42 protein-coding genes and 1 pseudogene (1 of these 43 running past the window's edge) are annotated in these 57,671 nt (G+C 39.1%); 21 read left to right on the forward strand and 22 right to left on the reverse strand.

The genetic code is table 11. The annotated features are described in order from the left end of the window. Nucleotides 1–232: 232 nt before the first annotated feature. From ACFIJ7_RS01230 to ACFIJ7_RS01285, 12 genes are all read right to left on the reverse strand, one after another. On the reverse strand, nt 233–991 hold the full coding sequence (locus ACFIJ7_RS01230) for a type IV secretion system protein (protein WP_375644420.1): 759 nt from the start codon (nt 989–991) through the stop codon (nt 233–235). Beyond that, nucleotides 988–3,459, reverse strand: coding sequence for a VirB4 family type IV secretion/conjugal transfer ATPase (locus tag ACFIJ7_RS01235; protein WP_375644421.1), 2,472 nt, complete (start codon nt 3,457–3,459; stop codon nt 988–990). Before ACFIJ7_RS01235 ends, ACFIJ7_RS01230 begins: the two co-directional genes overlap by 4 nt. A gap of 2 nt (nt 3,460–3,461) precedes the next feature. Next, nucleotides 3,462–3,770, reverse strand: a complete 309-nt coding sequence (locus tag ACFIJ7_RS01240) for a type IV secretion system protein VirB3 (RefSeq protein WP_375632819.1) — start codon at nt 3,768–3,770, stop codon at nt 3,462–3,464. A gap of 12 nt (nt 3,771–3,782) precedes the next feature. Beyond that, nucleotides 3,783–4,094: a conjugal transfer protein gene (locus ACFIJ7_RS01245; RefSeq protein ID WP_375632821.1), complete on the reverse strand. Its 312-nt coding sequence runs from the start codon at nt 4,092–4,094 to the stop codon at nt 3,783–3,785. A 240-nt stretch (nt 4,095–4,334) separates the two neighbouring features. Then, nucleotides 4,335–4,655: a VirB2 family type IV secretion system major pilin TrwL gene (trwL, locus tag ACFIJ7_RS01250; RefSeq protein WP_375644422.1), complete on the reverse strand. Its 321-nt coding sequence runs from the start codon at nt 4,653–4,655 to the stop codon at nt 4,335–4,337. Nucleotides 4,656–4,732: 77 nt separating this feature from the next. After that, nucleotides 4,733–5,050 carry a VirB2 family type IV secretion system major pilin TrwL gene (gene trwL / locus ACFIJ7_RS01255; protein ID WP_375644423.1) on the reverse strand — a complete coding sequence of 106 codons (318 nt, stop codon included), beginning with the start codon at nt 5,048–5,050 and terminating at the stop codon, nt 4,733–4,735. 77 nt (nt 5,051–5,127) lie between these two features. Then, a complete protein-coding gene (gene trwL / locus ACFIJ7_RS01260) occupies nt 5,128–5,445 on the reverse strand; it encodes a VirB2 family type IV secretion system major pilin TrwL (RefSeq protein ID WP_375644424.1) in 318 nt (105 codons plus the stop codon). A gap of 73 nt (nt 5,446–5,518) precedes the next feature. Beyond that, nucleotides 5,519–5,839 (reverse strand): VirB2 family type IV secretion system major pilin TrwL, encoded by a 321-nt coding sequence (gene trwL, locus ACFIJ7_RS01265; RefSeq protein ID WP_375644425.1) that lies wholly within the window; start codon nt 5,837–5,839, stop codon nt 5,519–5,521. 73 nt (nt 5,840–5,912) lie between these two features. Further along, a complete protein-coding gene (gene trwL, locus ACFIJ7_RS01270; RefSeq protein ID WP_375644426.1) occupies nt 5,913–6,236 on the reverse strand; it encodes a VirB2 family type IV secretion system major pilin TrwL in 324 nt (107 codons plus the stop codon). After that, the gene (gene korA, locus ACFIJ7_RS01275) at nt 6,199–6,498 is read right to left on the reverse strand and encodes a KorA family transcriptional regulator (protein ID WP_015857010.1); all 300 of its coding nucleotides are present in this window, start codon (nt 6,496–6,498) and stop codon (nt 6,199–6,201) included. The genes trwL (ACFIJ7_RS01270) and korA overlap by 38 nt, the downstream gene beginning before the upstream one ends. 124 nt (nt 6,499–6,622) lie before the next feature. Further along, nucleotides 6,623–7,255, reverse strand: coding sequence for a TrwN protein (locus tag ACFIJ7_RS01280; protein ID WP_375644427.1), 633 nt, complete (start codon nt 7,253–7,255; stop codon nt 6,623–6,625). Next, nucleotides 7,255–7,869, reverse strand: coding sequence for a hypothetical protein (locus ACFIJ7_RS01285; protein ID WP_375644428.1), 615 nt, complete (start codon nt 7,867–7,869; stop codon nt 7,255–7,257). Before ACFIJ7_RS01285 ends, ACFIJ7_RS01280 begins: the two co-directional genes overlap by 1 nt. A 128-nt stretch (nt 7,870–7,997) precedes the next feature. Between ACFIJ7_RS01285 and ACFIJ7_RS01290 the strand changes: the two genes are divergently transcribed. Continuing rightward, nucleotides 7,998–8,285, forward strand: coding sequence for an H-NS family nucleoid-associated regulatory protein (locus tag ACFIJ7_RS01290; RefSeq protein WP_375635480.1), 288 nt, complete (start codon nt 7,998–8,000; stop codon nt 8,283–8,285). A 1,535-nt stretch (nt 8,286–9,820) separates the two neighbouring features. Here ACFIJ7_RS01290 and ACFIJ7_RS01295 read toward each other — a convergent pair. Continuing rightward, entirely contained in the window at nt 9,821–11,098 is a 1,278-nt protein-coding gene (locus ACFIJ7_RS01295) for a ubiquinone biosynthesis hydroxylase (protein ID WP_375644429.1), read from the reverse strand. Between the two features lie 732 nt (nt 11,099–11,830). Here ACFIJ7_RS01295 and ACFIJ7_RS01300 point away from each other — a divergent pair. From ACFIJ7_RS01300 to ACFIJ7_RS01335, 8 genes and pseudogenes are all read left to right on the forward strand, one after another. Beyond that, nucleotides 11,831–14,272, forward strand: coding sequence for a DNA translocase FtsK 4TM domain-containing protein (locus tag ACFIJ7_RS01300; protein WP_375644430.1), 2,442 nt, complete (start codon nt 11,831–11,833; stop codon nt 14,270–14,272). 715 nt (nt 14,273–14,987) lie between these two features. After that, nucleotides 14,988–15,252, forward strand: a pseudogene (locus ACFIJ7_RS01305) (DNA translocase FtsK); the annotation flags it as partial. Nucleotides 15,253–15,374: 122 nt separating this feature from the next. Next, nucleotides 15,375–15,983 (forward strand): outer membrane lipoprotein carrier protein LolA, encoded by a 609-nt coding sequence (locus ACFIJ7_RS01310; protein ID WP_375635483.1) that lies wholly within the window; start codon nt 15,375–15,377, stop codon nt 15,981–15,983. Nucleotides 15,984–16,013: 30 nt separating this feature from the next. Next, nucleotides 16,014–16,823 carry an exodeoxyribonuclease III gene (locus ACFIJ7_RS01315; protein WP_375644431.1) on the forward strand — a complete coding sequence of 270 codons (810 nt, stop codon included), beginning with the start codon at nt 16,014–16,016 and terminating at the stop codon, nt 16,821–16,823. 67 nt (nt 16,824–16,890) lie between these two features. Continuing rightward, nucleotides 16,891–18,372, forward strand: coding sequence for an efflux transporter outer membrane subunit (locus ACFIJ7_RS01320; protein ID WP_375644432.1), 1,482 nt, complete (start codon nt 16,891–16,893; stop codon nt 18,370–18,372). Beyond that, the gene (locus ACFIJ7_RS01325; protein ID WP_375644433.1) at nt 18,369–19,595 is read left to right on the forward strand and encodes an efflux RND transporter periplasmic adaptor subunit; all 1,227 of its coding nucleotides are present in this window, start codon (nt 18,369–18,371) and stop codon (nt 19,593–19,595) included. Before ACFIJ7_RS01320 ends, ACFIJ7_RS01325 begins: the two co-directional genes overlap by 4 nt. A gap of 3 nt (nt 19,596–19,598) precedes the next feature. Beyond that, nucleotides 19,599–21,608: a MacB family efflux pump subunit gene (locus ACFIJ7_RS01330; RefSeq protein ID WP_375635487.1), complete on the forward strand. Its 2,010-nt coding sequence runs from the start codon at nt 19,599–19,601 to the stop codon at nt 21,606–21,608. Nucleotides 21,609–22,575: 967 nt separating this feature from the next. Next, nucleotides 22,576–27,528 (forward strand): DEAD/DEAH box helicase, encoded by a 4,953-nt coding sequence (locus tag ACFIJ7_RS01335; protein WP_375644434.1) that lies wholly within the window; start codon nt 22,576–22,578, stop codon nt 27,526–27,528. A gap of 1,304 nt (nt 27,529–28,832) precedes the next feature. Here the strand turns inward: ACFIJ7_RS01335 and ACFIJ7_RS01340 are convergent. The 6 genes from ACFIJ7_RS01340 to ACFIJ7_RS01365 form a co-directional block, all read right to left on the reverse strand. Beyond that, entirely contained in the window at nt 28,833–29,522 is a 690-nt protein-coding gene (locus ACFIJ7_RS01340; RefSeq protein WP_375644435.1) for a YdcF family protein, read from the reverse strand. Continuing rightward, nucleotides 29,509–30,462 carry an ABC transporter permease gene (locus ACFIJ7_RS01345; RefSeq protein ID WP_273787645.1) on the reverse strand — a complete coding sequence of 318 codons (954 nt, stop codon included), beginning with the start codon at nt 30,460–30,462 and terminating at the stop codon, nt 29,509–29,511. Before ACFIJ7_RS01345 ends, ACFIJ7_RS01340 begins: the two co-directional genes overlap by 14 nt. After that, complete coding sequence (ftsE, locus tag ACFIJ7_RS01350) at nt 30,455–31,114, reverse strand: cell division ATP-binding protein FtsE (RefSeq protein WP_273723097.1); 660 nt, start codon at nt 31,112–31,114, stop codon at nt 30,455–30,457. The genes ACFIJ7_RS01345 and ftsE overlap by 8 nt, the downstream gene beginning before the upstream one ends. Before the next feature lie 558 nt (nt 31,115–31,672). Next, on the reverse strand, nt 31,673–33,616 hold the full coding sequence (acs, locus tag ACFIJ7_RS01355) for an acetate--CoA ligase (RefSeq protein ID WP_375635489.1): 1,944 nt from the start codon (nt 33,614–33,616) through the stop codon (nt 31,673–31,675). Nucleotides 33,617–35,395: 1,779 nt separating this feature from the next. Beyond that, nucleotides 35,396–35,689 (reverse strand): hypothetical protein, encoded by a 294-nt coding sequence (locus ACFIJ7_RS01360; RefSeq protein WP_375635490.1) that lies wholly within the window; start codon nt 35,687–35,689, stop codon nt 35,396–35,398. 1,118 nt (nt 35,690–36,807) lie between these two features. After that, nucleotides 36,808–37,497, reverse strand: a complete 690-nt coding sequence (locus tag ACFIJ7_RS01365; RefSeq protein ID WP_375644436.1) for a YggS family pyridoxal phosphate-dependent enzyme — start codon at nt 37,495–37,497, stop codon at nt 36,808–36,810. A 165-nt stretch (nt 37,498–37,662) separates the two neighbouring features. On the opposite strand from ACFIJ7_RS01365, the gene leuS reads away from it, so the two are divergent. Together leuS and lptE are read left to right on the forward strand one after the other, a co-directional pair. Then, entirely contained in the window at nt 37,663–40,323 is a 2,661-nt protein-coding gene (leuS, locus tag ACFIJ7_RS01370; RefSeq protein WP_375644536.1) for a leucine--tRNA ligase, read from the forward strand. Then, on the forward strand, nt 40,310–40,906 hold the full coding sequence (gene lptE / locus ACFIJ7_RS01375; protein WP_375635492.1) for an LPS assembly lipoprotein LptE: 597 nt from the start codon (nt 40,310–40,312) through the stop codon (nt 40,904–40,906). Before leuS ends, lptE begins: the two co-directional genes overlap by 14 nt. On the opposite strand, the gene fsa is transcribed toward lptE, so the two are convergent. Further along, entirely contained in the window at nt 40,903–41,556 is a 654-nt protein-coding gene (gene fsa, locus ACFIJ7_RS01380) for a fructose-6-phosphate aldolase (protein ID WP_375620026.1), read from the reverse strand. The genes lptE and fsa overlap by 4 nt on opposite strands. A gap of 465 nt (nt 41,557–42,021) precedes the next feature. Then, a complete protein-coding gene (locus tag ACFIJ7_RS01385) occupies nt 42,022–42,171 on the reverse strand; it encodes a hypothetical protein (protein WP_375644437.1) in 150 nt (49 codons plus the stop codon). A 172-nt stretch (nt 42,172–42,343) separates the two neighbouring features. On the opposite strand from ACFIJ7_RS01385, the gene ACFIJ7_RS01390 reads away from it, so the two are divergent. The 9 genes from ACFIJ7_RS01390 (at nt 42,344) to ACFIJ7_RS01430 (ending at nt 54,826) form a co-directional block, all read left to right on the forward strand. Next, nucleotides 42,344–42,559, forward strand: coding sequence for a hypothetical protein (locus ACFIJ7_RS01390; protein WP_375644438.1), 216 nt, complete (start codon nt 42,344–42,346; stop codon nt 42,557–42,559). A 135-nt stretch (nt 42,560–42,694) separates the two neighbouring features. Then, nucleotides 42,695–44,902, forward strand: coding sequence for a primosomal protein N' (locus ACFIJ7_RS01395; protein ID WP_375635495.1), 2,208 nt, complete (start codon nt 42,695–42,697; stop codon nt 44,900–44,902). Between the two features lie 1,994 nt (nt 44,903–46,896). Further along, complete coding sequence (atpH, locus tag ACFIJ7_RS01400) at nt 46,897–47,481, forward strand: ATP synthase F1 subunit delta (protein ID WP_375635496.1); 585 nt, start codon at nt 46,897–46,899, stop codon at nt 47,479–47,481. Next, on the forward strand, nt 47,481–49,016 hold the full coding sequence (gene atpA / locus ACFIJ7_RS01405) for a F0F1 ATP synthase subunit alpha (RefSeq protein ID WP_026500438.1): 1,536 nt from the start codon (nt 47,481–47,483) through the stop codon (nt 49,014–49,016). Before atpH ends, atpA begins: the two co-directional genes overlap by 1 nt. 20 nt (nt 49,017–49,036) lie before the next feature. Continuing rightward, nucleotides 49,037–49,948 carry a F0F1 ATP synthase subunit gamma gene (locus ACFIJ7_RS01410; RefSeq protein WP_375635497.1) on the forward strand — a complete coding sequence of 304 codons (912 nt, stop codon included), beginning with the start codon at nt 49,037–49,039 and terminating at the stop codon, nt 49,946–49,948. Between the two features lie 19 nt (nt 49,949–49,967). After that, nucleotides 49,968–51,611, forward strand: a complete 1,644-nt coding sequence (gene atpD, locus ACFIJ7_RS01415; protein WP_375644439.1) for a F0F1 ATP synthase subunit beta — start codon at nt 49,968–49,970, stop codon at nt 51,609–51,611. 108 nt (nt 51,612–51,719) lie between these two features. Further along, nucleotides 51,720–52,136 (forward strand): ATP synthase F1 subunit epsilon, encoded by a 417-nt coding sequence (atpC, locus tag ACFIJ7_RS01420; protein WP_015856985.1) that lies wholly within the window; start codon nt 51,720–51,722, stop codon nt 52,134–52,136. 24 nt (nt 52,137–52,160) lie between these two features. Then, nucleotides 52,161–53,789 (forward strand): MFS transporter, encoded by a 1,629-nt coding sequence (locus tag ACFIJ7_RS01425; protein WP_375644440.1) that lies wholly within the window; start codon nt 52,161–52,163, stop codon nt 53,787–53,789. Between the two features lie 29 nt (nt 53,790–53,818). Continuing rightward, nucleotides 53,819–54,826, forward strand: coding sequence for an HlyD family secretion protein (locus ACFIJ7_RS01430; RefSeq protein WP_375644441.1), 1,008 nt, complete (start codon nt 53,819–53,821; stop codon nt 54,824–54,826). A 474-nt stretch (nt 54,827–55,300) separates the two neighbouring features. Here the strand turns inward: ACFIJ7_RS01430 and ACFIJ7_RS01435 are convergent, their stop codons facing one another. Continuing rightward, the gene (locus tag ACFIJ7_RS01435; RefSeq protein WP_375635500.1) at nt 55,301–55,585 is read right to left on the reverse strand and encodes a hypothetical protein; all 285 of its coding nucleotides are present in this window, start codon (nt 55,583–55,585) and stop codon (nt 55,301–55,303) included. An 870-nt stretch (nt 55,586–56,455) separates the two neighbouring features. On the opposite strand from ACFIJ7_RS01435, the gene ispG reads away from it, so the two are divergent. Next, nucleotides 56,456–57,671 carry the 5' portion of a flavodoxin-dependent (E)-4-hydroxy-3-methylbut-2-enyl-diphosphate synthase gene (gene ispG / locus ACFIJ7_RS01440; protein WP_375635501.1) on the forward strand. Its footprint extends 26 nt past the window's final position, so 1,216 of the gene's 1,242 nt are visible here — the first part of the coding sequence; the start codon lies at nt 56,456–56,458; the stop codon falls past the right edge of the window.

Consider the following 57,671-nt stretch of genomic DNA (forward strand, 5'->3'; position numbering starts at 1 on the left):
GATCAATTTTATTGAAAAGTTGCGTGAACACTGTAAAGTCCATGGAATTCCTCTTTAACGAATTTTCAACTTTTTATATGATTTTTAAGCATTTTTCGTTGAGTTTTTTAGGATAGAATTAAATTTCGTAGATCTTTTCAGTCTATGAGAGAGAACTGAATATTACGCACCAACCTTTGCTTTTTACGAGCATATAGGAAAAATAATACACGAAATATTGTTATAAAAAGCCTTATCTAATAAATCTTATGGTAGGCATTTTCGTGTTTTTACTATTCAAAATTTTTATGTTATGTTTGTCCTTCTGCTGTTTGATAAGTGTATATTCAGCATTGCGTAAATGTGTGACCATTTGTAGTTTTGCTGTTTCATTTTGTAGCATAGCGAGCATTCCAATTATATGTGCTTGTAACTCAGCAATACTTTTTAGATCTTTTGTTGTCTTGATTTCGTTTAATAGTTCTTCAATTTGCTGAAAACGATTATTTGCTTCTTCAAAAGTCTTTAGACTTACGGCTTTATCAGTGATGGCTGCATATTGGCTACGCTTGTTGATAAAACTGCTAGATTCATGGACAGAGATAGGAATTTCTTCTTCTTTTAAAATATTTTTAAGTGATGTAGTTAGAGCAGAAGATTTATTTCTATTGTAGAGCGTCTCCGGATTTTTGAGGAAAAAACTGCTGTGATCTGTTTGTGCATTTTTAAGTTTTTTAGTGTCGAACTTTTGGTTTCCCGTTATAGATTCCTGTATCTTTTTTACTTCCTCAAGTTGTTTTTTTAGTGTTTCGAGAAGTGGGTCAGCTGGCGCTTCCTTTTGTTGTGGAGGTTCTTTAGGCGTTGTTTCACGTGACTTTCCAAAAAAATTGGGCCACGCCGTTGGAACTGTTGCTGACAAATCTGCCGCTCCAGCGCCAAAAGTCCAAGCCATGGCTGGGTCTGAAATCCCTAAAGTTATTACAACTACTATTGGAATGAGCTTTTTTTTCATGTTTCCCTCCTGTCATTTTTTGCGTGCTGTAAGAAAATTGGTAACCATATTGCCGGATCATCACCAACTTCCGCGATAATGCTTTCGGCTAATTCTGCGTTATCTGGTGTACCTGATAACACCAAGAGCTCGTCACTAAAGTCGTGTTCGATGGTTTTTCCACCGCTTGTCAGATGGAATTTACCAAGATTCAGTTCTGCAAGCGCAGATTGATCACCCTGCTTAATGAGGAATTGGCGACTAAACTCACCAAGTCCTTTAACGAGTTCAAATTCTGTATCTGTTAGTTTAAAGCCTTTTGTATAATCTTCATAGTTTGCCTTGGGGTTGGCTAGAAAAATGTAAGTCGCACACTGTTGAATGAGTGTTTTGGCAATATTACTTTCCAAGGCATCGCTAGGCTCTTGTGTTGCGTAAACAAAAATACCATTTTGTTTACGGATAGTCTTTTGCTTATTTTTCGCCAAATCTTCAAAGTACGGATCTTGCAAAGGCTTCCAAAACTCATCAAAGATATACATAAATCGCTGTCCGCTAATCATGCCTTCTGTGCGGTAAAGCAAATACATCATCACTGGGGTGCGAGTTTCAAAATTATCTAAAAATTCCGTGATATCAAAGCCGTAAATTTGATGTGTTGAGAGATCAAGAGCATCATGGGGATTATCAAATAACCATCCATAATCACCACCTTCACACCATTTTAGTAAGCGAGCATGAACAGATGGGTGAGCATTATAATCACTTAAACGTGGATTTGGTAAAAATTGTATCAGAAAGGACAAACGACGGAGTGATTGGTCAATGTTACTGCTCATAACAGACATAACCGCTTTGTTAATTTCTTCCTCGTCGTGATGCGTGACCTCACCACCAGCTTCTGCCAATTTTTTAACAAATTGTTTCAGAAAAATCAGATTTTCTTGTGTGGGTGGGAGTTGGAAAGGATTGAAACCACTTTTCCTGCCTGGCTTGAATGTTAAATATTTTCCACCCATCGCTCGAATGGCAATTTCCATACCACGATCTTTATCAAAAACAACCGTTGTCGGCTTAAATTTTTGTGCTTGTGCTACCAAAAAGCCGAGTAACACGGTTTTACCGGAACCAGATTGTCCGATAAGTGCGGTATTACCGAGCAAACGTTTATCTGTTGAGTCCTCTTCAAGTTTGGAGGCATGAAAGTTGAAATAAAGCGGTGTTTTACTGGTTGTTTTAAGAATTGTGACGGCTGGACCCCACGGGTTGCCAGTGGGTTTTCCTGACATAAAATTATGAAAAGATGAAAATGACAAAAAGTTCAATGATGTAATCGGAGCAGGACGTGGTCTCCATTTCCAATTGCCAGGAAGTTGTGCCCAATAGCCAGCCTCTATCGCTAAGTCTACAGGTTTGGGCAGTACCGCAACGTCTAGTAATGCTGCACTTGCTTTAGCCATATGGTCGCGAACTTGTTGAATTGTATCACCATAGATAGTCAATGTGCAGTGATGTTCTCCCATGACAAAATGCCCGCTAATAAGCTGGTTTAGTGCTTCGTCAATTTGTTCAATTTGGCTCGTTGCCACATCTCGTGCATCAATAAGGTTACGCTGATGCCGTTGTAAATAGTCTTTAGCAGCATGTCGGGAGAGCACCGAAAAGCTCTGCGTCAATACGAACTCGAAGTCACTTTCCAACAAAACATTTAATTGTCCTGGTTTGGTTGTTGCATCATATTCTTTAATTTCCAGCATTCCAAATCGACGCATTCCACTGGTTGTTCGCAATTCACCAAGAGCACCCCATTTTGAGAAAAAAGGCCGATTGATAGACATATAGTCAGAAAAACGGTCATGGCAAATTGGCATGGGGCGATATTCACCATTGACAAGCATTCCAAGGAACTCAAGTGCAGAAGAATAAGCATGCCCATTTTTTTCATAAGCACCAAGAAGTTCTGCACCGTAACGGTTTAAAGATTGGCCTAAAGTACGATTGATGTCATTGAGTTCCTTGATACATGAGTCTTGTCGCATCTTTTTTTGATCAAGCGTTTCACGTTCATGTTTAGAAAAGAACGACATAATTTTATCCGCTATCGGTTGAAAAACGACAGTCAGATATAAATCATTGACCATCAAATTATAACCAGTAAAGCTTTGCCGATATTTTTCATCAAGTTGATAGCAAAACATTTGATCAAATGTTGAATCAGGATATTCATAAACACGGCGACGCACAATATGTGTCCAAAATGATAAATTGGCTGATGCAATACCCCGTAGAGTATTGTTAAGCTCTTTTATCCATTGAAAAATATCTTCTTCTGAAGCGCTTTGATGTGAACGCCCGTCAATCTTCCAAATCGATAAATATTCCGCATTTTTAGTAGAGATAATCGTATCTGTAATATGATGTGAATAAGGCAGAAACAGGCTTACAGGTGTCTCTGATGCAAGGCGTTTGCTACTTTCAACAGCTGTCATGTTTATCTCCTTTTACTATAATCAGAGGGACTATAACTTGATGCGCCCCAAAAACCTTTGTTGCGATTGCGAAATTTAGTATCGATCCATAACCACCAGATACGAAACGCCTTATCATCGTTTTTAGTAATTTGCACCATAATGAACCATAATGGAGGTGCTATAATCCACAAAAAGACACTTACTGTCATAGCAATAACAGCGACCCCCATAACCATAACGATAAATGGCATCATGGGGACACCCCATATAGTTGGAACACGTGTTGCTCCTTTGAATAGGGGGAATTCTTTTTGTTCTTGTGATTTCATGGGGTGCTCTTGTCAGTGGAGGTGAAATAATATGTGGCTAATATAAAAGGCTGCACCAGCAATAATGACGCTGAAGGCCCATCGTATAAATGTAGCTCTTGCGATGATGCGAAATATATAAATAAGCAAAAGAAATAAAAGAATAATGATGGCGACGATAGGAATGATTATACTTAATCCATATTGCATTCCTATGAAGGCATCCAAGCTCTCAGTTTCCGTCTGAGCATATGCAGATTGCGTTATTAATAACATCATTGAAGTGATAATAATAACATTAATCTTGTTGCACGTCTTCGCTTGAAACGTATTTGATTGTTTCATATTCTTTATCCCCTTTTAATTAAAGTTGCTATAAACAATATTCCTTTTTTCAGTATGGCTACATTATTACTGGTACACACCTATAATCGATGGATATTAAAAACATTACGTATTATACTGGATTCACGAATTACCTTTCAATAATATTGCAGTAACTTTTGTTGTAGAGGGCACGATAATAATACTGATTGTCTATCGTATAAACGTATCGTGTTATACTATTTGTAATTGATGCCATTATCACGCTGTTTTAAATAGCAGAGTAACAAGTTGGGTTGCAGAACCTGCGATAACAACACCGATTGCCCACCGTACAAATGTGTCTTTTCCGATGTAGCGTCCTGCATAACCAATCGCTAAGCACAACAGTATAACGGCAGCAGCAATAGGAATAATCGCTTTCAAGTCTGTCTGTAAGCCTTCTAAAGCGCCCTCTGCATTTTTTAAAACACTCGCTTTGGCAGCGTAAGCAGAATTATTCATAAAGAACGCAGTCATAGCAGCAGAAATTGCGATGATTTTGTTGTTACTTTTCGATTGAACACTAATTAATTTTTGCATATTTCACTCTTATTAAAATCTAGATAATATTTTTATATAAATAAACATATTGTATTTACGATTTATAATTAATTCCATTATGGCTTAAATAGCAGTGAAACAAGTTGGGCTGCAGAACCTGCGATGACAACACCAATTGCCCACCGCACAAAAGTATCTTTTTCAATATAGCGTCCTGCATAACCAATTGCTAAGCATAATAGTATAATAGCAGCAGCAATAGGTATAATCTTCTGAATATCGCCCTGTAAACCTTCTAAAGCTTTCTCTGCATTTGTTAAAACGCTTGCGTTGGCGGCGTAAGCAGAATTATTTATAAAGAACGCAGTCATAGCAGCAGAAATTGCGATGATTTTGTTGTTATTTTTCGATTGAATACTAGTTAATTTTTGCATATTTCACTCTTATTAAAATCTAGATAATACTTTTATATAAATAAACATATCGTATTTACGATTTATAATTAATTCCATTATGGCTTAAATAGCAGAGTAACAAGTTGGGTTGCAGAACCTGCGATGACAACACCGATTGCCCACCGTACAAATGTGTCTTTTCCGATGTAGCGTCCTGCATAACCAATTGCTAAGCACAACAATATAACGGCAGCAGCGATAGGGATAATAACTTTTAAGTCTGTCTGTAACTCTGTTAGAGCATTTTTTGCATTTGTTAAAGTTTTTGCGGCTTGTGCATGAGAAGAACTATTCATAAAGAACGCAGTCATAGCAGCAGAAATTGCGATGATTTTGTTGTTACTTTTCGATTGAATACTAGTTAATTTTTGCATATTTCACTCTTATTAAAATCTAGATAATATTTTTATATAAATAAACATATTGTATTTATAATTAATGCCATTATTACGTTGTTTTAAATAGCAGTGTAACAAGTTGGGTTGCAGAACCTGCGATGACAACCCCGATTGCCCACCGTACAAATGTGTCTTTTCCGATGTAGCGTCCTGCATAACCAATTGCTAAACATAAAAGTATAACGGCAGCAGCGATAGGTATAATCACTTTTAAGTCTGCCTGTAACTCTGTTAGAGCAGTCGATGCATTTTTTAAAACGGCTGCTTGTTGTGCATAAGCAGAACTATTCATAAAGAACGCAGCCATAGCTGCAGAAATTGTGATGATTTTGTTGTTACTTTTCGATTGAACACTAATTAACTTTTGCATATTTCACTCTTATTAAAATCTAGATAATATTTTTATATAAATAAACATATTGTATTTATAATTAATGCCATTATTACGTTGTTTTAAATAGCAGTGTAACAAGTTGGGTTGCAGAACCTGCGATGACAACCCCGATTGCCCACCGTACAAATGTGTCTTTTCCGATGTAGCGTCCCGCATAACCAATTGCTAAGCACAAGAGGATAACGGCAGCAGCAACAGGGATAATCACTTTTAAATCTGTCTGTAAATCCGTTAGAGCTTTCGATGCATTTGTTAAAGTGTTTGCTTGGGCTTGTGCATGAGCTGAACTACCCATAAAAAACACAGTTAAAGCTGCAGACAATGCAGCAATTTTATTACGAGCTGTTGTGTGAAGAATATTTAATTGTTTCATGTTCTTTATCCTGATTAAGATTAAAACTCCCACAAATGACCCCTCGTTCATGAAGAAACTTAAAGAGATATTTTGGATCAGCCCAAGTTCTTAGTTTTCCTCTTTGTGTAAGTAACGTATATTTATTTGGCTTTCCGGTGATTGGATCATCGGAAATAAACGTGAAATACCATTCTCTTTCTGAAAGCATCACGACTGTAATCTCACGTGCTGCTTTTTGACTAAATGCTATATCAACGCTGTTTTGTTCTATCATTTTCATTATCTTTGCCCTCAATTAGAAGAGATTTTATCCAATCTTACTAATTAGAGCTTTAACATTTTCTTAGCTACCGTTCATTATAATATCCTATCAAAATTCTAGGGTTTCGTGAAAATATCAGTTGTCACTCTAGCGAGCCTCTCGATGAAGAAGAATTTTCAGCCGAAAAAGCATCGCTGGTGCCACTTTCTTTATGTGTAAATGCATCTTCCTCTCCTCTTGAAGAGGGAGGAAGAGAATCTACGTTAGTTGTCTGTTCTGGTTCTTCTTTTTTAAGCTTTACAGGCTCCTGCAAATCTTCATTTCCTCGTACAGCAGCTTTTACTCCAATATATGAAGTAACTTTCTGTATAGAGGTGTGGTTTGAGTTTTCTGTGTTGTAAAAATTTAGCACAGATTGCAAAGTCGCTTTTTCAAAGATGCACTTTGATGTTGTTTGTTCATAGCAGTAAGTTAAAGCGCTTTGTACAGCTGTAAGATTTCTGCAAAAACCAAATGCATCAAAAAGAGAAAACAATTTCACATTTCCAACACCAATTTGCCCTAAAATTATGTTAAAATTATGTTTGCTCTGTCTAAACTGTTCAGTTGTTGCGATTGTTTCCTTAAGCTGAGATGATTGATAGAAGAAGTTATCTTTATCATCTGTTATATAGACATTGTCCCGCGCTTCTTGTTCGGCGATAACTGAAAATGTTATGGGAGGCGTATTGGATATGTATGCAGCAGCAAAAAATGTGAAATCTGGAACAATCATTAGCAATACACCTTATTATGAAAAATTTTATTAATACAAATGCTAATTCTTTGTGGTGCGTTTTTTCGTTGTCTTTTGATTTTATAAATTTGCAGAACGAAATTGTTTAGCGTAGAATATTCCCTGTGATTACTGTTTTGTTCTCTTCTAAGAATATTTCTAATATATGCGAATATCCAACCAACAAGATAAAAGTGTGGAATAAAATAGAGCACATTACGCCAACCAATATTATTGGAATCACGAAAAAATGCGCTGCTTTTAAAAAATAATAATCTTTGATACTGTATTGAAGCTGCTTGTTTTATATAATTTTCTAGTTGCAAAAATCTTTTCAAAAAAAATTTATACGAAGTAAAAATCCGTTGTGTATGAGGGGAGGTTTTATTGTCATAATGAACCACACTATCATTATACAGAGAGGGCTTGTTCTTTGTTGCGTATTGCCATAACTTATAGAGTGACGATTTATATTTACTTTTGGCTACTGATTCATGAGAGTCAGAGAGGTGTGATGGTGTTTGAGCACTGCATTTAGTAGTTCCAGCGATTGAACTGAAAAAAGATGCAGTGGTGGTAATTGATGTACCAATAAACAGTTCTTTGTGGTCCAAAGCACATCTCCGTCAAAGTGATATATGTATCGTAATTTTAATTTCGATAATAAATAGACGAAAATTGTCTATAATTGTGTTTAAAATATGGCAAGAAAAAATTCTTTTTTGCAAGGGGAGTAATTAAGGTGAATGATCTCAAAAATATGAATTTTGATGAACTACAAGAGATGCGTACACAAATCGATATGGAATTAAAAAAACGGCAAGCAAAGGAAAAGCAAAATGCGCGACGAAAAATTCTTGAAATTGCTAATGCCCATGGAATTGATATCGCTGATCTTGTGAGCAAAGAGCGCCATTATAGAAATCCCAATAACCAATGGGAATTATGGAATGGGCGTGGACGTAGGCCTAAGTGGATTAAAGAGTGGTTGGAGAATGGGTATACACTTGATGAACTTGAAGTAACATAACACGTGTGCGATATTTACAAGATAAGGGAATACCAAGGAATGTAAATGTAAGAAGTATGCTCTTTTGGGTAATTTGATTGTATAGATATACTGAACGAATATATTAAAGTATTGAGTGATCAAATAAAATGATAGGGGGCATGAATAAATGTATTTAAATGAAAAAGGTCTTGTTGTTATAATCTGGCAAGCATAATGATGATGCCAGATTATAATATTGTAATTGCTTTTGGCATTTGAGAGAGGGGGATATTTTACTTCTTTTTATAGTTTTATTGACTCTTTACAAAAGTGGTCGAAATGAGAATAATTTATTGCATGGGGATTTTCACTTAATATGTAAAATGATAATTTTATCAATTAATAAGTTAATAAATTAGCATACTTATATTTTTGAAATATTGTTCTGTAGAACAAGCCTGATGTTATAGATTTTGTTTGGTCTTTTTTCTGTAAGATTATATATGAGGCATTTACTTTATTTATCGTTCGTTTTGTTGAGATGAGTGAGTGTGTAGGAAATGAAAAATTTTTATGGCTGTTATGGGGTTTATAGAATTTATGACATATTTCTGAGCGTTTGTGATTAAAATTCATTTATGAGCATTTATGAATAATGAATAAAGAGCTTATTTGAAAATAAAAGGATTGAGTCATTTCTATTGCGGTTTATCTTCTTTTATGGTGTGAAATAGGGGGGGTGATATGCAAGTTTACAATTGTGTGTGATGGTATAGAGTACGGAACACTTTGTTATATATTAGAATATTTTTTCTAAAATCGTGTGGTATTCCACAATAAGTTAAAGGGTTAGTCTGAGGAACAGAATACCTCAAACAGAATACAGTTGTGTTACCAATTTACGTGCTTTTTTTAAAAGAAAAATTTTTCAATGCAACTAAGCTTATTTTATGGTGCTTCTCGTGAATAGTATAACGTAAAAGTCCCTATGATTACATAAAATCCATTTTGTACACCACCATTTTTATTTCAATAAAAAATATAAGCCGGCGCCATTATACACTTTACTCACCTCCAATGTTACTAAAGCTCTTAGTACTTGAGAGGGTAAGGATTTTTATTGCTGTTTTATTTATACGACACTCCTGCTTGTGATGTGCAAGTGAATGATTTTGATTGCTTCAACATGAGAGAGATTTGAATTAATGGTATTTTATGATCGTTAGATTTATCACTCAATATGAGAACAATGAATTTATTATTATAAATAAAATGTTGTGTGCTAAAAGGTCTTGTTTATTTCGTTATGACGTGAAATGGCTTCTTTTAAGGTGTGGTGATATAAGGCAACCTCTTTGAGACATTAAATGTTTTTTTTCAGTGCGTGGTGAATATTCTTAGAATGTATCTCGCTTGTCGAGTCTTATATTAAGTGAAATATGGCAGGAGGAAGTCAAGAGAAAATTACTCGACAGGAATCTGGTTTGTAAACAGATTGGATGAGATAGGAATTTTTTGTTCTTTGAAGGAGGGAGGCAAAGGTTGTAAAAAAGTGAAATAGGATGAATTTTTGCTTAAAGTGGGAAGCCGTGTAGAAGGCGTGGGGCATTTGGAGTGAGTCCGGCAGCTTCTTGGATGAAGTATTTTTTTATTTTTGGCGCTTGATTAACAATACCAAGGCCGGTATCGCGGAGCATCCGTAAAAGAAGGCTATCATTAGAAAAGAGTTTATTAAGCCAATCATTGCTTAAAGCCATACGGACAACTTCAAAACGTCTCCAGCTTTGATAGCGCTCTAAAGCAGTGAGGGAGCCAATGTCAAGACCTAGTCGTGCTGTTTCAATAATCACTTCAGCGAGGGCAGCGCTATCACGTAATCCTAAATTGAGTCCTTGTCCTGCAATGGGGTGGATGGTATGGGCGGCATCGCCAACGAGAGCAAAACGTGGTTTAACGCATTGACGTGTTAAAGAAAGACTCAAAGGAAAAGCTTGACGTTCGCCATTCCAAGAGAGTTTGCCTAATCGATGGCCAATGCGTCTTTCGAGTTCTGTTTCAAAAATAAGGGCATTAGCTTTGAGATAATATTGCGCAGTTTTATGATCTTCATTCCACACAATGGCAGATCGGTTGCCTTTGAGAGGGAGAAGAGCAAAAGGACCGGCAGGTAAAAAATGTTGAATTGCTTGACCATTATGGGGTTTTTCATGTTCAACTGTACAGATGATTGCTGTTTGTTTATAGGGATGAGAAAAGTTTTTAAGACCTGCTTTTTGGCGTAATTTCGAATGGGCTCCGTCGGCTGCAATAAGCAATTTTGTTTGCCAAACCTCTTCATTATTTAAAGTGACGGTTTTATGTTGGTCTTCTTGATGAAAATCAATGACACGCGTGTTTGCAATAACAGGGATATTGAGATCTTTGACACGTTTTTTTAAAGTGTTGATGAGTTCTCTCTGCTCTACCATAGCAGCAAAGGGCTCACCAGGGTTAATGTCGCCTTCAAAGGTTAAAAGAGTGGGTTTGACAGGGTCACTTGTGCTTGTATCTGTGATGATCATTGAATGAATGGGTTGCGCATAGGGTTTTATAGGTTCCCAACATTGTAATTGTTTTAACATACGAATAGAAGCAGCAGCAAGGGCAATGGTTCGTATGTTAGAAGCAGGAGTATCTTCTTGTGGAGCAGCATCAACGATTTTTATTTTCAGATTAGGGGCTGTTTGCTTGAGTGCTATCGCTAAGGTTAAACCGACAGCCGCTCCCCCTGCAATGAGAAGATCACATTGTTTTGTTTTATGAGATTTAATTTTTTTATTTGGTTTTACGTCTTTATTGCGATTAGAACACACAATATTTCTTCCATTGTTTACAGTTTGCTTTCTTTTAAAAAGAATATCTTTTTAAATTGCCTAAAATATCTTAACGTTTACTTTTCTCTCTGCTTTACAAAAACGAGGTTTCTGTTTGGCGCCAATCTGATGACAGATTGGTTTTTCAGAGTTCTTCTGCTTCATCATTTATGTGATTCATTTTACAGATTTATCGGATAAGCTGTTTTGAATGTCCTCTTCAATTCTTTTTACACTTGGTTGATAAAAAAGAAAACTAAAAATAAACAAAGATGATCGTATATTTTTTAAGTTGTATGAATTACTTTAGTATGCCTGTCCTGAAGGGGGATATTTAGTTAGTATGATAGATAAAAAATTGTGTTCATTCGTGATGGTTAAAACAGTATTCATATTTTGCCGTTATCATGATGTAGCGTAAAAAACATCATCTGTTTAGGAAGGTGCCTATAGGACCCATGTAAAACTTTACACATGAGGTGTTTTTTGGTTGATCGTGTGATAAATATCCTAGGAGAGCTTTTTGTGCGCCTTATGAAGGATTGTCTCTTAGGGTGGTGATATATGAATGATATGAAGTGGTTAGCAGGTAGAACGCGCTAGATAAGAAGTCGGATTATTTACAGGCTATTTTGTTTACAGATCGGCACAGAGTTTAAGCTTCACCCTTTTGTAAGAGAGAGGGAGTTATAACTCTTTAAAATATGAAAGTTTTGTATTTGGAATTGATAGATGCACCGAAGTTCTTCTCCTTATGATTCATTAGAAGTGCGAAATTCTCAAGGTTCGCGTCTTATTGAGATGTTTTTACGTCAGATAGGGGTATTTATTGGGCTTGGGCTTTTGGGCTTTATTATTTTTTGTGTGTTTGCTTTGGCGACGTGGAATGTTGCGGACCCATCTTTAACCCATGCAAGTACAAATGAGGTTACAAACCTTATGGGGTGGATGGGGGCAATTTTTTCAGATTTTATTATGCAGTTTTTTGGCTTGGCAAGTCTTGCTGTTTTGTTGCCGCCATTATTTTGGTCTTTTCTCTTGTTGGCGCAAAAGAATATCTACAATTTGACTTTGCGCTTTTTTTTATGGGTGCTATCAACAATTTGTTTTTTAATTGCTTTTGCCCTTATGTCACCTGTTGCTTCTTTTACTTATTGGCCATTGCCAATGGGATTGGGAGGGGTTTTAGGAGATAAAGCTTTAAGTGTTGCTTCTTCAGTCTTTCCTCTTTTTCTTTCTCCTCTTTACACGGTGTTTTTTAGTGTTGTTTTTATTCTTTTAGGTTTTTTCACTGCTGCTTTTGCTGGCAATGTGATATGGCGGCGTCGAACAAAGAAAAGAAAAGAAAAAAGCATTCCAAAAGACGCAATTGTTAATCCAGTTTTTGAATTGGAAGAAGATACGGAATATGCTGCAGAGGATGATCGTGAAAATCATGGTTTTTTTGCGACAACTTTTGGCGCTCTTTTACATCTTTTTTATTTTTTACAAGCGCGTTTCTTTCGTTTGTTCTGTTTCAAAAGCCGTTTTCAGAGTAAGGGGCAAGGAAAGTCATTTGATCGGATTGAGCCAACTTTTTTGGGTGAAAAAGTAAAGTGTGAGGAAAATCAAAATAAAGCCTATGTTTCTCCTGTTAAAAATCGAAAGTCTTTAACAGCTTCTTCAAATGGTGGTTTTGTTCTTCCTCTTGTAGATTATCTTTCGGTTCCACCACCGTCTGTTAGGGATGCAAAACTTTCTCCTGCTGTTTTAAGAGCAAATTCTCAGGAACTTGAAGGGGTTTTGTTAGATTTTGGAGTCAAGGGGCAAATTATTGATGCGTGTCCTGGACCGGTGGTAACTTTGTATGAATTTGAACCGGCTGCCGGCATTAAGTCTTCCCGTATTATTGGTTTGGCAGATGATATTGCACGCTCGATGCGTGCGATTTCGGCGCGTGTTGCGGTGGTTCCAGGGCGTAATGTGATTGGAATAGAATTGCCCAATGCAAAGCGTGAGATGGTTTATTTACGAGAAATGTTGCAGGCGCAAGAATTTATTGAAAGCAAAGCAAAATTAGGGCTTGCTTTGGGTAAGACAATCGGGGGGGAAGCTGTTATTGCAGATTTAGCAAAAATGCCCCATCTTTTGGTTGCTGGTACAACAGGATCGGGAAAGTCTGTTGCTATCAATACAATGATTTTATCATTGCTTTATCGGATGACACCTGAACAATGTCGTCTCATTATGGTGGACCCGAAAATGCTTGAGCTTTCGGTTTATGATGGCATTCCTCATTTATTAACGCCCGTGGTGACAGATCCTAAAAAAGCCGTGATTGCTTTAAAGTGGGCTGTTCGTGAAATGGAAGAGCGCTATAGTAAAATGTCAAAACTGGGCGTTCGTAATATTGATGGGTTTAATGCACGTCTTAGGGAAGCAGCAAGTCAGGGAGAGACAATGGCGCGGACAATTCAAGTGGGCTTTGATCATGAAACTGGTGAGCCTCTTTATGAAACGGAAACGCTTGATTTTAGTCCTATGCCCTATATTGTTGTTATTATTGATGAAATGGCTGATTTGATGATGGTTGCTGGTAAAGACATTGAAGGCGCGGTTCAACGCTTGGCACAAATGGCACGTGCTGCCGGTATCCATGTAATTATGGCGACACAGCGTCCTTCCGTCGATGTTATTACTGGAACGATTAAAGCCAATTTTCCTACACGTATTTCTTTTTCGGTGAGTTCAAAAATCGATAGCCGAACAATTTTAGGTGAACAGGGGGCTGAGCAATTATTGGGACAAGGAGATATGCTTTTTATGATGGGAGGAGGACGTGTTCAACGTGTGCATGGTCCTTTTGTTGCGGATGATGAAGTGGAGCAGGTTGTTGCGCATCTCAAAGCGCAAGCACGACCTGATTATTTGGAAACAATTACGCAAGAAGTTGAAGAGGATGGTGCTGATGTTTCTTTGGCTTCTCCTTCAGAAGATGATCCCTATAGTCAAGCTGTTGCTATTGTGCTTCGTGATCGTAAGGCTTCGACCTCTTATATTCAACGCCGTTTAGGCATTGGTTATAACCGTGCTGCGACATTGATTGAGAGGATGGAAGAAGAAGGTATCATTAGTCCAGCAAATCACGCAGGGAAACGAGAAATTTTAGTGCCTGCCGAAGAAGAACGCTTTTGAAAAATCTTTATAGTTGTTTTTATAATATCTTATAAAACAAGTGTTTATCCCACTTTATCGTAGAAATTCTGCATTTTCATACACCAGCTCTCGATTTGCGATAGCTCCTTGGCATTTGAGACTCTTTATAAGGGGATTCTTTATCTTATATAATTTTTATCCACACACCAACCTTGCTTGTAACGTGCAAGAAAATGATTTCAATTGATTCGATATGAGAAAGTATGTGATGAGAGAACCTTCCTGTATTTGGCGTTATGATTTAAGTTAAAAAGATAAATTATTATAAATCAATATCTTGGTATAAAATAATGTTATTGCGAATGTAGGGGTATAAAAGCATGTAAGGCTTGATATTTAAGTGTTTTTTTAGTGCGCTCTAAATATTGAGGGCAAGGCTTATCTGTCGAGCCTTATATAAATGAATCATATGGGGTGGGAAGCCAAGTGAAATCTGCTAAACTCCAAACTGTTTACAGACTGGTTCGGGTGAAAATTTTTATTCTTTTGGATTGGAAGGAAGTCAAAAAAGCATTTTTGCCACTTAAAAGAGTTTTCAGGTGCGTGAGTAATATGTTTAGTACTTAATCCGTTATGTATTGACTATAATTTATGTTGCTTCACAGATTAGGGGTGGGAAAGAATATATTATGCGTTTAGAAAATCAGCAGAAAAACGGGAAATTTGGATGCTTTCGGAAACTTAAACGCAGACTAATTATTTGGAAACGATACCGCAAGAAATAAAGAAGGATGTTTCTTTAGCTTTTTCTTTAGAAGATGATTCCTATAGTCAAGCTGTGGCAGTTGTACTTCGTGAACAGTAAGGCTTCGACTTCTTATATTCAACGCCGTTTAGGTATTGGTTATAATTGTGCCGCAACATTGATTGAAAGGATGGAAGGAGAAGGCATTATTAGTCCAGCAAATGATATGGGTAAGCGGAAAGTTTTGGGGACGGTCGAAGAAGAATACTTTTAAAAATCTTTTGATAGTTTTTTCAAACAATATCGTTATCTTATAAAGAAGGGTATTTATTCATCGTTGATTACTTAAGTTATAAATTATAAAGTCAATTAGGTATTGCTTGGGAGCATTTTTTTATGAAAACGTCTTTTTTGTCGCAAAGAAGAGTCTTTGGGTTGGTGGGAATTATTATCTTTTGGTGTTTAACTTTTCCTGTTTTTTCGCAAGCGTCTAATAAAGTGATAAAGGCGCAAAATGTTGTAAATCACTTTGCGGCAATCAAAACAATGACAGGTGATTTTATTCAGTTTAGTCCAAAGGGGAAAATGTCTCAGGGGACATTTTACCTAGAGCGTCCAGGGAAAATTCGTTTCATTTACAAAAAAATGCCCTTACAGATTATTGCAGATGGTCAATTTGTAGGTATTAACAATCGGGCTTTGAATACTTGGAACTTTTCACAACTTTCGCAAACGCCAATGAAGTTTCTGTTGGGTGATAAAATTGATGTATCTTCTGGGCGCTTGTTGGCATTTCGCGAAGATCCAGGGGCTGTGACGATTGTTCTGCGTGATAAAACGATTGGGGCAGGGCAAATAAGGATGGTTTTTGATTCTAAAGGCTCTGCTTTGCGCCAGTGGACAATTGTTGACCAACAAAATTTGGAAACTACTGTGCAGATTATGAATGTGCGGACGGACGTCCGCTTCGCTAATGGAATGTTTACACTTCCTTCAAAGAAATAGTGCTGTGTTATTTCATTGGGATTGAAATGGATGTTCTTTCGTATTGCAACTTGGAATATTAATTCTATTCGTTTGCGTCTTGCACAGGTTTTTCAGTATTTGGAACTCTTTTCCGCAGATGTTTTGTGTCTACAGGAAACAAAATGTCCAGATGCTTTATTTCCAGTGGAGGCTTTTGAAGCGGCGGGTTATAAGCATATCGCATTGAGTGGACAAAAATCTTATAACGGGGTGGCTATTGTTTCTCGGTTGCCTTTTAAAAAGTTAGAAAAGCGTTTCTTTTGCCAAAACCAAGATTGTCGCTATATCTCAGTTATTGTGGAAGCCCATGGGAGAAGCTTGCGGATTCATAATTTTTATGTTCCTGCTGGGGGAGATATTCCTGATGCTGATGTGAATGAAAAATTTCGGCATAAGCTTGATTTTTTAGAAGAAATGTCCTCCGTATGTGCGGATCAAGGAGATGGTCTTTCTTCTCTTTTGGTGGGCGATTTAAATATTGCTCCTTTGGCAGAGGATGTTTGGTCTCATCAGAAATTGTTGAAGGTTGTAAGCCATACTCCCATTGAAACCGAGCGTTTAAAAGCTTTATGCTGTCAAGGTGGATGGGTTGATCTGATGCGGTTACATATCCCTGTTCCTACCAAGCTTTACACATGGTGGAGTTATCGTGCACGCGATTGGGCATTTACCGATTATGGGCGGCGGCTTGACCATATTTGGTCTTCTCCTGATTTAGCACCTTTTGTTGTAGATCTTTCGATTTTTCGTGATGCGCGCGGATGGGAACGTCCTTCAGATCATATTCCTGTGCAAACTGTATTTGATTTTTCACGTTAAGTTTGAAATAAGAAGTAAATAAAGTATTAATATTAAATAATGATTCTGAAAGAATGCGGGAGACTAGATGTATATCAGAAATCTCAAAAGGGGCGCTTCTCGTGGATTACTTTCTAGTATCTTTTTGTGTTTGCTTTTGTCAGGATGTATGGTTGGTCCTAATTACCAGAAAACATCTTTTCGTGTTCCAGCAGGTTGGGGAGAAAAATCTGCACAGGCGTCTGGGCAGTCAGTTGCGCTTGCCGGATGGTGGCGGCGTTTGAATGACCCCGTTCTAGATGCGTTAATGGATTATGCGATTTCTGGAAATAATAATGTTGCTGTTGCCAAAGCTCGGGTACGTGAGGCGCGTGCGGGTTTAGGACAGGTTGTAGGAACTCTTTTGCCAAATGTGTCCAATTCAATTTCAGGAACCCGTAGTCATTCTGGACAGTCTGATGCATTGTTAAACCAATATCATAGTGGTTTTGATGCAAGCTGGGAGCTTGATTTTTTTGGTGGGTATAAACGAGCGGTTGAAGCAGCGCGTTATGGTCTTGATGCGGCTGTGGAAGATATGCGCGCTACCATGGTGACACTGTTAGGAGATGTGGCAACAAATTATGTGCAAATGCGTGGTTGGCAACAGAAGTTGTTGATTGTGCGGCAAATTGCTGTATCACAACGTAAAACCTATGAATTGATGCGCGCTAGATTAACAGCTGGTGATGTTTCTGAGCTTGATGTTTCAAATGCGCAAGCACAAATGGCAAATACAGAAGCAGATATATCACAGATGGAAGCGAATTTAGCAATGAGCGTTCATCGCCTTTCTGTCTTAACTGGTCGTGTGCCTACGGCATTGAAGGATCTTTTACAAAAAAATGCTAAACATGCAAAGATTCCACAACCACGCTGGCCGATACCAGCAGGAATTCCAGCCGATATTTTGTTAACACGTCCGGATTTGCGACGGGCAGAGCGTCAATACGCGCAAGCAACAGCGCGGATTGGTCAGCGTGAAGCAGATCGCTATCCATCACTTACTTTAACAGGTAATATTTCGACAGCCGCAACGGCGATTGATCAGTTATGGAAAAATTCAACGATTGGCTGGTCTTTTGGACCTGGTCTTCGTTTACCTCTTTTTAATGGAGGTCAGGTTGAGGCTTCTATTGCTGTTGCGCGTGCACAGCGTGATCAAGCTTTTATTACTTATCGGGCTGCTGTGTTGGGAGCTTTAGAAGATGTAGAAAATGCGCTGGTAAGATTAACTAAAGAACATCAACGCTTAGAAAAGCTAATCGTTGCGAATAAAGCTTCTCTTCATTCCTTAAAACTTTCACGGAGCCTTTTTGAGAATGGAAATACCAGTTTTCTTGAATTGTTAAACGCTGATCGCTCTTATTATTCTGCACAAATGGCACTTAAAGATAGCCGTGTTTCTTTGGTTACGCAATATATCACGTTGATGAAAGCATTGGGGGGGGGCTGGGATGGCGTTGTTGATGTATCACGTCCGGAAGTCGTTGATGGTGCACCTCGTTCGCGTGCAAAGGTAGGGAAATGAAAAAAAGTCTACTCAAAAATTTCATTACAAAACACAAAAAACTTTCCTTCTTTTTAACTGCCATATTCCTTCTTCTCTTGTTTTTATGGTTGCGTTCTGTTGTTTTTGGAACATCTAGCCCAACTTATATAACAGCGGTGGTGAAGCGTGGGGATATTGAGGAAAGTGTTTTAGCTTCTGGTCTTGTACGTCCTTATCGGTTGGTGGCTGTTGGTGCGCGTGCAACAGGGCGTGTGGTATCAATGCGCGTTTCTCCTGGGAGTGTTGTGAAAGAAGGCGATCTCTTGGCAGAAATTGATCCTACAGATCAAGAAAATGATTTAAAAAGAAAAAAAGCAGCATTATCTCACTATTATGCGAGTTTGGTAGAACAAGAAGCCCATCTTTCTCTTGCGCAGAAAAATTTAGCACGTCAGAAAAAAATGATCGAGTCACGTGCGGTTTCACGGGCTAATCTCGATGATGCTGCGACACAAGTAAAAATACGTGAGGCGCAAATTGCTCAACTTCAACAGCAGATTGTGCAAGCACAAATTGATGTGGATAGTGCAGAGGTCAATTTAGGTTATACACGCATCATTGCCCCTTCAGCGGGAACGGTTTTGGCAACAGTTGTGGAAGAAGGGCAGAATGTGAATGCAGTTCAGTCGGCGCCAACAATTGTTATTTTGGGCGATTTGTCAAAGATGACGATCAAGGCGCAAATCTCAGAAGCTGATGTTCTTAAAGTTCAGCCTGGACAACCACTTTATTTTACAGTTTTAGGGAATTCGCAGCGTCGTTATGAGGGCGTTTTAGAAAAGATAGAGCCTGCCCCTGAAGCAATTCGTGCTGATGTGAGTATTAACCCTGGTATGGTAGGGGGGTCTAGTGCTTTAATCTCATCAGCTATTTATTATAACGGAATTCTACATGTTGATAATGCGGACAATTTTTTGCGAACCTATATGACTGCTCAAGTTCATATTATCTTAGGGCGTGCTCAAAATGTCTTGTTGGTTCCAAGCGATGCTTTACGCGATGAGACAAAAGAGCATAAGGCGTGGGTTTCTGTTTTGGAGGGGGGAAACAAGGTGGTTACTAAACAGGTGAGCGTTGGATTGAATAATAAGGTGATGGCAGAGATTGTTTCAGGACTTAATGAGGGTGATGTCGTTATCACTGGCTCGCCTGATGGGGTGATGCCAGAACCTTCTGACGTGCATAGTGAAGACGAGATTTAAACCATGAACACAAACCAAGCAGATGCTGTCCTTGTGTTGGAAAATATTGTACGTAAATTTCCAGCGGGCGAAACATTTGTTACTGTTTTGAAGGACATCAATCTTACCATTAAGCGCGGTGAAATGGTAGCGATTGTGGGAGCTTCTGGTTCAGGAAAATCCACATTGATGAATATTTTAGGTTGTCTTGATCGGGCAACTTCTGGTCGTTATTGGATTGCAGGGAAAGAAACAGCTTCTCTTTCAGCTGATGAATTATCGGCTTTGCGGCGCAATCATTTTGGTTTTATTTTCCAGCGCTATCATTTGTTGAATGAATTGACAGCTCTTGGGAATGTTGAAATTCCGGCTATTTATGCAGGATGTGCTGTGGAAGCAAGGAAAAAGCGTGCACAAGATCTTTTAACGCGCTTGGGCATGGGCGATCGGGTGAATCATCGTCCAAATCAACTCTCAGGTGGTCAGCAACAACGGGTGTCTATTGCTCGAGCGTTGATGAATAATGCGGAGGTTATTCTTGCCGATGAGCCAACTGGTGCACTAGATAAACAGAGTGGACAGGAAGTGTTGCGTATTTTGGATGAGCTTCATCAAGAAGGTCGTACTATTATCATTGTAACCCACGATATGCAGGTGGCCAAAAGAGCAGAGCGTATTATCGAAATCAGTGATGGAGAAATTATTGCTGACAGTATGACAAAGGTTGCAAAGAAAAGAGCAGCGGGGGCAAAAATAAAAACGGATAGTCAATCTTTTTATGAAAAACAGAAACTAAAAGTTAAACAACAGCTTGGCTCTTTTCGGTCTTTTGTTGAGCGGTTTCGTGAGGCATTTATTATGGCTTTGTTGGCAATGAATGCACATCGAATGCGAACTTTTTTAACAATGCTTGGGGTGATTATCGGTATTGGGGCGATTATTGCTATGGTGGCTTTGGGAAATGGTACACGAGAGAAAATTTTGGAAAATTTTAAAAGCTTGGGTGCTAATACATTAACAATTTTACCTGGCAAAAGTTTTTCTGATCCACAAGCAGAGAAAATAACAACTCTTGTTGAAGCTGATGCAGAAGCCTTGTCTGGGTTACCTTATGTTTCTGGTGTAACGCCTCAGATTTCAACAAGTTCGAAAGTGCGTTTTGGTGCAGTTGAAGTCAATGCTGTCATTGTGGGGGTGGGAGAACAATTCTTTCAGACACAGGGGCTTAAAGTTTTCAAAGGACAGTTTTTTGATCAAAAAAGTGTGCATGATCGGGCGGTTGATCTCGTGATTGAGAAAGAAGCATTGTCTGTTCTTTTTCCCCATAGCCATGAAAGTCCCCTTGGCAAAGTGGTGCTTGTGGGTAATGTTCCAGCGCGCATTATTGGTGTTGTTGATTCGCAAAATAACGCAAATGGAAATACATCAAATACATTACAGCTTTATTTGCCCTATACAACAGTGCAAACGCGTTTTCTTGGCACAACAGAAGTTCGTGCGATTACCGTTAGGATTGCTGATGATGTCGATTCACATTTAGCGGAAAACATGGTGAAACGTTTTCTCATTATGCGGCATGGTGGAGAAGATTTTTTCATTAGAAATTCAGAATTCTTTCGTGAACGTATCATGGAAAGTACACATATCTTAACACTTTTAATTTCTTCAATTGCAGCTATTTCCCTGATTGTAGGTGGTATTGGGGTGATGAATATTATGCTGGTCACCGTTTCTGAGCGGATCAATGAAATTGGTGTGCGTATGGCAGTTGGTGCACGCCAAAGTGATATTTTGCAGCAGTTTCTCATTGAAGCGGTGTTGGTTTGTGTCATTGGTGGTGGTTTGGGGATCTTGCTTGGGCTTTCTATCGGTGGTTTATTTCTTCTGTTTAAGGCGCCTATCCACTTGGTTTATACGATTGATTCGATCATCTTATCCCTTACTTTTTCAACCCTCATTGGAATCTGTTTTGGTTTTTCTCCAGCGCGGCAAGCTTCACGGCTTGACCCTGTTGTCGCTCTTTCACGCGATTAAGCTTTATCAATTGTAGGGCATATTTGTTGTGATGTTTTCCACTTGGAAGAAGCGTTTATGAAGCGAAACATGGATGGGAAAAATTTAGCATTATTCGCTGTTCTATTTTAGAAAACGCTTTGTTCGTTAAATGGAGCGTGCTTTATATAACGTTAAAGGATGAAGTTTTACGGCACAACGTATCATGAATAAATTTCCCTTGTATTTTTATAGCTATACAAAATACAAGGCGCGATAACTTTAGGATTTTAACCTAAAAGTAAGAGGGGAAAGGGGAGTGTATATCTGTTAATAAACAAGATAAAAAAGAAGCAAGTTTAAACGAAAAGCAGCTTATATCCCAAAAATGAACGGATATACGAGGCGAGTTGGTCTTCTATAGTTTTTCTTTTCCTTTTGTTTATTCGTTACCCTGTTTTTTCTCACAAATTGTATGGCAAAGGGAGGGGCGTTGGTATTGGTAACGTTTGGTTTTAAGATTCTTTATGGCTTTATGCGACGGAGATATAGGTTTTTACGAAGCTCCAGTTTTGTAGGGAGAACGAGATGAATACACTTATGGGCTCATGTTGCTGGGAATGTTAATTGCTGTATTCATTATTATGTGTATTGGTATAGCTAGTTGTTAGTTTTACGTTATGCTTTTATTGCATTTAGCACCTCCTGAATATGAGCTTAAACTATTTTCAATAGATAAATATCAAAAAAAGCTCATCAAAATAATGAAGGAAATCTCTACATTCTTGTGCGTGATTACATGATATTTATCAGGGATGTGGGAAGAGCAGATTCTATTCTTTTGTTGATAAGTAAAACTTTATTCATTTGTTTTGTTTAGTACATATTCCATTATAAATATTGGTTCATTCAGTAAATCGAGTTATCTAAAGTCTTTTGGGGGAAATAATAGGCATTGACCAATTTGGCTAGACTCGATAATTGAAAGTATTTTTCATTGGGGGGAAGCATGACGCTGCAATCGCTTTTACAGACATATCGTGACGAAGCGCGTACCGAACGGGACAAAGGTACATATTTTGAGCGTTTTGCTCTTGCTTATCTGACACATGATCCTCTTCAGTTTGGGTGTTATGAAAAGGTTCAAACCTTTAAGGATTGGGCTCGTGAAAATGATTGGGATGGTCATGATACTGGTATCGATCTTGTGGCAAAGATTCGTAATGAAGAGGGTTTTGCAGCAATCCAATGTAAATTTTATGATGCAGCATATCGGATTAGAAAAGCAGATATTGATAGTTTTATTTCGGCATCAGGGAAAGCTCCATTTAAGCGGCGTGTTATTATAGATAGCACTGAAAGTGCTTGGAGTGATAACGCTGAAACAATGATACGGGGGCAGGATATTCCTGTTATACGAATTAATCTTTCCGATATACAACAAAGTCCGATCCGTTGGGAAACTTTTGCAGCCCAGGGTAAAGTTGTGTTGGAGGATAAAAAGAAAATCCGTCCACATCAGCAGGATGCATTGCGTGATGTGCGTGCTGGGCTTGCTCAAGCAGATCGGGGTAAGCTTATTATGGCTTGTGGTACTGGTAAGACATTTACCAGTCTTAAAATTGCTGAGGATTTAGCGGGTGAAGGCAAGTTTGTTCTGTTTCTTGTTCCTTCCTTGGCACTGATGTCACAGACGGTCCGTGAATGGACAACGGATGCAGAAATCGGATTGAGATCCTTTGCTGTCTGTTCAGATACACAAGTGGGAAAGCGTCGTAAAAATAGTGATGATGTTGCTGAAATTGATGTGTTTGATCTTGCTTTTCCGGCGACAACCGATGCTGCTAAACTTGCAGAACAGGCGGGTAAGAGTGTTGCAGATAGGATGACCGTTGTGTTTGCAACCTATCAATCCATTCAGGTGGTTGCGGATGCTCAGAAAAAGTATGGTTTGCCAACATTTGATCTTATCATTTGTGATGAAGCGCACCGTACAACAGGGGCAACGCTGGTTGGAGAGGATGAATCCAATTTTGTTAAGGTGCATTCTAATGATGTTATTCGTGCCAAGAAGCGCCTTTATATGACAGCGACACCACGCATTTTTGGTGATAACGCAAAAAGTCGCGCGAATGAAGCCAATGTTATTCTTGCTTCGATGGATGATGAAAAGCTTTTTGGTAAAACACTTTTTTATCGGGGGTTTTCTTGGGCAGTACAAAATGATCTTTTAACGGATTATAAGGTTATTGTCTTAGCAATGGATGAAAAATTGGTCAGTTCCGCTGTTCAGAAGCGTCTTAGTGATGACCAGTCTTCACTTGTTCTTGATGATGCAACGAAGATTATTGGTTGTTATAAGGCGCTGACAAAACAAGATCTGAAGGCTGATGTTGGTGCGGATCCACACCCCATGCGTCGTGCTTTGGCGTTTTGCAAGACTATTGAAAGTTCTAAACTGGTGTGTGATGAATTTTCTGCGGTTGTTAGAGAATATCTTGATTATACGAAAGAGGATACGGAAAATGAGCACTTTCTGAAGTGTGAAATTGAGCATGTTGATGGCACTTTCAATGCGAAGGATCGTGGTGCATTACTTGATTGGCTGAAAGCTGATAGTGGTGAGGATGTTTGTCGTATTTTGACCAATGCACGGTGTTTGTCTGAGGGGGTGGATGTTCCGGCTCTGGATGCGATCATGTTTTTAAATCCACGTAAGAGCCAGATTGATGTTGTGCAATCCGTTGGGCGGGTGATGCGTCGGTCTGAGGGCAAAAAGATGGGGTATGTCATTTTGCCAATTGGTATTCCCTCTGGGATTCCGGTGGAACAGGCTTTGAACAACAATGATAAATATCGGGTTGTTTGGCAAATTTTAAATGCTTTGCGTGCGCATGATGATCGTTTTGATGCGACGATTAATAAGGCATCGCTGAGCCAAGATATCAGCAATGTGATTGAGATTATTGGTGTCACACAGAGCACTGAGTTACAGGCTGTTACAGCTGTTGTAGACAATCTTCCACTACGCGTACAACCGGCACGAGCGGGAATTGGAACACCGGAATATGATTTAACTCGTACAGATCAGGTAAACAAGCAGTTTTCTTTCCCGGTGGATGAAATTTCTCGTGCGATTTTGGCAAAGATCGTCAAGAAATGTGGGACACGTGATTATTGGGAAGATTGGGCGAGCAACATTGCTGAAATTGCTAAGAATCATATCACGCGCTTAACAGGTATTCTGGCAGAGCCAAATACTGAGGCGCGCCAAGCCTTTGACAGGTTTGTGGCAGAACTGCGTGATGATTTAAATGATGCTGTTACAGAAGCTGATGCGATTGAGATGTTGGCACAGCATATTATCACGCGTCCTGTCTTTCAGGTGTTGTTTGAAGGGTATCAGTTCACACGTGAGAATCCTGTCTCGCGTGCTATGCAACGTATGCTTGATGTGCTTGATGAGGCAAACCTTGATAAGGAATCCAAAGATCTTGAGAAATTTTACGCAAGTGTAAAATTACGCGCCAGTGGAATTACGGATCCAAAAGCAAAACAGAGGTTGATTGTAGAGCTTTACGATAAGTTTTTTCGTTATGCTTTTCCACGTACTGTAGAAAAACTTGGCATTGTTTATACCCCCGTTGAGGTTGTGGATTTTATTTTGCACTCTGTCAATGATGTCTTAGAGCAAGAATTTGGGCAAACGCTTGGCTCATCGGGTGTGCACATCATGGATCCCTTTACTGGAACGGGAACTTTTATCACGCGGCTTTTACAATCGGGTCTGATAAAGCCAGAGGAGATGAAACACAAATTTTGTCATGAAATTCATGCCAATGAGATTGTGCTTTTAGCCTATTATATTGCAGCCATTAATATTGAGACGACCTATCATGGTTTGATGGGGGGAGATTATGTTCCCTTTGAGGGAATTTGTTTAACCGATACATTCCAGCTTTATGAGAAAGAAAAAGACCTGATCAGTGATTTGCTGGTGGATAACAGCACACGTCGATCACGTCAGAAGGAACTGGATATTCGTGTTATTGTTGGCAACCCTCCTTATTCTTCTGGGCAAAAAAGCGAAAACGATAATGCGAAAAATATTGGTTATCCTAAATTGGACCGTCGCATTCGTGAAACTTATGCTCCTCAATCCAAAGCGAGCAATGTTAATGGACTTTATGACAGTTATATTCGTGCCATTCGTTGGGCGAGTGATCGCATAAAAGACTGTGGTGTTATTGGTTTTGTGACAAATGCAAGTTTTATCAATAGTCATTCTACGGATGGTTTACGAAAATGTTTAGTCGAGGAATTTAGCAGCCTTTATATTTTCCATTTGCGGGGGAATCAACGAACTTCTGGAGAACTTTCTCGAAAAGAAGGGGGTAAAATTTTTGGCTCTGGATCTCGAGCTCCCATTGCTATCTCTATTCTCGTAAAAAATCCCGAATCTCAACAGCGTGGGAAAATATATTTCCACGATATTGGAGATTATCTCACGACAAAAGAGAAATTATCTAAACTTCAGCGGTTAGGTAGTGTTGGCGGTATCAAGCGTGAACAAGGCTGGCAGATGATTACGCCAGATGAGCATGGTGATTGGCTGGATCAGCGCAACAGTGATTTTGAAAAATTTTTAGCTTTAGGTGATAAGAAGGGCAGTGATAAAAAACTCTTTGAAAATTTTTCTGGTGGTGTACAAACTAGTCGTGATGCTTGGGCATATAATTCAAGCCGTGAAGCTTTAGCGAAGAATATGCGTAACACGATAACTTTTTATAACAATGAAGTGGAACGTTTTAGTAATGCTTATGCGCATTCTGACCGCAAAGTGCGTGCAAATGCTGTGAATGATTTCGTAAATTTAGATGCAAGGAAAATCAGCTGGAGTAGTAGCCTTAAAGAAGAATTGGTAAGAGGAAAGTTTTCTGAATTTAAAAGTGATTACGTAGTTCAAAGTCTTTATCGTCCTTTTACACAGCAATGGCTTTATTATAATCGTGTTTTTAACCATAGAGTTTTTCAAATGCTACGTATATTTCCTTTAGAAAAATCGTTTGGAAACAGGGTCATACAAGTTACGGGAATTGGAGCAAGCAATGGCTTTTCTGTTTTGATGAGTAGGGTTTTGCCTAGCTATGATGCAATGGAGAAAAGCCAATGTTTTCCACGGTATATTTATGAGGATGCTGAGTCCTTAGGAGATAAAGAGAAGGATCAGGTTCATTTGTTTGCAAATTTTGCAGAGGAAAGCAAAGAAACTGGTTTGCAGCGGCGTGATGCTCTCACGGATGAAGGGTTGGTATATTTTAAGGCAGCATATCCTGGTGAAATGATAACAAAGGATGATTTGTTTTATTATGTTTATGGGATTTTGCATTCTGAGGATTATCGTGCACGTTATGCGCATAACTTGTCTAAACAATTGCCACGTATCCCAACAGTTAAAAAGGTAGAGGATTTTTGGGCTTTTGTAACAGCGGGGCGAAATCTTGGTGATTTGCATATGAATTATGAAGAGGTTGAGCCCTATCCTGTTACCTATAAACAGGGTGATCCAAGAACTTGGATGATTTCTGATGAGAAGAGTTTCTATCGTGTTGAAGCGATGAAATTTGCTGGTAAGCGTGGCGCTATTGATAAAAGCACAGTGATTTATAATGCGCATATCACGATGCAGAATATTCCTCTTGAAGCTTATGATTATGTAGTCAATGGCAGGTCTGCTCTTGAATGGGTTATGGAGCGCCAGATTGTCAAAACGGATAAAGCGAGTGGGATTGTGAATGATGCTAATCGCTATGCTGTTGAAACGGTGGGTAATCCGGCCTATCCTCTGGAATTGTTTCAGCGGGTTATTACGGTAAGCTTGGAAACAATGAAAATTGTGCGCAGTCTTCCAAAATTGGAAGTGAGAGAAACTGAAAATGTTCAGTTATCCATTGTGACGTAAAACAGCGCTGTGTCGTAACAAACTGGCACTATCATACACTTTGCCAGCTCGTGGGTATTGCGACAGTTTTTGGCACTTGAGACAAGTCCATAAGAGGCATGTCTTTTTTGTACAGTTTTACGCCACGCAAGCTCTCTTCCCTTGTGATGTGCAAGAAAATGGTTTTGATTGATTCAACAGAGAATAGATTTAAAATGAGAGAATCTGATGATATTGAGAGATCTCATTCAAGTTGTAGCGTATAAACTTTCCTTATAAATCAATATGTTGTATGTGATAAAACATCTTAGGTAGTAGACGGATAAAATGATGACGCATGCGCTTTAGCGACAGTGATGAATAGCTTTAAGCAGAGCTTGTTCGTTGAGCCTTATGTGAGTAAACCATATAAATGGGGAAGCTGAGAGGAACTTTCCCAGAGAAGTAGGATTGTTTACAAACCGTTGCTGATGGGAATCATCGTCCTTTGAGCGGGGGTGATTGGAAGTGAACAGGGAGAACGCATTAGACAAGAAGCTGGATTGTTATTGTTTACAGATCGCTAGAGTTTAAAAATTTTCGTTCTTTTTTGGGGAGGCAGCCAAACAAAAAGTGTTTTTAGTGGGAAATGATTTCAAAAAAGATTGCGATAAAAAGTGTGGGATGTTCGTGGTGGTGTGCGTTTTGAGCTTATTCCTATCTGTGATCTAAAATGCCCTTATGAAGATGCTTTGTTGAATGAAGAGATTATTACTAATATATTGGTTTATAATGATAGTTTAAGCTTCTCTCTGTTGAATGAGAAATCTAAGTATCATAAATTTTCTTATTTTAAATCTATTAAAATTACTTCTTTTCATGTCATACGAGGTTGGTATGCTCGTGTTAAAAAAAGGCGAAAGCATGTCTCTTACCAATCATCCCAAGTGGTGTAAGAGCTATCGTAATATTGGGGGCGGTAAAATATAGGATGGGGTTGGTTTGTCTTTTTTATGAAGCGTAAAGACGGTGGTATAAATAGATCTCTATAACAAGTCGGGAGATCTTATAGTTGGCTGGGGGCTCTATTTACAAGAGCTTATATATTGAGATGGCATGTACAGATCCCGTGCTGTGAGATATGTTTGGGATGTAAGAGATGTCTTTGGGTGAATGTGCAATACAGTGATACGTGTATTGGGGGTATTTTGCTTTGTATGAGGGTAGCTCTGTCGAGCTTTTATAGAGGCAACCTCGTGTGGAAGGCTATGGAAAGAACGGTATGAAGCGGTTCGTGGGTGGCAAGGTTTTTAAAAAAGTCAGAAGGATAAAGAGAAGGATAAAGATTAGAATGCGGTTCTGATATAAACTTGGAGCGTTTTAATATATTGGAATATGAGAATGCGGATTTGATTGATCTGTTGTATTGCGCTTTCAGCATCGCTCTTTTTAACAGGATAAGCAATGAAATGGATATCAGGCATTAAATACTTAAGTTCTCGCATTGAGCGCCACATATGGTAATCATGGGTGACGATATAAAGGGTTTTATAGTGGTGTTTTTTGATCCAAGCAGCACTTTCTTTAGCGTTCCCTCTGGTGTTAATCGCTTGATGCCCAATGTCAATACAACATGAGACAAGCTGTGGGGTAATATGCCTGTTATGCATGAAACCTTTCAGATTGGTTGTGGCGTTTACGCCACTGATAAGGAGTCGTGAACCAAGCCCCTTTTGTAAGAGATGGATTCCTGTCTCTATTCGGTTTTCTCCGCCTGTAAGCACAATGATGGCATCAGCTTTGGGGAGAGGCTTTGGGGGAGAAAGTCGTTCAGTTTTTTCAGAAAAAACAATAAAACCGCCCCAGAAAATGAAAACAATGATTGCAAGAGTAAGTGTTGTCGGTGGAAAATAGCGAAATAAAAAGCACACAGACCAACGATAGTGGGGTCGTTTTGGAAGAGGACGTTCTAAATTGTTTTGCCTCAACGAGTTGGAATGGTAGGAGTGGTAAGTCATAAAATTAAAATAAACCATTTTCACATTGATCGATTTTTTTCAATTGCGCTAAAATAGTCATGCGGTTTGTAAGAGTGGTAAGAAAAGAAACGAAAATAATAAGAAAAATGATTTTTCCGTAAGGAACGGAACTTATGGAAATATGTCCAAACAAAGCTGTTACTTGGCTAGCTTCCACTCTTCCCAAGTTATAATTCGTCCAGAGACAAAAGGCTAAAAACAGAAATATGCTTGTGAGACCACCATATAAAGCACCACGCAGTGCAGTTTTAAAAAAATGCCAGTCAAATTGGCGGGCAATGAAAATAGTTTCAGTACCAAGGAAATATAAGACATTGATAATATGCGCATTTTCTGCCAATGCATTGCGGGTGGTAAAAATGATGGTAAGAATAAGAGAGCCTAGAACCAATGCTAAAATTGAAAAACCAATAAAAACAGTGGTGTGTGCCATGGTTGCAAAACGATGGACCCAAACACGGTGATCATCAAATTGACCTCCTGGAATTTGGGTTTTAATGGCGTGATTAATGGCTGCAAAATTGATTTTTTCATCCTCTTTCAGGGTCACAATGATAAGGCGGGGAAGGGGTAGTTCATTGACATTAAAGCCTGTTCCAAGCCATGGTTCCAGTAATTTTTCGGTAGCTTTTTGGTCAACAATTTTTGCATCTTGTACACCAGAAAATGTTTTAACCAATTGTACGGCATCACGGAGTGCTTTGTTGATATCAACATTGTCTATGGGGCGTATTTGTATTGTTGCTTCATAGCTAATCTGATTACTCCAATTTTGGGCGGCGCGTTGGACTAAATCAACACCGATTAAGGTGAGGCTTGAAAGAAACGTCATAATAGCAATCACGGCAACCAATGCTTTTCCAGAAATATTACCACTGGGAATAATCGCTGTTGTATTTTTTTTATTGCTTGTAAAAATGGGGAAAGACTTATTCATGAATCGTCATCCGTCCGTTATGGAGAAGCATACGTCGTGCTGCAACTTGTTCCATTAAGGCAATATCATGGGTAGCAATGATAACAGCTGTTCCAAAACGATTTAATTCAATAAACAAACGCAGTAGGCGTTTTGCCAAGGGCGGATCGACATTTCCGGTAGGTTCATCAGCAAGTAGAATTTCAGGTTGATCAATGAGCGCGCGTGCAATGGCTACCCTTTGTTTTTCTCCGCCAGAAAGAACTGGTGGTAAAACATGAATATGATCTCCAAGACCTACCCAACAGAGAAGATCTTCCACTTCACTGCGATAGGTTGCCTCTTCTTGTCCTTTAATGCGTAAAGGTAAGGAGACATTTTCATAAGTGGTCATGTGGTCGAGTAAACGAAAATCTTGAAAAACAACACCGATACGTTGTCGCAGCGCAGGGAGCTCTTGTCGTTTGAGTAACGCTGTGTCTGTTCCAAATAAATCAATATGACCGCGGGTGGGTTTGAGTGCCAAAAACATAAGACGCATCAACGACGTCTTCCCTGCTCCAGAGGCGCCAGTGAGAAATTGAAATGATCCAGGAGGAATATGAAAGCTAATATCACGAAGGACCTCAGGTCCCATTCCATAGCGTAGACCGACATTTTCAAAATGAATCACTTTTTATTATTACTCCTGATTTTATATTGCATCATTTATTCTAAGAACTCTTACTTTCATTACTTTAGATTTTTGTTGTAAGCTTGGTTATTTTAGATTTCATGGTTTTCAATATTTTTTATACACCCTCGTTATAGATAAATATTTTTGCTCAAAAATATTATCACTTATACTTTCTCTTTTTAGCTTTATTTATGATTTTAGCAGGAATTTCAAAGTGATTCTAGCATAAACATCAGAACTATTTTTCCTTCTTTCTCAGAGGCTTTTTTGCATTGAGTGGGTACTGGGTGATTTTAAAAAGCTATGTTGCTCTTTTTATCTCACTTTCTTATTCCTATTCGCATTTATATTCCAATCTTAGCATCTTCCAACCGTGAAGTTTTTTCTTCTATTGTTTCTTATTTGTTATGAAGAAAGGCGTTTGTTGTTAGAGTTGTTGAGCTTCCCATGAATTGTTTTGTTTTTTTATTCTCATGGGTGGTTTTCGTAACAATGCTAGGATAATTTTAGCAGAAAAACAAAAACCACCGTATGTTGTGTTTCTTCGTGGTTTCTTTAATTTTGTCGGTTGGCAATAAGATCTTCAACAACTTGTGGTTCGGCAAGAGTTGAGATATCTCCGAGAGTATCAAAATCGTTTTCGGCGATTTTTCGTAAAATACGTCTCATAATTTTTCCTGATCGCGTTTTGGGAAGCTGTGGGGAAAATTGAATTTTATCCAATATGGCAATGGAGCCTATTTCCTTTCTCACATGTTTAATAAGCTCTTCTTGTAACTCTTCATTTGGAGCCGTCCCTTCCATTAAGGTGATAAAACTATAAATTCCTTGTCCTTTAATGGGATGCGGGTAACCCACAATGGCTGCTTCTGATACAGCGGGATGAGAAACGAGGGCTGATTCAATTTCAGCAGTTCCTAACCTGTGCCCCGAGACATTGAGAATGTCATCAACCCGCCCTGTAATCCAGTAATAGCCGTCACTATCACGCCTACAACCATCGCCTGTAAAATATCTTCCTTTATAGGAGGAAAAATAAGTTTGAATAAAGCGCTCATGATCTTTATAAAGCGTGCGCATTTGTCCTGGCCATGAATCACTGATACAAAGATTGCCTTCTGCTTCACCTTCTAAAATATTGCCTTGAGCATCAACAATTTGGGGTTGAACACCAAAAAAAGGACGTGTGGCTGATCCTGCTTTGAGGGGGGTTGCACCAGGCAAGGGCGTGATCATATGCCCTCCTGTTTCTGTTTGCCACCATGTATCGAGAATCGGACAACGGTCATTTCCAACTGTATGATAAAACCATTCCCATGCTTCTGGGTTAATCGGTTCTCCTACCGTGCCTAAAAGACGCAACGATGTCCTGTTTGAGTGTTCAACAAACGAATTTCCTGCTCCCATTAAGGTGCGGATAGCTGTTGGTGCGGTATAGAGTGTATTGACTTGATGCTTGTCGACAATTTCCCAAAATCTTCCTTTATCAGGAAAGGTTGGTGTGCCTTCAAACATTAAAGTGGTCGCACCATTGCATAAAGGTCCATAAACCAAGTAAGAATGACCGGTAATCCAACCAATATCAGCTGTACACCAGTAAATTTCATCAGGGTGATAATCAAAAACGTATTGATGTGTCATTGCGGCATAAACGAGATAGCCCGCTGTAGTATGCAAAACACCTTTGGGTTTGCCGGTGGAGCCTGAAGTATAAAGAATAAAAAGCGGATCTTCAGCGTTCATTGGTTCTGGTGGGCAGTCTGTTTTGGCATGAGCTATCTCTTCGTGGTACCAAAAATCACGTCCCTCTATCCATTGAATGGGTCCACAAGTCCGCCGTATAACCATGACTTGGTCCACATGCACGTTTTGGCGCGCTGCTATCTCAATAGCATGATCAACATTGTCTTTTAAGTTGATTCGTTTGCTGCCACGCAAGCCTTGATCAGCTGTAATAATGAAGGTTGATTCGCAGTCAACAAGGCGTCCTACTATTGCCTCAGCAGAAAAGCCAGCAAAGATAACCGAATGAACAGCACCAATGCGGGCGCAGGCGAGCATAGCATAGGCTGCTTCGGGAATCATGGGAAGATAAATGGTTACTTTATCGCCTTTCTTAATGCCACGACTTTTCAAAAGATTGGCAAAACGACAAACATGTTCATAAAGCTCGTTATAGGTTATTTTTTTATCATGATAAGGATTATCTCCTTCCCAAATAAGCGCGATTTTTTCTCCATGGGTTTTCAGGTGGCGATCAATGCAGTTATAGGCAACATTTGTTATTCCATCTTCGTACCATTTTATTGATACATCTCCATTAAAGGAAGTGTTTTTTACTTTTGTATAAGGTTTAAACCATTCAATGCATTTTCCATGTTTTGCCCAGAAGCTTTCTGGATCATTGACGCTTTCTTGATACCATTGTTGATAGGTCTCCTCATTGATAAGCGCATTTTTTTTGATTTCTTCTGATATTGGATAAATTTTTTCAGTCATGTGTCCCTCTTTTAATTTATTGTTTGGAAAAATTTGCCTCTATACTTTCGTATGTTTATATTTTTGGCAGAGTTTTCCAAAAGCTTTTCATTGCGAGGTTAGACTAAATGACAAAGATTAGAATAGTCAATTTTTAAAATCATCTGTGTTTGTCTTTACGTTTATATTTTAAGAGAGCTTTTTTATGCTGTTTTAGGGGGTAACGTGTGACAAAGTATATCGTCATAAAGAGCTGTAAATTGTATAGAAATACAAAAAGATCGTATTGTTGTAGAGAGAGCTCTTTATGTGCCGATAAGAAATTAAATTTTAAAAACAAATTCATATAAAAGTTAAAAGGAGATGGGGATTCGTAGATTATCGGCATTATTTATGGCATTATTTATAAAGTCATTTTCGAAGGGCGAATATTGCCACACTACAGATTTATTACTTCCATAAATGTAAAATACTGACACTTAGTGTTTTGCGTTATGCCATTCACTGATTGTACTAGGAAATGGTATTGGGAGCAAGGACAAATGTTCCTTCAAGATCCACCTAAGGCTAGGAACGCATTGAAAATCTAAAATTAATTCTTGCTTGTTTTTTAGGGAAAGGAAAAAATCAAGTTAACTATCCGATTGTGCACGCCCTTAAAAATATCATCCTTTAAAGCAGTGTTATAAACATGCTGGGTAATTTATCGATTTGACTGTTTTTTAATTAATATAAACACAAATATATAAATAAGTTATTAGAAATAAAGAACATAATAACTGACTATAATGCCGTTATGATATTTTCTAAATGTAACAAAATTTTTTCTAAAAAAATAAATATAGTAATAGATATAATTAATACGGCGAATAATTTCGCAATCATATATTGTATTTGTATAAAATACAATATAAAAAATTATTATGTATAAATAATAATTTTAGTGTAATGCTTTTAATATTATATCTTTTAAATTATCAACGTTATATTTACAAAATACACCAAACAGAAATGAAACCAAAAAAATAAATAAGAAGAAGAGTATCACTAATAGTCATAAGATCCATAAGATCCATTATAAGTACCTTCATAAAAGTTGCGATTGTAACATACAGCGTTGAATGCTATCTTAAATATACATATTTGTAAATATGTATCTATATAATATTAATATTTAAAAATATACATTATAAAATATTACTTATAATTTGATATAAACCAATATAGTTAAATAAAAGACTAATAAGAAAGAATATACAGCTTATTAATAATGATTTTTTAGAGAATCTTTCCAACTATAAGAAATAAAATTATAATAAAAAAGATATATTAAACCAAAAAAATGTTGCTATAAGCGATTCAATAATTTTATGAGTAAAATCTGTCATTATAAATCATAATTTCTCATTAATAGCACCATCGCTACTTTATTCAGTGTACTTGGAACTCATCCGATAAAGATTAATATAAACCAAAATATCTACATAAACTATCAGAAATAATGAACAGAATTACTGTATATAATGTTGTTTTTATAGATACTTTCCAACTGTAACCACCAATTTTTTTAAAACCAATAGCATATATAGGGATGAATACAATGAGAATGCAAAACAGTCTTATGATTTCATAAAGAATATTCATTATAACAAAATCCTGATTATGTGATGTGATTCACAATAGATATCTCCGAAAACTATTTTATCCACAGATGTAGATATTTAATTTTGGTATATTCTTTCGAATATATTTACAGAATTATTTATCTTCAGAGATATCTTTGTAGCTATTCTCTATAAATTAGAACCAACACTCACGACCTTTTTCTATAAAGCCCCAAGCAGCACCTCCTATGTATCCCAATGACAAAGCTCCCATTCCACCTGTAAATGCACCCACTGGTCCCCCAGTTATACCACCTTGAATTGCACCAACTACTCCTGCCGGAACTCCTACTTCGCTGCCACGTGCATTCATGTGAGACATAAAAGCACCAGGACTAAATGCATTTCCATGAGTAGGTCTTGAATTGTGCGAATGACCAAAAGAATGCTTTGTCGCCATATGACCGAATGTGTTGAATGAACCAAACATATTAATTCTTCTTAATTATCTACAGTAAAAGTAGCATCACAATGATACATTTCAAATGGCTATCACGTATTTTTAGAGAAATGTCAAAGATAAACTTTAAAAATAACAATAAAAATACTGTATAAATAATATATAAATTATGTATATATGAATTTTTTTCTTAAAAAGATAATAATATTAATTATAAGTTTTTAAAATATAAGAAATGACACCATATTTTTTCTTAATTAAAGTTTAAATTTAGAAAAATTGCGTATATTAAAAGTTGAAGTTTTTCTCTTTGTTTAAGAAATCCACAAAGGAATAATGATAAAGAAATATCGTTATTGGGATCGGTTTCATTGCCATTGTTTTGCATGCATGTATTATGCGCATATGCACGGGATTCGTTCTTTTATTTTTCAGGCGGATATTGACTGTATTTACGCTTTGTAGAGCATAGAAAGTCTCTATGCTATCGTTGTGATCTTATAGGATTGCTATTCATGTTGTTTAGCGCGGCTCTTGGTGCTCTATTGAGCATTTGAGATGTTTATTTTGCTCAAGTGACTTACATGAAAGAGTTTTGTTACTGTATTATGCAGCCATAAGCCTCTTTTTGCCTGCTTTACGCCATTGGCATGTGGGGAAATTGTTTACGCGTGTTGGAGAAGTTAAGAGAATTCGTGGTTTTTAATGGAAATCATTGCGATAATCGTATTGAATATTCTTTTGCAATTGGTGATTTTGCGACAGTTTTTTCATTCATGCGCAACGCCCCTCTTATCATTTTGCCTTTATATAAGGATTTATTTTTTACGTTGCTTTTGCTGGAGAGGCGGTCAGAGGGGAGGTGAAGTAGAGCCAATGTGCGAGAATATGAGAGCCAAATTGCAATGCTATCTTGAAGCTATTGTATGTGTTGTGGATGTGCCGGTGAGAAATTTGAGAAGACCAGCTTTTTTGCTTATTTTGCTAACAGGATGAAAGAGGGACTGGAATCTTTTTTGCTAGAATTGCTTTTTTATTAATATTGAAGGAAATATTTTTTCTCATTTCTGCTGTTTTTGGCTTGTTCGTAGAATTTTCAATGGGAGTTTATATGAAGGGGGAATGAGTTTATATGAGGGGAAATTGCTTTACACAGGGCGTTTTCCAAATAAAGCAGAGCCAATGCGAAGGACGTTAGAGCCAAACTGTAGAGCGGTTTTGAAGTCACTGGACATACCCATGGAAAGCTTTGGAAGACCTGCTTGTTTTGCTAATTTTGCTAAGAGCGCGAAATAGGGTCCGGGGTTTTCATCGACAGGGGGGATGCCCATAAGACCGATGATATCAAGTCCATAGTTGTTTTTGCATTGGTTGACAAAAGGGATTACTTCTTGCGGTGCAACACCACTTTTTTGCGGTTCTAAGCCAATGTTAACCTGAACATAGCAAGGAAGATGCCTTTTTTGTTTTTGCATTTCTTCGGATAAAATTTTGGCTATTTTTTCACGATCAACCGTTTGAATGACATCAAAAATTTTGATAGCTTCGGCGGCTTTATTTGATTGTAAGGGACCGATGAGATGAAGTTTAATATTTTCAAATTGTTGACGTAAAGCAGGCCATTTTTGTGCTGCTTCTTGTACGCGGTTTTCTGCAAACAAAGATTGGCCTGCTTGTAAAAGGGGACGTATATCAGTGGCAGGAACAGTTTTTGAAACAGCGATAAGTTCAATTTCTTCTACAGGGCGTTGTAACTCTTGGCATGTTTCAGCAATGTCTTTTTGAAGGTTTTGCCATGCTTCAATGGAAGGGGCATCGAGGGGCGTTTGTGTATTCATATTTTTGTGTTTTACCTTTTTTGTTCAAGAGTTGGTCGTTTTTTTAAAAGTTTTATAAAATACTTAGGGAAATATTTCACGAAAATGTTGACGATGAGGTTAATCCATGGTCAAGCATAATAAAACAAGTTTTTGGTTCTGTTTTATTAAAAGAGTATAATGGGAATGACGATTGAACATTATAATATAGGCGAACGCTATAATCCACGTGCGAGAGAAAAAAAATGGCAAGAAATTTGGGATGAAAAGAAAATTTTTCAGACTGTTCAAGAAGATGCTCGTGAAAAATATTATGTTTTAGAAATGTTTCCTTATCCGTCAGGCCGCATTCACATGGGGCATGTGCGCAATTATGCCATGGGGGATGTGGTGGCACGCTATAAAAGGGCAAAGGGTTTTAATGTGCTTCATCCTATGGGCTGGGATGCTTTTGGTATGCCGGCTGAAAATGCTGCTCTGCAAAGTAAAGTGCATCCTAAAACTTGGACCTATCAGAATATTGCTGTGATGCGCGGGCAATTAAAGCAATTAGGGCTCTCACTAGATTGGACGCGTGAATTTGCGACTTGTGATGTGGAATATTACCATCGTCAACAAATGTTGTTCCTTGATTTCTATCAAAAGGGGTTGGTTGCGCGTAAAGTGGCTAAGGTGAATTGGGATCCTGTTGACCACACCGTTTTGGCAAATGAGCAGGTTGTTGATGGGCGGGGATGGCGTTCTGGTGCGTTGGTGGAACAGCGTGAATTGACACAGTGGTTTTTCAAAATTAGCGACTTTAGTGAAGAGCTCTTGGCTGGGCTTGAAGAGCTGGAGCAGTGGCCTGAAAAAGTTCGCACTATGCAAAAAAATTGGATTGGAAAATCGCAAGGTTTACTGATTCGTTGGGCTTTAAAGGCAACAAGTGGTGTTGATGATGCAAGTGGTGTTGATGATGTTTGTGAGATGTTTAATGAGGTTGTTTGTTATTCAACACGTCCTGATACACTTTTTGGCGCCTCTTTTTTAGCTCTGTCTGTTGACCATCCCATTGCACAAGCTTTGGCAAAGAAAGATAAAGCGTTGAGTGCTTTTATCGAAAACTGTCGGTGTGGTGGAACGACAACGGCAGCACTTGAAACAGCTGAAAAACAAGGATTTCTTACGCCCCTTTTGGCAGTTCATCCTTTTGATTCAACAGTACATATTCCTGTTTATATCGCGAATTTTGTGCTTATGGATTATGGAACAGGGGTTGTTTTTGGTTGTCCGGCTCATGATCAGAGAGATTTCGATTTTGCGCGTAAATATGATCTTCCAATAAAACCAGTGGTTTTGCCAAAAGGAGAGCAAGAAGAAGATCTTGTCATTGCTGAAACAGCTTATACGGGTGATGGTGTGATGATCAATTCCAGCTTTTTGGATGGTTTGACACCTAAACAAGCTTTTGAAGAAGCAGCCAAAAGGCTTGAGAAACAAATGCTCAATGGGCAACCGCAAGGGAAAAAAACAGTGCAATTTCGTTTGCGTGATTGGGGGATTTCGCGGCAGCGTTATTGGGGGTGCCCCATTCCGATGATCCATTGTACATCTTGTGGAGTGATTCCTGTGCCGCGCACCGATTTACCGGTTGTGTTGCCTGATGATGTTACTTTTGATCAACCTGGAAATCCTCTTGCACGGCATGGAACCTGGCAGAATGTTACTTGTCCTTCCTGTGGTCAACCTGCCAAACGTGAAACCGATACCATGGATACATTTGTTGACTCTTCTTGGTATTATGCACGCTTTACGGCCCCTTTTGCGCAGGAACCTGTCGACAAACAAGCAATCTCTGAATGGTTGCCTGTGCAACAATATATTGGTGGAATTGAGCATGCCATTTTGCATCTTCTTTATGCACGCTTTTTTATGCGTGCCATGAAATTGATCGGTCATGTGACTGTTGATGAGCCTTTTAAGGGGCTTTTTACCCAAGGTATGGTGGTTCATGAAACCTATCGGGATGATCAAGGGTGGGTTTCTCCAGCAGAAATTTCCATTGTTGAAAAGGATGGAAAACGACAGGCTTATAAATTGACTGATCAAAGTGAAGTGATGATTGGTTCGATTGAAAAAATGTCGAAATCCAAAAAGAATGTCGTTGATCCTGATGATATTATCGCATCCTATGGCGCTGATACTGTGCGTTGGTTTGTGTTGTCAGATTCTCCCCCTGATCGGGATGTCATCTGGACAGAATCTGGTGTTGAAGGAGCTCATCGCTTTGTACAGCGTGTCTGGCGTTGTGTGGCTTTGAGCGCTTCTGTTTTAAAGGATGTGGCGCCTTGTGCAGGGCATCAGGGGGCGGCTTTGGAACTCTCAAAGGCTGCACATCGTACGCTTTGCGCTGTAGAAGATGATTTGGAAAAATTTGCTTTTAATCGGGCTATTGCACGCCTTTATGAATTCTTGAATATTATGGCACCGTTGCTCAACAAAATAGCAAGTGTTGACGATGAAATGAAAGCTTCTTTACGTCAAGCCATGGATTTTTTTCTTGCCATGATTGCACCGATGATGCCTCATTTAGCAGAAGAATGTCATGCTGCTTTAGGGGGGGAAACTTTAATGTCTGCGCTTGCTTGGCCTGTTTATGACAGTGCGTTAACCGTTGCGGAATGCTATACTTTGCCAGTACAAATTAATGGTAAAAAACGCGGTGAGGTGAGCGTTGCAGCAACAGCAAATGAAACGATGATTAAAGAAGCGGTTTTGGCTTTAGATTTTGTAAAGGCACAGCTGGTTGAAAAGCCTGTGAAAAAAATCATTATTGTTCCACAAAGGATTGTAAATGTCGTTTTTTAAAAGTTTGATTCTTGTCGTTTTAGCTGGTGTATTCACACTGTTGTGTGGATGCAAAGTTGAACCGCTTTATCGTCAAGAGTTGCAGAGTGCAATGACAATGAATTCTGCTTCCTATAGGAATCCTGTTTCTGGGCAAGCTTCTTTGGGGCTTGCGCAAAAGCTTGCCTCTATTGTTGTGGAAGAGCCTTCGGATCGTTTTGGTCAAATGGTGCGCAATCATCTGCTGTTTCTTTTGTATGGAAATGGTGGTAAACCTTCTCTACCTGCTTATCGATTGGCATTGCAGATATCCGTATCTACAAGAGAATCTATGCAGATAGAGGTTGATTTCGAGAAAAAACGAAAAGGACGACCTTCTGTTGGAACTGTTATGAGCAGAGCTTCTTACACTTTGCAGGATATGAAAAATACTCTTGTTGCAAAAGGAACAGCAATGATGAATGCATCTTTTGACCGACTTCGTCAAGAATATGCAACGATGCAAGCAGAAGAAGATGCAAAAAAACGTGTTGCTGAAGAGTTGGCTGAACAGATTTTTTTGTTACTTTCAAAAGATCTTTCCAATAAAAATTCTAGATATTAAGCAATATTTTGTCCTGTTTTTTTCCAGTCGTTGAGAAATATTTGCAACCCTTTATCAGTGAGAGGGTGTTTGACCAGTGCTTTTAAGATTGCTGGTGGAACTGTTGCAACGTCAGCACCACTGAGTGCTGCTTCTTTGACATGATTAACGGTGCGGATTGAAGCGGCTAGGATTTGTGTTTCAAAGTTATAGTTATCATAAATTGTGCGAATTTCATGAAGCAGTTCACTTCCATCATTTCCGCAATCATCAAGTCTACCAATAAAAGGCGAAACAAATGTCGCGCCTGCTTTGGCTGCAAGTAAGGCTTGATTGGCAGAAAAGCAAAGTGTGAGATTTGTTTTTAGTCCTTCTTTTGTGAGGGCTTTACAGGCTTTTAATCCATCGAGTGTTAAAGGAAGCTTGATACAAATATTGTCGGCAATCTTTGCTAAAACAGCCGCTTCTTTCATGATGTTTTCAAATTCCGTTGCTGCAACTTCAGCAGAAACAGGCCCGCTAATGAGAGCACAAATTTCTTTTGTAACATCAAGAATATTGCGTCCTGATTTTAGGATAAGAGAGGGATTGGTGGTGACACCATCAACAAGGCTTAAATTCTGTAACTCTTGGATTTCTTCGATATTGGCGCTATCCACAAAAAATTTCATATCTAACCTCTTCTTTTTAGCTTTTATCCTATTTTTTGTTATGTGCTATTGTTGACTGCAAAAGCAAGAGAAAGAATTAATCTCTGTGTAAAGAACAAGAATGCTATGATGTTAACCATGTACTCGTTTTCAGTAAAGAAATATTACTTATTGTTTCTATACCTATTTTATATCGTTGCTCGTGATAAGGCATAGAGTTCATTGCGTACCAACATTTTTGCGTATTGGCATCTTTGCGTAGCGGTATTTTTATACTTATGAAAATAAGCTAGCATTATCACACACTTTGCTCATTTCCTATTTGCGATTGCTCTTGATATTTGAGAGTGCATCATAAGATACCTCCCTTTTTCAGGGGGTAGGTTTAACCTCATTTTTAATAGAAGCGAATGGATTTATTTTATCGTAAAACACCATTGAAGAAGGCATGTAAAATTTTACACATGAAGGGTTTTTTATGGTCAATTACATTGATTTATTCTGTGTTACCCATTCTTCAACAATACGCTTTTGTGCTACTTGTATTGTTGCTTGATTCTCAATCAAGCTGAAAGATGTACGCACGTGTTTCCACGTTTTGGCACAAAGCCAAGGTGAATATTGTAACGGTTCCATTTGCAATATTATTCTCCCTGTAATTAAAATCATGGGAGACTCTCTCATCAATAAGGATTTACAAATGTTCCTCGATGGGTTTGAAATGAGAAAAATTCATCGTATTGAGGGTTTTTATTACAATAGGTAAAATGATGATTATATCTTTATAAATCAGTTTGTTGAAGATAAATTGAGATATGAGACGGTAAAAAATAAACGTGTGTGTTGGGAAGAAGTTACACTATGGGATAGCTTTGTTGAAGAGCGCACTTACAATATCATGTTGAATGCTTATAGTGATGAGCTTTATTTGCACAGAAGAATGGCGCTGGTTTTTTTTGCTATAGAGTTTTTTATTATAGACGATGAGATTGGTTCTTTTATTGGCACTTTGGTGATGAAATGAGTGTTAAAAAGAATTTTTGTGAGAAAAGTGTTGTGATAGGGGGAGAGATTGAATCCCGCAATGAATTTTATAAGAGTGTTTAAAGATAAGGTGTAGACCTGTTGGTGCTCAAGAGGTCGTAGATTGGTTTAAAAGATGCATTCAAATGTGATAGAGGAAGAGATTGTATCCGTATTGGTTCCTCTTCCTGTTGCTCACGCTTATAGTTATAAAGTTCCATCTTCTATGGAGGTGAACGTTGGTTCCTTTGTTCGGGTTCCGGTGATGGGGCGTGAGCTTTGCGGTTTTGTTGTGGATGTCGGAGAGAAGACAGCAGATGGGCAAAGGTCTGGTTTGGTGGCGTGTGAAAAATTACGCTCTCTGCTTCATGTTTTTGATTGTCCCCCATTAAAGGCAGAAATGATCACATTTTTGCGTTTTGTCAGTCGCTATACAATGGCGCCTTTCGGTCTTGTGGCGCGATTGGTTTTGTCTGTACCGGCTGCTTTAGAGCCGGAAGCACAGATGTTGGGTTTGCGATATTGTGGTGGAAATGTAGAACGTCTCACACCAGCGCGATTACGGGTTTTGGAATTGGTGCGTAATGAGAAGATATGGACACGTTCTGGTCTTGCGCATGCGGCTGGAACTTCGGTTTCTGTTGTTGAAGGTTTAAAAGCGTTAGGGGTTTTTGAAGATGTTATAGTTCCTGCTCCTGATCTTGTGGCAATGCCTGATCCTGACTTTTGTCCCCCTCAGTTGCAGGGAGCGCAAAATGAAGCAGCAACAATGTTGCGAGAAGGTGTTTTATCTTCTCAGTTTCAAGTTTTTTTGCTTGATGGTGTTACGGGATCAGGAAAGACAGAGGTTTATTTTGAAGCGGTTGCTCAAGCCTTCAAAGGGGGCAAGCAGGTTTTAATTTTATTGCCGGAAATTGCTTTAACACAGCAGTTTTTAGATCGTTTTTATGCACGCTTTGGAGCTGCGGCAGCGGAATGGCATTCTGATTTGACGCCACGTCGTAGAGAACGTGTCTGGCGGCAAGTTGCAGAAGGGCGGGTGCGTGTCGTTGCGGGGGCTCGTTCAGCGCTTTTTCTTCCCTTTCATGAGCTTGGCTTGATTGTTGTCGATGAAGAACATGATAGCGCTTATAAACAAGAAGAGCGCATTTTTTACCATGCGCGTGATATGGCTGTTGCACGGGGTTCTTTTGAGCATTTTCCTGTTATTTTATCTTCAGCTACACCGTCGATTGAAAGCCAAGCCAATGTTTTAAAAGGGCGTTATCAAAAGGTGCATTTACCTTCCCGTTTTAAAGAAGTAGCACTTCCACAGTTGCGGGTGGTTGATATGCGCCAAGGAGGGGTGCAAAAGGGGCGCTTTATTTCCTTTGCTCTTGAAAGGGCTTTAAAACAAACGCTTGATAAGGGCGAACAAGCTCTTCTTTTTCTTAATCGTCGTGGTTATGCACCTTTAACTTTATGCCGAATTTGCGGACATCGTTTTCATTGTACTGATTGTTCAAGTTGGTTGGTCGAACATCGTGCGCAAGGGCAATTGAAATGTCATCATTGTGGATATCATGAACCACTTCCTCAAGCCTGTCCTGAATGCGGGACATTAGATCATCTCGTGGCTTGTGGACCGGGTGTGGAAAGAATTGCAGAAGAAACACAAATGCTTTTTCCTCAAGCGCGATCATTGATTCTTTCAACAGATCTCAAAGGAGGGATTGGGCAATTGCGAAGCGAATTACAAGCCATTGCAAATGGCGATGTGGACATTATTATTGGAACACAGTTGGTCGCTAAAGGACATCATTTTCCCAAGCTCTCTTTGGTTGGCGTTATTGATGCTGATCTTGGTCTTGCCAATGGCGATTTACGCGCAAGTGAACGTACCTACCAGCTGCTTTCTCAAGTTACCGGAAGAGCAGGGCGTGTGGGATTAGAAAGTTTAGGATTATTGCAAACTTATCAACCAGATCATCCGGTCATCAAAGCCTTACTTTCATGCCAGCCAGAAGATTTTTACACACGTGAGATTGCAGCGCGTCAGCATTATCATTTGCCTCCCTATGGGCGGCTTGCCTCTTTGATTGTATCTGCACAACAGCGCCAAGCAGCAGAACATTATGCGCGCGCATTGCGCCAAGCAGCGCCACGGGAGAAAAATATCTCGGTTATGGGACCAGCAGAAGCGCCTTTAGCTCTGGTTCGGGGGCGTTATCGCTTTCGGCTTTTGCTGCAAGGACAGCGCTCTTTTGATATACAAGGGTTTATACGTGCAATGCTTAGCGGTATACCCAAAATGCCCAGTTCCGTTCGGGTTCAAATTGATATTGATCCGCAAAGTTTTTTCTAAAACCAGTCTCGCATAAAGTGAAGGTCCCTTTAGCTTAAGGTGCTTTACTTTAATACTATCTATTCAGAATAAGCATCCAAGCAGCAGAATATGATACATGTGCATTGCATTAAGCAGAGCCACGGGAAAAAATATCTTTGTTATGGAACCAGCAGAAGCGTCTCTCTTATTTGAGGGCGCTATCATTTTGGCTTTTACTCCTTTTTTGTTTTAGGGACAGTATCCTTTTGATAGGCGGATTTTTTTATAATGGCTGATTATAGGGGCTGAAAATGCTTGTAAATACACCAAAAATATCCAAATTTATACGGGTTCAAATTGATATTGATCTATGCTTTTTCTAAAATCAGTGCAATATAGTGCCATATAAAGTGAAGCTATGTAGGCTTAATGAAGGTCGTGTTTTTGATGTTGTTTGACCTTAAAAACTTATGAAGCAGCATTCATAAGATGTATTAGTGCTATACGAGTCGTATCTGCTTTTGTATGCTAGATTAGGGCGAGAGTATTGCATATATCTATTTTATTTATCTTTGACGAGAACATAGACTCATTTGGGAGCGTAAAGGTTAAAATGAGCATTTATCGTTGTCGTCCTTATTTATGGCTCTAGAATTTTCAAAAGCGCCCATAATTATAATTTTATAAATAATAACATATTGATTTATAGTGATAATATGCCGTTATTCGCTTTAGAATTTCAACTATTGTAGGATTCTCTTATTTCAAATCTGTTTATATTGATCAATCAAAACCATTCGTTTGCATGTTACAGATGGGGGAGCTTGTGTCGGGTGAAACTATATAAGAAAGGACTGAAATACCTCATCATTTCAAGTGTTAAGGGCTGTCGTAAAATTGGGAGATGGCAAAGTATGTGATGGTGCCGGCTTGTTCTTTCATAAGTGTAAAGATGAGGCTGCTCAATGGAGTTATCATTATAGCATTTATGGACGCTGTCGTGAAATGGAGATTATCCATTGCTTCACGCTTTTGTTACTTTCGTTCTCTAATGGGGGCACATTCTTCATGTAAAGCTTCATGTAAAGCAGAACGCCCAAAACGGAATATTACAGAACATCTATTGTATTACTGTATTCATATGCTTGTTTAAGCAAATGTTTCTCAGCATGCTCGGATTCATTTTACGATGTTTTTCGAGTGTAGAATGTAAAAGCTTTCATGAATGAAAAAAACGCATTAAGGCTCCCTATCTTTATTTCATAAAGGTATAAAATGGCGCCATTTATTATTTAGCTTTTAGGATTACGAAAGCTCTTGGTACTTGAGAGCGTTTATAAGAGGTGTGTTTTTTCTTTAATCATTTCCTCTTTTGTTTGTGATGGAGCAAGGGAGTGATTTTGATAGAAAGATTTGAAATAAGAGAATCTTTCGATGTTTGGGGCTCATCTGGTATGAAAAATGATACATTATCATTATAAATCAATGCATTGTATGCTTAAAGAGTGTGTTTACAAGAAAATATACTTGGTGAATTTTTTTAAAAGGTGTGGGTATTTGAAGAAAAAAGATCAATTTTTTCTTTAGTTTTTAGGAGGATATTCATTATTTTTTCTTTCTTATCAGTTTAAAAGAATAGACTTTTTTAGTCGCAGTCGCATCTTGTTGAAGGTCTTGAGGTGATAAAGGGAGTGATTTTTAGAGAAGAAGTGTTTTGTTATAGTGGCAAGAGCATTTGAAGCAAAATCAAAGAGAGTGAAAAAATCGCTCAGAGAATGTCAAAAAGAGGCATAAAAAAACTGTGATGCCATCCTGTATATCTAAAAAAAATTCTTTTCAAAAATATTTTGAATATTTTATTAAAATTTTTAAAAAGCAGCGATTTGTGGTGTTGCGAGTCGGCTATGTCTATGCTAGAAACCAAGAGGTTTTTGTTCTAGGTTTTAAGAAGAAGATTCTTAAGATTGAGAATGTCTGTTTCATTTCATCTGATAACTATCAGAGAGTCGCTCAAGGGAAAGAGGCGGTATTTCGTGTCGGATTCATTTTCTCTCATACCGCTGCCGTTGGTAGATCAACGCTATGCGCAAGCGCTTTTTGATTGCGTTCAAGAAGCTGGAAACGTTGAAAAGGTTGAAAAGGCAGTGGAAGATCTTTTGCTTGTTTTGGAGCAAAATAAAGATTTAAAACGCTTTGTGCTTAGTCCATTCTTTTCAGTTAAAGAGCAAATTAAGGTGATGCAATCTGTTTGTGCAAACATCCAATTTGCTGATAAAAACGCAGGTCAGATTATTGGTAATTTTTTACGCGTTATTGCAACAAACCGTAGGCTTAGTGCCGTATTTGGTATTTTACATGCTTTTCAGCGTTGTGTTGCGCGCGCTCGTAGGCAGGTGACTGCGCAAATTATTTCTGCGCGCCCCTTAAGTTCTCAACAAAGACAAGAGTTGTGTGAGGCTTTGGAAGGTGTCGTTGGAGGAAAAGTTTTGCTACACAGCATTGTGGATCCAACAATTCTTGGTGGATTAATCGTTCGTGTGGGGTCGTCTCAAATTGATACGTCTCTTCTCACAAAATTGTCTTCGCTTAAGCTTTCATTGAAAAAAGAGGTCAGCTGATGGATATTAGACCATCTGAAATTTCAAAAATTCTAAAAGAGCAAATCAAAAACTTTGACCAAAAGGCTGAGGTTTCAGAAATTGGTTGGGTTCTCTCTGTAGGGGATGGTATCGCTCGCGTTTATGGTTTGGATAATGTCCAAGCAGGGGAAATGGTTGCTTTTCCAAACGGTGTGCGTGGTATGGCCCTCAATTTGGAAGTTGATAATGTTGGTGTGGTCATTTTTGGCTCAGATCGCGATATTCGTGAAGGTGATTGTGTAAAGCGGTTAGGCGCTATCGTCGATGTTCCTGTGGGGCCCGCTTTGCTGGGGCGTGTGGTTGATGCGTTGGGAAACCCTATAGATGGTAAGGGGCCCATTAAAGCAACGGAGCGTCGTCGTGTCGATGTTAAGGCTCCTGGAATTATTCCGCGTCAGTCAGTACATGAACCGATGTCGACCGGATTGAAAGCGATTGACGCACTTATTCCTATTGGACGGGGGCAGCGTGAATTGGTGATTGGTGATCGCCAAACAGGAAAAACAGCAATTTTGCTCGATACATTTTTAAACCAAAAACCTTTTCATGAAAAAGGGGCTGGACGAGAGCAAGACAAAGTTTATTGTATTTATGTGGCTATCGGTCAAAAACGTTCGACGGTGGCACAATTCGTTAAAGTTTTAGAAGAACGTGGAGCGTTGGAATATTCTATTATTGTTGCAGCGACCGCTTCTGATCCAGCACCACTGCAATTTATTGCACCTCTTGCTGGATGTGCTATGGGTGAGTATTTCCGTGATAATGGGCAACATGCTTTGATCGGTTATGATGACTTGTCAAAACAGGCGGTGGCGTATCGTCAGATGTCTCTTTTGTTGCGTCGTCCTCCAGGTCGTGAAGCTTATCCGGGAGACGTTTTCTATCTTCATTCGCGTCTTTTAGAGCGGGCTGCGAAGTTGAATGCGGAAAATGGATCTGGGTCACTGACAGCTTTGCCGGTTATTGAAACGCAAGCAAATGATGTTTCTGCCTATATTCCTACAAATGTGATTTCGATTACTGATGGGCAAATTTTTCTAGAGACTAATTTATTTTATCAAGGAATTCGTCCTGCTGTAAATGTTGGTCTTTCTGTGTCTCGTGTTGGTTCTGCCGCACAAATTAAGGCGATGAAGCAAGTTGCTGGCTCGATTAAAGGTGAATTGGCGCAATATCGTGAAATGGCAGCTTTTGCGCAGTTTGGCTCTGATTTGGATGCGTCAACCCAGCGTCTGTTGAATCGGGGTGCGCGCTTGACAGAGTTGTTGAAGCAGCCACAATTTTCTCCACTCAAAACAGAAGAACAAGTGGTGGTTATTTTCGCGGGTGTGAATGGCTATCTTGATGCTTTGGCGGTTTCTGATGTTGCGCGGTTTGAGCAGGGACTTTTGGTGCTTTTGCGTAGTGATTATCAAGATCTCTTAAAGGCAATTGCTGAGCAAAAGCAAATAACAGACGAGCTGAAAGACAAGTTGATAACTGTTCTTAATACTTATGCAAAAAATTTCTCGTGATGAATTGATGGAATGCTTGAATGGCCTCACTAAAAGATCTTAGAGACCGTATCGCTTCGGTTAAAGCAACACAAAAGATCACCAAAGCTATGCAGATGGTTGCAGCGGCAAGGTTGCATCGTGCTCAAGAGGCAGCGCAGTCTGCGCGTCCTTATGCGAAGAAGATGGCTGATATTTTGACCAGTGTTGCTGCTGATGTAGATGGTGTTGATGCGCCTGCTCTTATGCGTGGTACGGGGCGAGATGATGTGCATCTCTTGGTGGTATGTACTGCTGAGCGCGGTTTGTGTGGTGCTTTTAATGTGCAAATCGCTCGTCGTGCACGTGAACAGATTAAGGCATTGTTGGCATCTGGTAAAATAGTGAAAATTATCACTGTGGGCAAAAAAGGTGCGGATATTTTATCGCGTGATTACAAAGGTTTGATAATTGATCATATCGATTTGCATGCTGTAAAGCGCATTGGTTTTGCAGAGGCGGTGATGATTAGTCAACGGATTGTTGATTTATTCAATGAAGGCGCTTTCGATGTTTGTACGCTGTTTTATTCTGAATTTATTTCTGTGATTAATCAGCGTCCAACAGCTTTTGGCTTGATTCCGATGATTGCTCCAAAAGCAGCTATTGAGGCAATAGATGTTGAGGAGCAAACCGATCATAGCAAAGGTTCACAATCAATTGTTTATGAGTATGAACCTGATGCGGCTTCTCTTTTAGAGGCGCTTGTGCCACGCAATCTTTCGGTGCAAATCTTTCGGGCTTTGCTAGAAAATGTTGCTGGTGAGATGGGTGCCAAGATGACAGCTATGGACAATGCATCGCGCAATGCGGGTGAAATGATTAATAAATTGACGGTAGCTTATAATCGTCAACGTCAGGCACAGATTACGACAGAACTGATCGAAATTATTGCGGGCGCTGAAGCGCTTTAAATGGAAAAGGTAAGGATTGATGGTAAAAGCAGTAACCTCAAGCAAAGGAATAGAAAAAGGTGAAAAAAAGAAATCAGCTGCTCGTTCCGGCGTGAAAAAAGCCGCTTCGAAGTCTCAAGTGGATGTAAAGGCTTCAGCGGATGTAAAGGCTTCCTCTGCGCCTGCGCGTAGTGCAGCTAAAGAGACACCTGTAAAAAAAGATGCATCCGCAAAAAAAGAAGAGCGTGCAAAAGGCGCTGTTGGTGAGATCAAGCAGGTTATTGGTGCTGTCGTTGATGTGCAATTTGAAGGTGAATTGCCAAATATTCTTAATGCATTAGAAACAGACAATTTAGGCAATCGCTTGGTATTAGAAGTTGCGCAGCATTTGGGTGAAAATACTGTGCGTACGATTGCTATGGATACAACCGATGGGTTGGCGCGTGGCCAAAAGGTTGTGGATACAGGCATGCAAATTAGCGTTCCTGTAGGAGAAGCAACATTGGGACGTATTATGAATGTGATTGGAGAGCCGGTGGATAATGTGGGACCAATTCCTGCAACCAAAACGCGTTCGATTCACCAAGAGGCACCTGCATATGTTGAGCAATCAACCATTTCAGAAATTCTCGTCACCGGTATTAAAGTTGTGGATTTGTTAGCTCCTTATTCTAAAGGAGGTAAAATTGGCTTGTTTGGTGGTGCTGGTGTTGGAAAAACCGTTCTCATTATGGAGCTTATAAACAATATTGCAAAGGCACATGGTGGCTATTCTGTATTTGCTGGTGTGGGAGAACGTACACGTGAAGGAAATGATCTTTATTATGAAATGATCGAAAGCCGCGTGAATGTGAATCCAAAAGAGAATAATGGTTCAACGGAAGGGTCAAAGTGTGCCCTTGTTTACGGGCAAATGAATGAACCACCAGGAGCGCGTGCGCGTGTCGCTCTTTCAGGATTGACAATTGCAGAAAGTTTCCGTGATGAAGGACAAGACGTTCTTTTCTTCGTGGATAATATTTTCCGTTTCACGCAAGCTGGTGCTGAAGTGTCAGCGCTTTTAGGACGTATCCCTTCTGCCGTGGGCTATCAACCAACTTTGGCAACAGATATGGGGGCTTTGCAAGAGCGTATTACCAGTACGAAAACAGGCTCTATTACCTCTGTGCAGGCTATTTATGTTCCGGCTGATGACTTGACTGATCCGGCACCTGCGGCATCTTTTACCCATTTGGATGCAACAACTGTTCTTTCGCGCTCTATTGCGGAAAAGGGAATTTATCCGGCGGTTGATCCGCTTGACTCTTTCTCGCGTATGTTAGATCCATTGATTGTAGGGGAAGAGCATTACACTGTTGCTTGTCAAGTGCAAACCATTTTACAACGTTATAGAGCGCTTCAGGATATTATTGCTATTCTTGGAATGGATGAACTTTCTGAAGATGACAAATTGCTGGTGGGACGGGCGCGTAAAATTGAACGTTTTCTTTCGCAACCTTTCCATGTTGCGGAAGCCTTTACTGGTTCGCCAGGGAAACTCGTTCCTTTAGAAGAGACGATTAAAGGCTTTAAAGGTCTTTGTGCTGGCGATTATGATGATTTGCCAGAAGCTGCTTTTTATATGGTTGGTTCGATTGATGAAGCACTTGAAAAAGGAAAGCGTCTTATGGCGGAGGCGTCTTAGTGAGAAGCTTCTTGTTCAAGAGAAAACTGTCATGGATGTTTTTCGTTAAAAAGGATAAGTCGTTGAAGAAAACAGAGAGTCCTTATATCGGGTATTGTGGAGACTTTTGTGGAAAACAATAGAGAAGAGCATTTTTTATTTGAGCTTGTATCGCCTGAAAAAATTGTGTTTTCAGAGCAGGTAGTGTCTGTTGTTCTTCCTTCAGCCTCAGGTTCTTTGACAGTTATGGCGCATCATGCGCCATTGGTGGCAAGCATTGTGTTGGGTAGTGTGCGTGTTCGCACCTCTTTGGGTGAAAAATTATTTGCTGTATGCGGGGGCGTTGCAAATATTACCTTTTCGGGCTGCTCTTTATTGGTAGAGCACGTTGTGGCTGTAGAGCATCTTTCTTTTGATGTATTGGAACAGCGGATTTTGCAGGTCCAAGCGACATTAGAAGGGGGGACAAGAGATGAGGATAATCATAAAATAGAGGCTTTTTTCCAGCAATTGTCAGCTGATGGTGCTGTGTTGATAGAAGCGTAGCAGCGTATACAGGAAAAAGGTGACATGAGCGGAAAAAAGAGTACGGTTGTGTTTGCTAAAAGGGGTGGAAAACCTTTTCCTCGTCCTGGTCGTATTTTTGCAGGACCTTTGCCAAAATGTTTTGTTTATATTTTTGCTTCTCTTATTTTGCAATGGGCTTATGGTTTAGGGGCTAATATTGTTCAGTCTAACATTGTCCATCTTACGGGTGATTTTCACGCAACTTTAACCGAGACAACATGGTTGGTAGCGGCTTATATGGCGCCAAATGTGAGTGTAGCGATTATGTTGATCAAAATCCGCTATCAATTTGGGTTGCGTGCTTTTGCTGAATTATCAATCCTTGGCTTCGTTTTGGTTTGCGTGTTGCAACTCTTTGTTACGGATTTGCGTTCTGCATTGATTATTCGCTTTTTTGCTGGGATTGCTGCTGCTCCTTTGGCTTCGCTTGCGCTGCTTTATATGATGGAGGCTTTTGCTCCAGCAAAGAAGTTTACTGTTGGTCTTAGTTTGAATTATATGAATGCGGCTTTAGCGGCACCTTTATCACGTTTAATTTCTCCTGATTTGCTGGAAAATGGTGGCTTTTCCAGTCTTTCCGCTCTGGAAATGGGGATGGTTCTCATCAGCTTGGTCTGTATCTATACTTTGCCTCTTACTCCTGTTGTCCGCAGTAAGGTTATTCAAAAATTAGATTGGATAAGCTATGGTTTGATTGCTCTTGGTCTTGGATTAAATGCTGTGATCATGTCTGTTGGCATATTGTATTGGTGGTATGAAGCACCATGGATTGGTTGGGGGCTCGCACTTGCTATTTTCTCGTTGGCTATTGCTATTATTATTGAGCTTAATAGAGAAAAACCGTTGATTGATTTACGTTGGATTTTCAGTAAAGAAATGGTCCAATCTGTTTTTATTTTATTTATTTTTCATGTTTTTTTATTGGAGCGGTCAAATTTGCCTGTAGGTTTTTTTAATCTTTTTGGTTTGCTCAATCGTGAGATGGCGCCCATGTATCTTGCGGTGACATTAGGGATTCTGTTAGGGGGGGCTGTTTGTGTCTTTTTTTTACGGGCGGGGCGTGAGGATTATTTTTATTTGTTGTCTTTGGGTTGTTTGGCGTTGGGAGCTTATTTAGATAGTCATGTAAACCATTTAACGCGCCCACAAGATATGATGTTGAGCCAAGGGTTGGTGAGTTTTAGTTATGCACTTTTTTTGCCTCCTGCTCTTTTCAAAGGGTTTGTGATCGCTGGTGAGCGAGGACCGCGTTACGTTTTAAGTTTTATTGCTGTTTTTTTGCTAACGCAAGTGACAGGGGGATTGATGGGATCGGCTTTTTTTGGCAGCCTTCAGTTTTATTTTGCCCATAAGAACTTTGAGTCCTTAACACAAAATATTATTATTACTGATCCGCTTATTTCTGGTGAGATGAATACTTTATTTTCGCCTTCTTATGGTGTTTCTGTTCCCAATGGCTTGAGAAGTGAGCAGGGTACTTCTATGTTGATAGAGAAATTTAAGTTAACAGCAAATATTTTTGCTTATGATGACGTTTTTCGGCTTTATTTTTATATTTCAATGGTTGTATTCGTTATTTTTCTTGCCACAATGATTGTTAAGTCATGCTCTTTGCGTGCATTAGAAAAGTAGAGTAATGTCATAGAAGAGGGGTGCAAAAAATGATAAAAACATTACGGTCAAAAGCTACGATTGTTGCATTCCTATCGGGTATTACGGGGGTTTTGCTGATTTTGTGGGCTTGGAGACTTCCTCCTTTTGTGAGTAACATTCAAATAACGGATAATGCTTCCATTAAGGGAAATGTTACTCTGGTTAGTTCACAGATCTCTGGGGTGATCGCACGGATTTATGTGCAAGATTATCAACGCGTTGAAAAAGGAATGCTGCTTTTTGAGCTTGATGATTCTCTTTTTCGTCAGCAGCTTGCACGGGCACAGGCTGTTCTCGATTCAAAAAATGCAAAACTGGCAAGTATTGAATTGCAAGCTCAGATTTTACAGGGAGAAGTTAATGCTGCAGAAGCGGAATTAGCGCGTTCACGAGCATTCTCTAATGTTGTTTCTGATAGTAAAAAGTTAGGCTTTGGTGATGCGGCAGTTTCTGTTTCTCGCCCTCTTTCACAACTCTTGGCAGCCCTAGAAACAAAACGACAATTGCAAAAACAATTAAATCTTGAAAAACAAAGTTTACAGTCAGAAGTTGCGGGAGCAAAGGTGAGTGTTGAGTTGGCAAAACTTAATCTCGATCACACAAAGATTTTATCTCCTAGAACAGGCTATATTGGATTGGTTGGCGCTAGGGTAGGGCAATATGTTATGCCGGGTACGCAATTGGTCTCTGTTATTTCTGATGACATTTGGATTATTGCTAATTATAAGGAAACGCAACTTTCTCAGATGCGTGTGGGACAACCGGTTGTTTTTTCTGTTGATGCATTGAACAACAAAAAGTTAACAGGGCGTGTGGTTCGTTTTGCACCTGCTACAGGTTCAGAATTTTCATTGTTAAAAACGGATACGACAATTGGTAATTTTATCAAAATTGCGCAACGTATTTCAGTACGGATTGCTTTAGATCCTGGGCAGGAAGGGATTGAAAAACTCATTCCTGGGATGTCTGTGGTTACGTATGTGGATACTTCGCAGCGGGTCGATTCTGGAGGATAAATTTTGGGTTTTTTCAGTTTAATTCTTGTGTCATTTACTTATAGCAAATGGGTATTCACATTGGAAGATTTCGTTTGGTTTTTTATAATACATCTTTTAAAGCTCTTAGGCTTCTTATACTTCTATATCATGATGTCAATTAATGTTCCTTAGAATATTAAAGCGCATGCATCTTTACTCACTTCCATTTCTTTTGAACTAACTCAGTAGCGGGATGGATGCAATGTTGAAAAATTTTCTTATAATTTCTCACAACACTGTCCTTTGAAGTGTGGTGTCACCGCGTGTTTTGAGGACAGGGGTAGGGGACTGCCAGATAGAAAATTGGATAATAGACTGGCGGGATGGATGAAAACTTATCTTTTGGAGGAAAGTGTAAAGTTAGGGGGAAAGACGTAAATTTTATATTTTGTAAACTATAAAAAATGCCCGCTTTGAGTCGGGCATTAAAAGGGAAGGTTGTTGGTTGTGTTGTTAATTTTTACGGATCAGCAAGAAGCTTACTAAAACGACTCCTGCTGCTAGTGCGAGGGTTTTTTTAGGATTTTCTTTCGCTTTTTTCTTTAATTCTGTAGCATGTTCGTTGAGGTGATAAAGCGCGTGACGGCCTTTTTGTTTCCATGTGTTAAACAGCTCAGAAATGTTTTCAAAGCTATCATTTTGAGAACTCCAATGATTTACGGGGACCAGCTCTCTTTTTAATTGTGCTATACGTTTTTTAATTTTAGCATTTTTGGCGTTGGGTGAAAATAGACACATTTATTGACTCCTTCATGTGTTAAATTGTTGCGTGACAGTTGGAATTGTGTTTGGGGTTTTGCTATAACGGCTTGAAAATTGAAAGGTTGCATTGATAATGCCGCGCGTGGGTGAGATGAGAATTAAGAGTTTGGGTTTAATGAGGAATTTCTTAATGTGCTCGAGTTCATTTCATGATGGTGTTTGTTAAGGATGTGAGGTAAAAAATTTTACAAAATGGTGTAGAATTCATTCTATCATCTTTATTTCATAAAGATGTAAGTCGGTATCTTCATTTTTTTGTTTGTTTAAAGTGTTGGGATAGCTTTTAGCACTTGAAATAGTTTATAAAGAATTTTTATCTACATGTTCTCTTGCGGCTTTAGGAGAAGTGGTATTGATTGATTCAATTAAGAAGATTTAAAATGAGAAAATCTTACGATATTTGGGTTTTCTATTCAAATTTGTAAAAAATAGATTATTATAAATCAATGTGTTGGATTAATTTGGCGGTGTCTTTCATGCAATTTTTAAAAATTGCGCTTTGATAGGCGTTATCTGTTGTGTTGTAAAACACGTTTTGCGATGACGTGGATGTACGGTATCGGCATGCAACTTAAAAATACAGTATTGTCTCTGTTTGGTTTCGGTTTCTTTTTGAATCACCCAAGTGTAGAAGTATAAACTTGAACAGAAGTAGTAAAACTTATCCGGTGCGTCTATAGGATGAATCGCACCTATGAGTTGAATTGCATCAGTGGTTAGTAGGTGGAACCTTTTGAGAGTAATCTGTTAAGATTGGGGGGCGGTGTAATTTTCGTCCTTTGAAGCGCGGAGGAAGTCAATGTAAATGATGATTGATAGCGCAGGTTTTAAAAATTTGAGGACTTGATGAGTACGACCTATTTTTTATCTAAACCACTTGAGCGTCGTCGGTCTATTGGTGTTGCTGTTGGTGATGTGATCGTTGGGGGGCAGAGCCCGATAGTTGTACAGTCAATGACCAATACGGATACGGCTGATGTTGATGCAACTGTTGCTCAAGTGGCTGCTCTTTGGCAAGCTGGTTCACAATTGGTTCGGATTACTGTTGATCGTGATGAAGCGGCGGCAGCTGTACCAAAAATACGGGAGCGATTGGAGAGGTTAGGATTTTTTGTACCATTGGTTGGGGATTTTCATTATATTGGACACAAGCTTTTATCTGAGCATCCTGCGTGTGCTGAGGCGCTTGCAAAATATCGCATCAATCCTGGAAATGTTGGTTTTGGCGCAAAAAAAGATCGTCAATTTGCAGAAATTATTGAGATTGCTTGTCGGTATCATAAACCTATTCGCATTGGCGTGAATTGGGGCTCTCTTGATAATGCGTTGTTAACACGGCTTATGAATGAAAATGCACAGCAAGAAAATCCTTTATCGGTTGCTGAAGTGATGCGGGAAACTGTTGTGCAGTCTGCTCTGCAATCGGCTCTTTGGGCTGAAGAGATGGGATTGGGACGTGATAAAATTATTCTTTCTGCTAAAGTGAGTGATGTTCAAGATCTTATTGCTGTCTATACCACCTTGGCGGCACGTTGTGATTATGCTCTTCATTTGGGATTAACGGAAGCTGGGATGGGAACAAAGGGCGTTGTTGCTTCTTCGGTGGCTTTGGGTATTTTATTACAGCAAGGTATTGGCGATACGATACGAATTTCCTTAACACCAAAACCTGGTGGTGATCGGACACGAGAAGTAAAGGTGGGGCAAGAACTTTTGCAAGTGATGGGTTTTCGGCAATTTTTGCCCGTGGTTGCGGCTTGTCCTGGTTGTGGGCGCACAACCTCAACGGTCTTTCAACAATTGGCGCAAAAAATTGAAGCAGATTTATACAAAAATATGCCTATTTGGCGTGAAAAATACCCTGGCGTTGAAAGTTTGAAGGTTGCCGTGATGGGATGTATCGTCAATGGACCGGGGGAGTCAAAACATGCGGATATTGGAATCTCTTTGCCTGGAGTGGGGGAAAGTCCTGCGGCACCTGTTTTTATTGAGGGACAAAAGGTAAAAACTTTGCGGGGTGATCACATTGCTGAAGAATTTGAAGCGCTTTTGAGTGATTATA

The sequence above is a fragment of the Bartonella sp. MR100HLJHH genome (assembly GCF_042194215.1).
Classification (GTDB): Bacteria; Pseudomonadota; Alphaproteobacteria; order Rhizobiales; family Rhizobiaceae; genus Bartonella; species Bartonella grahamii.

Excerpts from the sequence above, each read along its gene's own strand:
- ACFIJ7_RS01230 (WP_375644420.1), bottom strand. The coding sequence starts at position 991 with ATGAAAAAAAAGCTCATTCCAATAGTAGTTGTAATAACTTTAGGGATT.
- ACFIJ7_RS01235 (WP_375644421.1), bottom strand. The coding sequence starts at position 3,459 with ATGACAGCTGTTGAAAGTAGCAAACGCCTTGCATCAGAGACACCTGTA.
- ACFIJ7_RS01240 (WP_375632819.1), bottom strand. The coding sequence starts at position 3,770 with ATGAAATCACAAGAACAAAAAGAATTCCCCCTATTCAAAGGAGCAACA.
- ACFIJ7_RS01245 (WP_375632821.1), bottom strand. The coding sequence starts at position 4,094 with ATGAAACAATCAAATACGTTTCAAGCGAAGACGTGCAACAAGATTAAT.
- trwL (WP_375644422.1), bottom strand. The coding sequence starts at position 4,655 with ATGCAAAAATTAATTAGTGTTCAATCGAAAAGTAACAACAAAATCATC.
- trwL (WP_375644423.1), bottom strand. The coding sequence starts at position 5,050 with ATGCAAAAATTAACTAGTATTCAATCGAAAAATAACAACAAAATCATC.
- trwL (WP_375644424.1), bottom strand. The coding sequence starts at position 5,445 with ATGCAAAAATTAACTAGTATTCAATCGAAAAGTAACAACAAAATCATC.
- trwL (WP_375644425.1), bottom strand. The coding sequence starts at position 5,839 with ATGCAAAAGTTAATTAGTGTTCAATCGAAAAGTAACAACAAAATCATC.
- trwL (WP_375644426.1), bottom strand. The coding sequence starts at position 6,236 with ATGAAACAATTAAATATTCTTCACACAACAGCTCGTAATAAAATTGCT.
- korA (WP_015857010.1), bottom strand. The coding sequence starts at position 6,498 with ATGAAAATGATAGAACAAAACAGCGTTGATATAGCATTTAGTCAAAAA.
- ACFIJ7_RS01280 (WP_375644427.1), bottom strand. The coding sequence starts at position 7,255 with ATGATTGTTCCAGATTTCACATTTTTTGCTGCTGCATACATATCCAAT.
- ACFIJ7_RS01300 (WP_375644430.1), top strand. The coding sequence starts at position 11,831 with ATGCACCGAAGTTCTTCTCCTTATGATTCATTAGAAGTGCGAAATTCT.
- ACFIJ7_RS01310 (WP_375635483.1), top strand. The coding sequence starts at position 15,375 with ATGAAAACGTCTTTTTTGTCGCAAAGAAGAGTCTTTGGGTTGGTGGGA.
- ACFIJ7_RS01315 (WP_375644431.1), top strand. The coding sequence starts at position 16,014 with ATGTTCTTTCGTATTGCAACTTGGAATATTAATTCTATTCGTTTGCGT.
- ACFIJ7_RS01320 (WP_375644432.1), top strand. The coding sequence starts at position 16,891 with ATGTATATCAGAAATCTCAAAAGGGGCGCTTCTCGTGGATTACTTTCT.
- ACFIJ7_RS01325 (WP_375644433.1), top strand. The coding sequence starts at position 18,369 with ATGAAAAAAAGTCTACTCAAAAATTTCATTACAAAACACAAAAAACTT.
- ACFIJ7_RS01330 (WP_375635487.1), top strand. The coding sequence starts at position 19,599 with ATGAACACAAACCAAGCAGATGCTGTCCTTGTGTTGGAAAATATTGTA.
- ACFIJ7_RS01335 (WP_375644434.1), top strand. The coding sequence starts at position 22,576 with ATGACGCTGCAATCGCTTTTACAGACATATCGTGACGAAGCGCGTACC.
- ACFIJ7_RS01340 (WP_375644435.1), bottom strand. The coding sequence starts at position 29,522 with ATGGTTTATTTTAATTTTATGACTTACCACTCCTACCATTCCAACTCG.
- ACFIJ7_RS01345 (WP_273787645.1), bottom strand. The coding sequence starts at position 30,462 with ATGAATAAGTCTTTCCCCATTTTTACAAGCAATAAAAAAAATACAACA.
- acs (WP_375635489.1), bottom strand. The coding sequence starts at position 33,616 with ATGACTGAAAAAATTTATCCAATATCAGAAGAAATCAAAAAAAATGCG.
- ACFIJ7_RS01360 (WP_375635490.1), bottom strand. The coding sequence starts at position 35,689 with ATGTTTGGTTCATTCAACACATTCGGTCATATGGCGACAAAGCATTCT.
- ACFIJ7_RS01365 (WP_375644436.1), bottom strand. The coding sequence starts at position 37,497 with ATGAATACACAAACGCCCCTCGATGCCCCTTCCATTGAAGCATGGCAA.
- leuS (WP_375644536.1), top strand. The coding sequence starts at position 37,663 with ATGACGATTGAACATTATAATATAGGCGAACGCTATAATCCACGTGCG.
- lptE (WP_375635492.1), top strand. The coding sequence starts at position 40,310 with ATGTCGTTTTTTAAAAGTTTGATTCTTGTCGTTTTAGCTGGTGTATTC.
- fsa (WP_375620026.1), bottom strand. The coding sequence starts at position 41,556 with ATGAAATTTTTTGTGGATAGCGCCAATATCGAAGAAATCCAAGAGTTA.
- ACFIJ7_RS01385 (WP_375644437.1), bottom strand. The coding sequence starts at position 42,171 with ATGGAACCGTTACAATATTCACCTTGGCTTTGTGCCAAAACGTGGAAA.
- ACFIJ7_RS01395 (WP_375635495.1), top strand. The coding sequence starts at position 42,695 with ATGCATTCAAATGTGATAGAGGAAGAGATTGTATCCGTATTGGTTCCT.
- atpA (WP_026500438.1), top strand. The coding sequence starts at position 47,481 with ATGGATATTAGACCATCTGAAATTTCAAAAATTCTAAAAGAGCAAATC.
- ACFIJ7_RS01410 (WP_375635497.1), top strand. The coding sequence starts at position 49,037 with ATGGCCTCACTAAAAGATCTTAGAGACCGTATCGCTTCGGTTAAAGCA.
- atpD (WP_375644439.1), top strand. The coding sequence starts at position 49,968 with ATGGTAAAAGCAGTAACCTCAAGCAAAGGAATAGAAAAAGGTGAAAAA.
- ACFIJ7_RS01425 (WP_375644440.1), top strand. The coding sequence starts at position 52,161 with ATGAGCGGAAAAAAGAGTACGGTTGTGTTTGCTAAAAGGGGTGGAAAA.
- ACFIJ7_RS01430 (WP_375644441.1), top strand. The coding sequence starts at position 53,819 with ATGATAAAAACATTACGGTCAAAAGCTACGATTGTTGCATTCCTATCG.
- ACFIJ7_RS01435 (WP_375635500.1), bottom strand. The coding sequence starts at position 55,585 with ATGTGTCTATTTTCACCCAACGCCAAAAATGCTAAAATTAAAAAACGT.